Source organism: Blautia caccae (genome assembly GCF_040095955.1).
GTDB classification, from domain to species: Bacteria; Bacillota; Clostridia; order Lachnospirales; family Lachnospiraceae; genus Blautia; species Blautia celeris.
The window spans coordinates 288,357-346,027 of sequence record NZ_JBBMFP010000003.1 but is presented as its reverse complement, the minus strand read 5'-3'; the positions used below and the strand labels follow the sequence as shown (position 1 = coordinate 346,027).

Annotated in this window: 62 protein-coding genes, 1 pseudogene and 1 other annotated feature (2 of these 64 cut by a window edge); of the genes and pseudogenes, 5 read left to right on the top strand and 58 right to left on the bottom strand. The window is 43.5% G+C overall.

Annotation, left to right across the window (positions count from 1 at the left end; translation table 11 throughout):
* From WMO65_RS05080 to pcrA, 37 genes and pseudogenes are all read right to left on the bottom strand, one after another.
* A protein-coding gene (locus WMO65_RS05080) for a helix-turn-helix domain-containing protein (RefSeq protein ID WP_044822749.1) crosses the window boundary here: on the bottom strand, positions 1-533 show its 5' portion. Its footprint begins 82 nt before the window's first position; 533 of the gene's 615 nt are visible here — the first part of the coding sequence; it begins with the start codon at positions 531-533; the stop codon falls past the left edge of the window.
* A gap of 23 nt (positions 534-556) precedes the next feature.
* Positions 557-1,216, bottom strand: coding sequence for a phosphatase PAP2 family protein (locus WMO65_RS05075; protein WP_044822750.1), 660 nt, complete (start codon positions 1,214-1,216; stop codon positions 557-559).
* A 282-nt stretch (positions 1,217-1,498) separates the two neighbouring features.
* Entirely contained in the window at positions 1,499-2,215 is a 717-nt protein-coding gene (locus WMO65_RS05070) for an SAM-dependent methyltransferase (protein WP_044822751.1), read from the bottom strand.
* 33 nt (positions 2,216-2,248) lie between these two features.
* Positions 2,249-2,308, bottom strand: a pseudogene (locus WMO65_RS26520) (hypothetical protein); the annotation flags it as partial.
* Between the two features lie 28 nt (positions 2,309-2,336).
* Complete coding sequence (locus WMO65_RS05065) at positions 2,337-2,963, bottom strand: TetR/AcrR family transcriptional regulator (protein ID WP_044822752.1); 627 nt, start codon at positions 2,961-2,963, stop codon at positions 2,337-2,339.
* A gap of 480 nt (positions 2,964-3,443) precedes the next feature.
* Positions 3,444-4,355, bottom strand: a complete 912-nt coding sequence (locus WMO65_RS05060; RefSeq protein ID WP_044822753.1) for a cation diffusion facilitator family transporter — start codon at positions 4,353-4,355, stop codon at positions 3,444-3,446.
* 11 nt (positions 4,356-4,366) lie between these two features.
* Positions 4,367-5,065: an Rv2686c family ABC transporter permease subunit gene (locus WMO65_RS05055; protein WP_047632414.1), complete on the bottom strand. Its 699-nt coding sequence runs from the start codon at positions 5,063-5,065 to the stop codon at positions 4,367-4,369.
* Entirely contained in the window at positions 5,062-5,745 is a 684-nt protein-coding gene (locus WMO65_RS05050) for an ABC transporter permease (protein WP_044822757.1), read from the bottom strand. The genes WMO65_RS05055 and WMO65_RS05050 overlap by 4 nt, the downstream gene beginning before the upstream one ends.
* The gene (locus WMO65_RS05045) at positions 5,742-6,587 is read right to left on the bottom strand and encodes an ABC transporter ATP-binding protein (protein WP_021408153.1); all 846 of its coding nucleotides are present in this window, start codon (positions 6,585-6,587) and stop codon (positions 5,742-5,744) included. Before WMO65_RS05045 ends, WMO65_RS05050 begins: the two co-directional genes overlap by 4 nt.
* Before the next feature lie 103 nt (positions 6,588-6,690).
* Positions 6,691-7,272, bottom strand: a complete 582-nt coding sequence (locus WMO65_RS05040) for a TetR/AcrR family transcriptional regulator (protein WP_044822822.1) — start codon at positions 7,270-7,272, stop codon at positions 6,691-6,693.
* Between the two features lie 77 nt (positions 7,273-7,349).
* On the bottom strand, positions 7,350-8,207 hold the full coding sequence (locus tag WMO65_RS05035; protein WP_021408161.1) for an alpha/beta hydrolase: 858 nt from the start codon (positions 8,205-8,207) through the stop codon (positions 7,350-7,352).
* Positions 8,208-8,419: 212 nt separating this feature from the next.
* Positions 8,420-9,313, bottom strand: coding sequence for a conjugal transfer protein (locus tag WMO65_RS05030; RefSeq protein ID WP_044822758.1), 894 nt, complete (start codon positions 9,311-9,313; stop codon positions 8,420-8,422).
* Between the two features lie 15 nt (positions 9,314-9,328).
* Positions 9,329-10,336 carry a C40 family peptidase gene (locus tag WMO65_RS05025; protein WP_044822759.1) on the bottom strand — a complete coding sequence of 336 codons (1,008 nt, stop codon included), beginning with the start codon at positions 10,334-10,336 and terminating at the stop codon, positions 9,329-9,331.
* Positions 10,333-12,465, bottom strand: a complete 2,133-nt coding sequence (locus WMO65_RS05020; protein ID WP_044822760.1) for a CD3337/EF1877 family mobilome membrane protein — start codon at positions 12,463-12,465, stop codon at positions 10,333-10,335. The genes WMO65_RS05025 and WMO65_RS05020 overlap by 4 nt, the downstream gene beginning before the upstream one ends.
* Complete coding sequence (tcpF, locus tag WMO65_RS05015) at positions 12,465-14,915, bottom strand: conjugal transfer ATPase TcpF (RefSeq protein WP_044822761.1); 2,451 nt, start codon at positions 14,913-14,915, stop codon at positions 12,465-12,467. The genes WMO65_RS05020 and tcpF overlap by 1 nt, the downstream gene beginning before the upstream one ends.
* Entirely contained in the window at positions 14,902-15,291 is a 390-nt protein-coding gene (locus tag WMO65_RS05010) for a conjugal transfer protein (protein ID WP_044822762.1), read from the bottom strand. Before WMO65_RS05010 ends, tcpF begins: the two co-directional genes overlap by 14 nt.
* A gap of 164 nt (positions 15,292-15,455) precedes the next feature.
* Positions 15,456-15,959 carry an antirestriction protein ArdA gene (locus WMO65_RS05005; RefSeq protein WP_044822763.1) on the bottom strand — a complete coding sequence of 168 codons (504 nt, stop codon included), beginning with the start codon at positions 15,957-15,959 and terminating at the stop codon, positions 15,456-15,458.
* A gap of 15 nt (positions 15,960-15,974) precedes the next feature.
* Positions 15,975-16,472, bottom strand: a complete 498-nt coding sequence (locus WMO65_RS05000) for an antirestriction protein ArdA (RefSeq protein ID WP_044822764.1) — start codon at positions 16,470-16,472, stop codon at positions 15,975-15,977.
* 20 nt (positions 16,473-16,492) lie between these two features.
* Positions 16,493-16,681 carry a hypothetical protein gene (locus WMO65_RS04995; protein WP_044822765.1) on the bottom strand — a complete coding sequence of 63 codons (189 nt, stop codon included), beginning with the start codon at positions 16,679-16,681 and terminating at the stop codon, positions 16,493-16,495.
* A 73-nt stretch (positions 16,682-16,754) separates the two neighbouring features.
* Positions 16,755-17,771, bottom strand: a complete 1,017-nt coding sequence (locus WMO65_RS04990; protein ID WP_044822766.1) for a DUF5677 domain-containing protein — start codon at positions 17,769-17,771, stop codon at positions 16,755-16,757.
* A gap of 70 nt (positions 17,772-17,841) precedes the next feature.
* Positions 17,842-18,063, bottom strand: a complete 222-nt coding sequence (locus WMO65_RS04985; RefSeq protein ID WP_006354966.1) for a hypothetical protein — start codon at positions 18,061-18,063, stop codon at positions 17,842-17,844.
* Positions 18,064-18,204, bottom strand: coding sequence for a DUF3789 domain-containing protein (locus WMO65_RS04980; protein ID WP_431769650.1), 141 nt, complete (start codon positions 18,202-18,204; stop codon positions 18,064-18,066).
* A gap of 3 nt (positions 18,205-18,207) precedes the next feature.
* Positions 18,208-19,407: a MobT family relaxase gene (gene mobT / locus WMO65_RS04975; RefSeq protein ID WP_080291451.1), complete on the bottom strand. Its 1,200-nt coding sequence runs from the start codon at positions 19,405-19,407 to the stop codon at positions 18,208-18,210.
* A 201-nt stretch (positions 19,408-19,608) separates the two neighbouring features.
* Positions 19,609-21,003 carry an FtsK/SpoIIIE domain-containing protein gene (locus tag WMO65_RS04970; RefSeq protein ID WP_044822768.1) on the bottom strand — a complete coding sequence of 465 codons (1,395 nt, stop codon included), beginning with the start codon at positions 21,001-21,003 and terminating at the stop codon, positions 19,609-19,611.
* Positions 21,004-21,113: 110 nt separating this feature from the next.
* Complete coding sequence (locus WMO65_RS04965; protein WP_044822824.1) at positions 21,114-21,620, bottom strand: YcxB family protein; 507 nt, start codon at positions 21,618-21,620, stop codon at positions 21,114-21,116.
* Between the two features lie 56 nt (positions 21,621-21,676).
* Positions 21,677-22,219, bottom strand: a complete 543-nt coding sequence (locus WMO65_RS04960) for a DUF3795 domain-containing protein (RefSeq protein WP_044822769.1) — start codon at positions 22,217-22,219, stop codon at positions 21,677-21,679.
* A gap of 60 nt (positions 22,220-22,279) precedes the next feature.
* Positions 22,280-22,717 (bottom strand): hypothetical protein, encoded by a 438-nt coding sequence (locus tag WMO65_RS04955; protein ID WP_044822770.1) that lies wholly within the window; start codon positions 22,715-22,717, stop codon positions 22,280-22,282.
* Between the two features lie 64 nt (positions 22,718-22,781).
* Positions 22,782-23,102, bottom strand: a complete 321-nt coding sequence (locus tag WMO65_RS04950) for a TfoX/Sxy family protein (RefSeq protein WP_044822771.1) — start codon at positions 23,100-23,102, stop codon at positions 22,782-22,784.
* A gap of 49 nt (positions 23,103-23,151) precedes the next feature.
* Positions 23,152-23,565: a DUF3788 domain-containing protein gene (locus tag WMO65_RS04945; protein ID WP_044822772.1), complete on the bottom strand. Its 414-nt coding sequence runs from the start codon at positions 23,563-23,565 to the stop codon at positions 23,152-23,154.
* A 63-nt stretch (positions 23,566-23,628) separates the two neighbouring features.
* Positions 23,629-24,087, bottom strand: coding sequence for a VOC family protein (locus WMO65_RS04940; RefSeq protein ID WP_044822773.1), 459 nt, complete (start codon positions 24,085-24,087; stop codon positions 23,629-23,631).
* A 95-nt stretch (positions 24,088-24,182) separates the two neighbouring features.
* Complete coding sequence (locus WMO65_RS04935; RefSeq protein ID WP_044822774.1) at positions 24,183-24,569, bottom strand: YdcP family protein; 387 nt, start codon at positions 24,567-24,569, stop codon at positions 24,183-24,185.
* 13 nt (positions 24,570-24,582) lie between these two features.
* Positions 24,583-24,906, bottom strand: a complete 324-nt coding sequence (locus WMO65_RS04930; RefSeq protein WP_044822775.1) for a YdcP family protein — start codon at positions 24,904-24,906, stop codon at positions 24,583-24,585.
* Positions 24,907-24,941: 35 nt separating this feature from the next.
* Positions 24,942-25,100 carry a hypothetical protein gene (locus tag WMO65_RS04925; protein WP_154640530.1) on the bottom strand — a complete coding sequence of 53 codons (159 nt, stop codon included), beginning with the start codon at positions 25,098-25,100 and terminating at the stop codon, positions 24,942-24,944.
* Positions 25,101-25,112: 12 nt separating this feature from the next.
* Positions 25,113-28,163, bottom strand: coding sequence for an SrtB-anchored collagen-binding adhesin (locus WMO65_RS04920; RefSeq protein WP_044822776.1), 3,051 nt, complete (start codon positions 28,161-28,163; stop codon positions 25,113-25,115).
* Between the two features lie 243 nt (positions 28,164-28,406).
* A complete protein-coding gene (rlmD, locus tag WMO65_RS04915) occupies positions 28,407-29,804 on the bottom strand; it encodes a 23S rRNA (uracil(1939)-C(5))-methyltransferase RlmD (RefSeq protein WP_148392568.1) in 1,398 nt (465 codons plus the stop codon).
* Positions 29,805-29,873: 69 nt separating this feature from the next.
* On the bottom strand, positions 29,874-30,104 hold the full coding sequence (locus WMO65_RS04910) for a DUF4366 domain-containing protein (RefSeq protein WP_018594181.1): 231 nt from the start codon (positions 30,102-30,104) through the stop codon (positions 29,874-29,876).
* Between the two features lie 431 nt (positions 30,105-30,535).
* Positions 30,536-32,749, bottom strand: a complete 2,214-nt coding sequence (pcrA, locus tag WMO65_RS04905; protein WP_033144137.1) for a DNA helicase PcrA — start codon at positions 32,747-32,749, stop codon at positions 30,536-30,538.
* A 194-nt stretch (positions 32,750-32,943) separates the two neighbouring features.
* On the opposite strand from pcrA, the gene WMO65_RS04900 reads away from it, so the two are divergent.
* Positions 32,944-33,540 (top strand): DUF1836 domain-containing protein, encoded by a 597-nt coding sequence (locus WMO65_RS04900; protein WP_033141607.1) that lies wholly within the window; start codon positions 32,944-32,946, stop codon positions 33,538-33,540.
* Positions 33,541-33,601: 61 nt separating this feature from the next.
* Here the strand turns inward: WMO65_RS04900 and WMO65_RS04895 are convergent, their stop codons facing one another.
* From WMO65_RS04895 to WMO65_RS04830, 14 genes are all read right to left on the bottom strand, one after another.
* Entirely contained in the window at positions 33,602-34,333 is a 732-nt protein-coding gene (locus WMO65_RS04895; RefSeq protein ID WP_148392569.1) for an ABC transporter permease, read from the bottom strand.
* Positions 34,330-35,061 (bottom strand): ABC transporter ATP-binding protein, encoded by a 732-nt coding sequence (locus WMO65_RS04890; RefSeq protein WP_148392570.1) that lies wholly within the window; start codon positions 35,059-35,061, stop codon positions 34,330-34,332. The genes WMO65_RS04895 and WMO65_RS04890 overlap by 4 nt, the downstream gene beginning before the upstream one ends.
* Complete coding sequence (locus tag WMO65_RS04885; protein WP_033141610.1) at positions 35,021-35,485, bottom strand: helix-turn-helix domain-containing protein; 465 nt, start codon at positions 35,483-35,485, stop codon at positions 35,021-35,023. The genes WMO65_RS04890 and WMO65_RS04885 overlap by 41 nt, the downstream gene beginning before the upstream one ends.
* 174 nt (positions 35,486-35,659) lie before the next feature.
* Positions 35,660-36,331, bottom strand: a complete 672-nt coding sequence (locus WMO65_RS04880) for a TetR/AcrR family transcriptional regulator (protein ID WP_033141611.1) — start codon at positions 36,329-36,331, stop codon at positions 35,660-35,662.
* A 223-nt stretch (positions 36,332-36,554) separates the two neighbouring features.
* Entirely contained in the window at positions 36,555-37,256 is a 702-nt protein-coding gene (locus WMO65_RS04875) for a 4Fe-4S binding protein (RefSeq protein WP_148392571.1), read from the bottom strand.
* 39 nt (positions 37,257-37,295) lie between these two features.
* Complete coding sequence (locus WMO65_RS04870; RefSeq protein WP_033141612.1) at positions 37,296-38,630, bottom strand: APC family permease; 1,335 nt, start codon at positions 38,628-38,630, stop codon at positions 37,296-37,298.
* A gap of 31 nt (positions 38,631-38,661) precedes the next feature.
* Complete coding sequence (locus WMO65_RS04865) at positions 38,662-39,345, bottom strand: 4Fe-4S dicluster domain-containing protein (protein ID WP_148392572.1); 684 nt, start codon at positions 39,343-39,345, stop codon at positions 38,662-38,664.
* A gap of 16 nt (positions 39,346-39,361) precedes the next feature.
* On the bottom strand, positions 39,362-39,874 hold the full coding sequence (locus tag WMO65_RS04860) for a cupin domain-containing protein (RefSeq protein WP_054352217.1): 513 nt from the start codon (positions 39,872-39,874) through the stop codon (positions 39,362-39,364).
* A gap of 243 nt (positions 39,875-40,117) precedes the next feature.
* On the bottom strand, positions 40,118-40,426 hold the full coding sequence (locus WMO65_RS04855) for a YerC/YecD family TrpR-related protein (protein ID WP_033141622.1): 309 nt from the start codon (positions 40,424-40,426) through the stop codon (positions 40,118-40,120).
* Between the two features lie 135 nt (positions 40,427-40,561).
* Entirely contained in the window at positions 40,562-41,281 is a 720-nt protein-coding gene (locus tag WMO65_RS04850; protein ID WP_118593757.1) for a phosphatase, read from the bottom strand.
* Positions 41,282-41,429: 148 nt separating this feature from the next.
* Positions 41,430-42,899, bottom strand: coding sequence for a xylulokinase (gene xylB / locus WMO65_RS04845; protein ID WP_033141616.1), 1,470 nt, complete (start codon positions 42,897-42,899; stop codon positions 41,430-41,432).
* A 112-nt stretch (positions 42,900-43,011) separates the two neighbouring features.
* A complete protein-coding gene (locus WMO65_RS04840; RefSeq protein ID WP_033141617.1) occupies positions 43,012-44,484 on the bottom strand; it encodes an L-fucose/L-arabinose isomerase family protein in 1,473 nt (490 codons plus the stop codon).
* Positions 44,485-44,530: 46 nt separating this feature from the next.
* Positions 44,531-45,154: a DUF4867 family protein gene (locus WMO65_RS04835; protein WP_148392573.1), complete on the bottom strand. Its 624-nt coding sequence runs from the start codon at positions 45,152-45,154 to the stop codon at positions 44,531-44,533.
* Positions 45,155-45,349: 195 nt separating this feature from the next.
* Positions 45,350-45,925 carry a transporter substrate-binding domain-containing protein gene (locus tag WMO65_RS04830; protein WP_052099500.1) on the bottom strand — a complete coding sequence of 192 codons (576 nt, stop codon included), beginning with the start codon at positions 45,923-45,925 and terminating at the stop codon, positions 45,350-45,352.
* Positions 45,926-46,152: 227 nt separating this feature from the next.
* Here WMO65_RS04830 and mnmL point away from each other — a divergent pair, with 227 nt between their 5' ends.
* Together mnmL and WMO65_RS04820 are read left to right on the top strand one after the other, a co-directional pair.
* The gene (mnmL, locus tag WMO65_RS04825; protein ID WP_148392574.1) at positions 46,153-47,100 is read left to right on the top strand and encodes a tRNA modification radical SAM protein MnmL/YtqA; all 948 of its coding nucleotides are present in this window, start codon (positions 46,153-46,155) and stop codon (positions 47,098-47,100) included.
* A gap of 16 nt (positions 47,101-47,116) precedes the next feature.
* The gene (locus WMO65_RS04820) at positions 47,117-47,629 is read left to right on the top strand and encodes a DUF4364 family protein (RefSeq protein WP_033139426.1); all 513 of its coding nucleotides are present in this window, start codon (positions 47,117-47,119) and stop codon (positions 47,627-47,629) included.
* Between the two features lie 67 nt (positions 47,630-47,696).
* Here the strand turns inward: WMO65_RS04820 and WMO65_RS04815 are convergent, their stop codons facing one another.
* Positions 47,697-49,013, bottom strand: a complete 1,317-nt coding sequence (locus WMO65_RS04815; RefSeq protein ID WP_033139425.1) for a replication-associated recombination protein A — start codon at positions 49,011-49,013, stop codon at positions 47,697-47,699.
* A gap of 9 nt (positions 49,014-49,022) precedes the next feature.
* Positions 49,023-49,709: a polysaccharide deacetylase family protein gene (locus WMO65_RS04810; RefSeq protein ID WP_033139424.1), complete on the bottom strand. Its 687-nt coding sequence runs from the start codon at positions 49,707-49,709 to the stop codon at positions 49,023-49,025.
* 172 nt (positions 49,710-49,881) lie between these two features.
* On the opposite strand from WMO65_RS04810, the gene WMO65_RS04805 reads away from it, so the two are divergent.
* Positions 49,882-50,472 carry a LysE family transporter gene (locus tag WMO65_RS04805; RefSeq protein ID WP_148392575.1) on the top strand — a complete coding sequence of 197 codons (591 nt, stop codon included), beginning with the start codon at positions 49,882-49,884 and terminating at the stop codon, positions 50,470-50,472.
* Between the two features lie 113 nt (positions 50,473-50,585).
* On the opposite strand, the gene WMO65_RS04800 is transcribed toward WMO65_RS04805, so the two are convergent.
* From WMO65_RS04800 to infC, 5 genes are all read right to left on the bottom strand, one after another.
* Positions 50,586-54,920: a DctP family TRAP transporter solute-binding subunit gene (locus WMO65_RS04800; protein WP_148392576.1), complete on the bottom strand. Its 4,335-nt coding sequence runs from the start codon at positions 54,918-54,920 to the stop codon at positions 50,586-50,588.
* Entirely contained in the window at positions 54,921-55,427 is a 507-nt protein-coding gene (locus WMO65_RS04795) for a TRAP transporter small permease (RefSeq protein WP_033139422.1), read from the bottom strand.
* 95 nt (positions 55,428-55,522) lie between these two features.
* Positions 55,523-55,771, bottom strand: a binding site (T-box leader).
* A 206-nt stretch (positions 55,772-55,977) separates the two neighbouring features.
* Positions 55,978-56,334: a 50S ribosomal protein L20 gene (gene rplT / locus WMO65_RS04790; protein WP_033139421.1), complete on the bottom strand. Its 357-nt coding sequence runs from the start codon at positions 56,332-56,334 to the stop codon at positions 55,978-55,980.
* A gap of 36 nt (positions 56,335-56,370) precedes the next feature.
* Positions 56,371-56,568, bottom strand: coding sequence for a 50S ribosomal protein L35 (gene rpmI / locus WMO65_RS04785; protein WP_033139420.1), 198 nt, complete (start codon positions 56,566-56,568; stop codon positions 56,371-56,373).
* A gap of 37 nt (positions 56,569-56,605) precedes the next feature.
* Positions 56,606-57,100 carry a translation initiation factor IF-3 gene (gene infC, locus WMO65_RS04780; protein WP_033139419.1) on the bottom strand — a complete coding sequence of 165 codons (495 nt, stop codon included), beginning with the start codon at positions 57,098-57,100 and terminating at the stop codon, positions 56,606-56,608.
* A 404-nt stretch (positions 57,101-57,504) separates the two neighbouring features.
* Here infC and WMO65_RS04775 point away from each other — a divergent pair, with 404 nt between their 5' ends.
* On the top strand, positions 57,505-57,671 hold the start of the coding sequence (locus WMO65_RS04775; RefSeq protein WP_103732171.1) for a sodium-dependent transporter. Its footprint extends 1,189 nt past the window's final position; 167 of the gene's 1,356 nt are visible here — the first part of the coding sequence; it begins with the start codon at positions 57,505-57,507; the stop codon falls past the right edge of the window.

The window sequence follows — 57,671 nt, the reverse complement described above, 5'->3', positions numbered from 1 at the left end:
CTCACCATCGCCAAAAACAAAACAGCAAAAACACTGAATCCAACGGACAATGAATTAACTACCCTTTTGCCCTTTTCTAATTTGAAATAGACCATTAGTATTTTTACAATTCCAACGATTGTTAAGCCGATAAACAATGCCCAATAGATTGTAATAATCAAAACATCATTATCTACATAATCAAAGAGATTTACTGCATAGATATATCCATTGACCGGTTTTGGATACAGCGGTAGAAAAATAAGCATCAAAGAAAATAAGTCAACAAACCCCAATAATAAGTCGCATATAGTATTGAGATTGGATCTATTTTCTTTTTCTGCAATTGTAATCAACTGTTCTCCTGATAACAGATCATCAATAGACACTGCAAAATATCTTGATATTTCTTTCAATGAATCTATGCTTGGATATCCTCTTCTTGATTCCCATTTTGAAATAGCAGTTCTGGAAACAAACAATGCCTCTGCCAGTTCTTCTTGTGTCAATCCCCGGCTCTTTCTTAATTCCTGAAGTTTTTCATGGAATTCCAAAACCTGCACCTCCCTTGCTTATTCTATTGATTCTTTGTCGATAGCATAACTACTGCTTTATAAATAGTAAACAATCCCATACTTAAAATTACTCCACCTACAATATCCGTGAACCAGTGTACTCCTGAAATCAATCTTCCGATAACCATAAATACTGAAAAAGCAATTACTGTAATCGTAATAATTCGTTTAGTTGTAACACAGGTCAGTCTACGCTGAATCTGTTCGATTAAAGTAGGCATCACACACAATATCAATAAAGTAGTAGAAGATGGATAAGAAGCCTCCATCACTCCTTCAATTAAGATTGGTCTGTAATTAATTGGGATAATTTCAAAAATTGAATATGCCAGTATCACGATACCATAATATACACCCAAAATGATGATATCTGAATCCACCTTAAAAAGACTTCTTCTCTTAATTAACTGAACCAGTCCAATTCCTGCAAAAATCAGACATACAACAATTGGTACAAGCCCCATCCAGTCGGTAATCGTATAAAGCGTCATATGAACACCTGTCAAACGATGAAACCAGCAGTTGAATGTTGCAAATCCAATATTGGTTCCATTCTGCCCAAGAGGCTGCACATCAACAATCTGAATCAAAGCTGTCCATATTACAAATGTTGCAAGGAGTATCACTCCAAATAATAAATTCTTTTTTCCGTTCTTTTTCATTATTCTACGTCCTTTCAAAAGTTAATCTGTCTTTTCGACAATTTAACGTTATCAAAAAACGTAAAATAACAACAGAATCTCTCTGTCACATGTATGATACGATTCGTATCATTCCTTCAAATACTTGTTTTCCTGATTCATCAGACCTACAATTTCTAATTTATCAATTTCGTATCTTCTTGTATTCTTCTATTTTCAAATCATTACCCTCAAAGATAAAATTATTGATGTCAATCGGTAAACATATTAGAACGCAAATTATAGTGTCTGGTTCTAAAGAATTTATTTTTTTTGTAGAATTATAGCAATAAAATTCAGATAATCTCCACCGCCAGCTTCTATTGCTTTACGGTCATTTATTGCATATTCATTATTTTGCTTTATCCAATCCGACCAAACTTCCGAATTACTTTCCATTTCATATATTGAAATTAAATCTGCCTTCTTACAATGACTAATTATGTTAGACCAATATGTTATATCATGTATATAATCAAGTTCTTCTGGTGTCCATGATAACAATAACTCTTCTGGAAGGTTGTCATGGCAATCTTTCTTCATGCCAGGAACTGTGATATAAACAAACCCACCTTTCTTAACAAATGGAAGCAATTTTTCATCTAAATATATAGGGTCACGTCCAAAATAATTATATGAATCTGTACTTACTACAGCATCAAAAAACTCTTTCTCAAATTTAAGTTCATTGGCATCAGCTTTTACAGATTTAATTTGTGCAGAAGATAATCCCATTTTTTTGAAAAATTCTTCATTTTCTTTTGGCTCACTCCATAAGTCAACTGCAAAAACAACAAATCCATATTCTTTTGCAAGAAATACAGAAGTTAAACCTTGTCCACTTCCAAGGTCACAGACATAGCTGCCAGACGGGATTTTATGATTTTGTAATAGTTCCTCTTGTAATTTTATAGGATTCGGTCCCATAATTTTTGTCTGTAAGTCGGGTGTAAAATATTTTTTACTGCGAATATATTCCATTTTCTCATCTCCATTATTGTAATATTTTAATAGTTAATATTTGTGACTTATAACAATATTCATTTTGAGTTTCTCTGCTGAAATTAAAAAGTTATGTTTGCATTCAGGACAGAATAAAGGATTATTTTACTTTTTCATTTGTAATATATTTCTTGACAAATTGATTAACATGTGTGGTTAATTGAGATTTTAAATCCCAACAATTTTCAACTGCGTCTGCTACACTTATCAATAGAAATAATGGCGCATAATATTCAATAGCAAGCTGTTTTGTATCACACTCTTGAAGAACACCTTTTTTAATCATTTCATTAAATATATCTTCTATATAACTGATAGGACCATTTACAAGACATTTTTGATAAAGCATATTCATTTTTAAATTTCTATATTGCTCTAGTATTAACATTTTGCGAAAATTAGACGCAAATTCATCAGTCACCCAAAAATCGTATTGTGCAAAAGTAAATGTTGTTAGACTTTCAATAGTTGTATTTCTGTATGCATTAGGGGTTACCACTATTGTGCTTTCTGGTACTTGATATTCCTTAGCTCGCTTATTATCAATTTGATACATACGTTCTACGATACAGTCAAAAATATCTTGCTTATTTTTATAATGTTTATATAATGCTCCTTTTGTCATTCCCAAGGCTTCCGCAATCATACTAACAGAAACAGCCTCATAACCATTCACTGCAAATAAGTGTAGTGCAATTTTTAATATATTTTCTTTTGTGTCAGACATTTACAACCTCCTTCTTTAGTAAACGAACGTTTACTTCTGTAAACCATTATAGTAAACGCTCGTTTACTTGTCAAGTAGTATAAAATGTAGTGTGCCTTTGGTTCATAGGTTGATCTCTCGATCGCTGGTGCTTTATGCCTTGCACCATATTTCCTACATACATTTCTCTATGCAAAATACTGTTTATTGGAAAGAATTGTACTCAAAGCTTTCCATAACGTTAGCCCCCTTAAAGCACTTTCTAGTATCTAAAAACATCATTCTACAACATAACAGATTTCAATAAACCTTAATACATCTTGTCGTCCTCGCTATCTTTTGGACTATTGTTAGAATTTCTCCTTTGGTTATACTTCTTCATAATTACAATTTTAAGTAAGCCAACGACAATCAAAACCACAACAATGATAATCCACCAGTATTGTTCCATAACCTATTTCCCCCTTTCCCTTTCAATAGTCTTAAATCATCTTCCCTGTCCTATGCAGAATAGAGAAGTTCATTCGTATTAACATGTACCATACAATGTTTACATTGTGGAAAGTTGTTTTCAATCGTTTGATGGACTCCCTCAGCAATTCTATGAGCGTCATAAAGAGCTAAATTACCATCAGCTAATATTTCAATATCTACATACATTTTCGCTCCAAACATGCGGGTTTTTAATTCATCAATACCATCAACCCCTTGCTGCTGAAGCACAACTTCCCTAATCTTTGTTTCAGTAGCATTGTCACAACTATGGTCTACCATTTTGTTAATGCTTTCTTTGAAAATGTCCAAAGCAGCTTTTAAGATACAACCGCAAATCACAACGCTTGCAATAGGGTCGAAAATAGCATAGCCTAAACGCACTCCTAAAATGCCAATTAAGGAACCAACCGACGAGAGTGCATCAGAGCGGTGATGCCATGCGTCAGCCATAAGTGCGTCAGAATTTGTATGCTTTGCAGCACTTCTTGTAAACCAGTACATCCACTCTTTTATAACAATGGATAAGACTGCCGCCGTAAGTGCGATTCCACTAGAGACAGAAAGCGTATTGTACTGTCCTGAAAAGATTTTCTTGATACCTGAATATCCTATTCCAGCACCCGTTATAGCCAATGCAACAGAGAGAATAATGGAAGCCACACATTCCATACGTTCATGCCCATAAGGATGTTCTCTATCAGGCTGTTTTTCTGATATTTTAATTCCAACCATCACAACGATTGTGCTTAATACATCAGAAGCCGAGTGTACAGCGTCCGACAGCATAGCACTTGACTTTCCTATATATCCAGCAGCAAATTTAAGTAGCGATAAACTCAGATTGATGATTAGTGTAATTTTGGAAACCTGAATAGCCTTATTCATATTTTTGTTTTGCAGAAGTCTACCTTTTTCCATAATATGCCTCCTTATCCTGCCAGCTTCCGAAACAGACGTTTTGTAAGGAAGTAGTACCAGACTAAAGCTACCACCAATCCTATGGAGAAATAAAGAACCGCTTCATTCTGCATGGCTTTCGCTACCCAAAATGATGGAAGGAAGCCAACCGCGAACTGGTAGTAACTATCAATAAAAAAGGGGGCTGGTATTCCGAGCAATGTAAGTGCAGCTAGTTTTGTAACTGCCATACCCTCTAATTTATTGCTTGATAATGTGATAATCATAAGTGAAACAATAATTGCCTGTACTGAGCCGAGAAGCGCCAAACATATTGTCATTCCAATGGACAACTTTTCTAATGAAAAAAGTAACAGTACAATAAAAGCGATGACCGCCGAAATAATTGAGGGTACTCCCAACCTTGTAAAGAGATACCCCGACTTACCAAGAGGGGTAATCGAAAAGTACCGTGACACTTTATCGTCGATTTCCTCTAATGTAATCATTGCAAATGCAAAGCAGAGCAATACAGGAGCCATGATAGAAAGTAATAAATCAAAGATCGGATAGTATGCTTGCAAAGAAAAATCTGTTATTCTTTCAAGAAAGGGAATACCGAATTTAATCAAAGCTCCCATGACAAAAGGCGTAAAACAAGCTGCAAACATCATAGGGTCGCTCTTAATTTGCTTAAATACCTGTATGGTACTGGATAATATCCTTTTCATAGCTTTACACCTCCCAAACTTCTCCACATATGCTTAACTGTATGTCGCGCAACTATGTAGAGGATAATCAACGTAGCAATTACAAGTACCATATCAAACGATAGTAAAATGCTTTTTCCAGTTATGAGGTTCATGCAAGCTGTGAACGGAAAAAAGCGGAATATATCTGGTAACTTTACAAACAGACCAACGATAGGTGGAACAAAGCAAACAATTTCTATCGACATAATCACAATGAGAAATTGGTTCAAGTTTGAAATTTTTGTAGCCGCAATAATGCCAAGCATAGTAAAGATTGCTGATGTCAAAGCTGTACCAACTGCGATACTAAGTAACTGATTGCTACCGGAAACGAATCCTAATATCATTGCAATTACCGTAGATATGGCAATTAACGCAACTGTTTTTGAAAGTATGTACTCCGATACTTTTACAGGCGATACTACCATAGCATTTAACACCTTTTGACTTTTTTCCAAGAGGACAATCGCTCCCATAAAAAACAATCCCATTGCTGCTGGGTCAGAGTATATCATGATAGAAGCAATATCCGTTTTCCAATGTCCCGTCAAAGCGGCAATCCCACACACATATAAAACTGTTAATATAAAGTAGATAAAATAGAAACCATATTTCCATTGGAAATGTATATCACCACAAATTAAACGTCCCAATCTCATTGAAGTGTCCTCCCTGTAATATCAACAAAAATATCATTTAATGTAGGCTCACTACTATGAATAGAAAGCAAACGGTTTTCGGAAATTAAACTTTTTAACAACTTATCTTCTGTGGTTCTATCAAGCAGACATTCTCCGGTTTTCTCGCCTTTATCATAGTAGGTATAGTGTATTTTGGCAGCTCCCCTTGACATAATCAAATTATGCGGGCTATCCAATGCACTGACTTTTCCGGCAACAATAAAGGCTACTTGGTCACATAGCTCTGTTGCGTCAAACATATTGTGAGTAGTAATGATAATCGTTTTTCCGCGTTTCTTTTCCGCAAGAATAATATCTTTCATTAAACGATTATTTGTAGGGTCAAGACCGCTTGTAGGTTCATCAAGGAATAATATATCAGGGTCATGGACTAACGCTTTAATGAAATTCAAGCGAGAACGCATACCTTTGGAAAAGTCAGCAACTTTTTTGTCCCCATCATTTTCTAAGCCTACCATATGCAATAATTCATCAATAGACCGAGGTTGCTTGTCATATAGAGAAGCAAAATAGGCGAGATTTTGTCGTGCTGTGAATTTCTCGTAGCAGGTTGAAAATTCAAAGTCTACTCCAATATTTTCATAAAACCGATTTGTATGCTCCCTTATTTCTGTACCTGCAACTTTTACGCTGCCTTTATAACTTGTATTAAGCCCAGTTAAAATTTTTTGAATAGTTGATTTCCCAGCACCAGAGGGTCCTAAAAAACCGAAAATTTCTCCTCTCCCAACATGGAAACTTACATTCTCAACAAACGGTTTGTCAGTATAGCTAAAATACAGTTTTTTTACATCAATCATTATTCTTTCCTCCTTTAACTTTATGACGTTTATAGATATATAGTCATATAAACTGTAAAAAATTTGTTTGGCCACTTGCTTGTCAAATAACCAAACAAAATTATTACTCTGCTACTACTTGCTGAATAATACCATTCACTAAAAGATTTTGTATCATATTCAATTCTTCGTCCTCTTTGAATTGTTCCAAACAGGATAAAACAGAATACAGGGATTTTATGATAACCGTATGCGGAACCAAAAATACAACCCCTAAACCTTCCAGTATCTCCAATATACGAATATCACTGTACATATGATTCTCAAAAATATCTGACGATATTTTTCTTTGCAGATAGTCCATTAAAGATAAATCAATCTGTGAAAGAATAGGCGAAGTAATCACCCCCGTTAAACTTAGCATGATAACGTCCTTTGCTAAATCTCTATGGTTCTTATACTTTTTCTTTTTAACGGTTGTTTCTATACTTGTAAATAACTCTTTTTGTAAGCGAAAATTGATTTCCACATATAGATGTTCTTTACTGGGATAAAAAGCATAGAATGAACCTTTTGATATGTTTACAGCAGCTGCTAAATCATCAACTGTTACTTTTTTTAAGCCGTGTAATGAAAACAGCTTTTCTCCCTCTATCAAAAGTTTACTGTTTATGATTTCTTTTTCTTGTTCCGTAAATCGTGGCAAACTCATAACCCCCTTATGACTAAAATGTTTTTATCGTCATGAAAAGTATAACATTTACTGATTATATAATCAATATACTATCCAAGATATTTATGCAAGGTAGCTTCCAATGCGTTTATTGTAGTGTCCGTGTCCTCATTAAAAATCATGTGACGATTAAGCTCTAAAGTAAGTAATTCCTTTTTCGGTACATGAATTAAATCAAATACTTTGTTGGTATAATCAAAGCTAAAAAGCGGATCGCCTTTGGCAGTAATTAAAATAACAGGACATTGTATAGCCCCATTCTCCAAGCACGATAAGTCAGCATTAAATAAGCTGGCGACAAATCTTAAAGGATAATAGGGTAAAAGCATAGGGTCATTTAAGCAATCTTGTTTTGCCTGTTCACTATAAAATACTCTGTCATAGTCTAAATAAGCGTCTCCTGGAACCTTATAGTTAGGCAGCAATTTTCCACCTACACGAAAGCCCAACTGTATCAGCCCCATAAAACGGTGTGACCATGCGGGATATTTTGTTAAGCTCATAGTTTCTTTTAATGTAGTCAGCATGATATTATGTGGAAAAACGGCTTTTAACCTTGTGTCCCTACCCGCCGCCATTGCAGCTAAAATCCCACCTTGACTGGAACCCATGACAGCTATGTTTTCACCAAAATTTTCTATTCCGTAAGTCGTTGCGTCATATACATTATGCAGCAAATCTTCCATTGTATAATTTTTTTTGATTTTAGGGCTTTTTCCGTGTGAAAGATAGTGAATGCCTATTATATTAAATCCTCTTTCACTCAAACCACATAGAAAATTCTCATACATGAGAGGGTGTGACATAGTACCCGGCAAAAAAACAATGGTAGGACTACTTCTTTCTGTATACCAGATAGAAAGTGTTATCGGAACATTATTTGAAGAAATACCAACTTCTTTATACATACCACATACCTCCTATATGACTGATTTGGTTTTATAGTCATATAATAACTTATTGTAAGCAGAAAGTCAATATCCATAAATATATGATTTAAGATAAAATTGTCAAGAAAGATTTAATTGCTTAAAATACAATGAAATCGCTTGTTAGTGCAGCACATTTGCTACAGAAAAGGCAGACTAAATCCGAAAATAGAGCCTGCCAACAAAATATCTTACATAATAATTTTCCAGTTGCTATCCTTATGTAGCACAAGTTCAAACTGTGATACCTGCATTGCCTTTGTCTGATTGTCTATGAATTTCACGGCAACCTTGACTTTCACATTATCCCCGTCAGCCGTAAACACGGGATTGACTAATTCAGAATAGAGGTAGTCCCTGCCGATAGGTTCAAGCACATTGCCAGCTACATAGTAGGAAAGTTCTTTTTCCGTTGCTGTCGGGTATAGCTTAAAGAATGTTTCTAAAAATGCCGTAGCGTCATTCACAGTATCAGCGTCCACGCTTGCGTCTGCTTCGTGTGCCTTTGGTTCATAATCGGATTTCTCAACCGCTGGTGCAAGTGTCGGGTTCTGAATGATTACCATATCCCCGTCAGCGTCCACATGGACTTTTACGGTATAGGTTGCTTTGACATTCGTTGTCTGTTCTCCCTCTTTTATCTGCTGATCTACTTCGTAGGTAGCGATAAAATCGTCCGTTCCAGACTGTTCTATATCCCAAATCAGCACATTTGTAACAACGGAGCTGGTCGGTATATCGGTTCTTATGGTATCAAGGTTTAAGTCCTGCAACTCCTTTGTCAGATAGTTGCTGATTGCCTGCATCCTTGCTTCGATAGCTTCCTTGCTGTTATCCCATGTATAGTAGGACTTACAGAAATTTTTCACGAAATTTTCAATCCCGTTGGTGTCATTTAGTCTTAGCTGTATTGTTTCTGTTTCATGTACCGTGTGCATATCAATAGCGGTAAAGTTCTTATACACACCAAATGATACGCTGGCAATAAGTACCACCCATAATGCAATCACAGATTTCTTATGTGTGCCTACCTTGACAGTACGCACCTTTTTTTCTTTTACTGGTTTTTCTTTCTTTTTAAACATGGTTTCCAATCCTTTCTACTGTTTTATTCTTCCAGCACCAATCAAGTGCTGTTGCCAATACGAATTATTAAGGTCGGTATATCCGATAGGATCGCCTGCATGATACATCTGATTATTTCCTACATAGATACCGACATGGGTTACATAGCTTCCTGCATTGTAGGTACTGTGGAAAAAGACCAAATCGCCAGCCTTTGCCTGCGATAGTGGGATATGCTGTGTTGCGTCATACTGCATTTGTGCGGTTCTCGGTAAAGAGATACCAGCCTTGCCATAACACCACTGGGTCAGTCCGCTACAATCAAAAGAAGTGTTTGGGTTACTGCCCCCATACACGTATTTCCAACCTTGATACTTCAACGCTTCATTCATTATCCTTTGTGCCAGTTCGCCCGATACTTGATTGACAACAAGATACTGGTTCACAAGCTCCACATAAAACATATTTCCATAGCCATAACGCCAGCCCCCGTTCTTTGCCACAGCGATAGGGTTCGTATAGATTACTTTCTGACCGCCCGACTTATCCCTTGCGAAGTTTTCCGCAAGATTGAATGTATGCTTTTTTCCATTTCCTGCCACATATCCCACATAGCCACCGCCATAGTTATAGGACTGTATCACGACATTTATATCACTGATACCTTGATTTTTGCAGGAAGAAAGCAGGGACGCAAAATATTTACACCCCTGCTTGATTGAGCTTTCTGTATCTAATGAGTTGGGCGGTAGTCCCAGACTTTCAGAACTTTGCATAACGTCCTCGGCTGTACCGCCACTTTCCACTTGTATGATTGCCAGCAACACATTGACATACTCGGAAATGCCGTTTTCTCTGGCATACTTTTCTACCATAGGCTGATGTTTCAAGACTTCGGCAGATAGGTTCATACCAACGTAATTAGAGGAATAACCGTTGCCCCCGTCGTCGTCCTCGGCACTAATCAGAACCCCAAAGAATAATACAATAGAAAAGAGGATAGGAAACAGACTGCCAATGATAGCGATATGTCTTAGTTTCATTTCTTCTTTTGTCCTTTCTTGAATAAGGTTCGTTTGTTCTTTTCGGTATTCTGCTGTGTATGCTTCTGAACGGTTGTTTTCGTAACACGGTCAGCCTTGTAATTCTGTCTTATGGTTTCTTGATTGACGGTCTTTGCTGATGAACCACCAGAAGATAGCGGACGTTCCTTGACAACATTTGTTTTGACTTCATTATTCTTAACCGTAGAAGCTGTGGCAGGGCGTTTGACTTCCTGCTGTTTTTCCACATTGACCTTAGAAGTAGTCGCTGGTCTTTCATGGGGACGGGTAGCTCCGCTTGTCGCTGATCCGTCCGTTTTCTTACCTGCCTGCCTTGCTTCTTGTGCCTTTTGAAGCTCCATACGCTTGTCAGCGATATTCTGTCTGTGTAGCTGTTGTTTCTCGAAACGTCCAGACTGGCGGTTTTCTTGTTCCTGCACCACACCACGCTTGAAGTCGGACACACTGGACTTTGCCTTTTCTTTGGCAGAATGAACCGCATAAGCGGTCTGTGTCGGCATATCTTTGATATTTTCTTTGACAGCAGTTGCCTTGTCCTTGACCTTATTCTTTGTATCAAGGACAGCTCCCACGGCTGAACCTGCTTTCTGCCCCATGCTGGAGCTTGTATTTCCACGATTGTTCTTTGTTCCATTCTGGCGTGTAGATTTTGAACCGACAACGACACCACCAGCCACCGCACCAGCGACACCACCAGCACTAACAGCTCTTGCAAGCCTATGTTCCATACGTCTAGCCCTATGTCGCATGAACAGATACGGTCTGCGGAATATTCTCCGTCCCATGCTTTGACTGTCGCCAGCGTTTAAAGAGAACATACTCATTAAATCGCCCAGCTTCATGTAGATACCTGCAAAACACACTATCTGCAAGAACGCCACCATAAAGAACGGGTAGTCCGTCGATATGTTGTAGAACATACTGGAAATACTAAAGGCTACCGTTACAATCAGCGTAATACCAGCCCTTGTCATAATGGTATTGAACACACGGACGATTGCCTGCTTTGCCATACTTTCATAGCTCGGTATCATGGAAAGTAGAAAACTGATAGGCAAAAACATTGCGAAAATGATAAAAAGTATCTGGCTAAATAACATCATGCCCGTAAGCAAGAATACAAATATGGTTATTCCTAAGTTGAAGATAAGCAGGAAGAACACCATACCTAAACGGTTCACGACCTGCGGTATCGTCAGATTGTTGTTGTCATTGTCCTCAATCTCGGTCTTGACGACATTTTCCCTTATTTCGCCGTCCTCGTCCTCTGGGCTTGCCGATACCAGAGCTTCCACACGGTCAGAACCGATTTCCTCTATATCGGAATTACCGAATTGAAGCAGTAGCCACGGCTGTTGTACTTGTATGGAAAATAGGCTGTCCCTTATTAAGTCCACGCTATCCTTGCCCTTGCTGTCGCTGTCGGGAAGCATGATTTTTGTTCCCAAGTCCAGTGAAGCGGTGCTGATGTCTGATGAAAAGTCATTTATTTTCTTGATGTAGTCAGGAGCGTAGGCAATAAAGGAAGCAGATAAAAGAAACACCACTACAAAGTTGATAACGGCGTGAAGTGCCTTGCTGGTTTCCCTTTTTATCAGTCCCGTATAGGCAACATAAATACCCACTACTAAGATAATCAGAAGTAGAAATCCCACATAAAATCCAGAAGTAGAAAAGCCGTTTTCGGTAACCCCTGCAAGGGTCTGTATGCTTTTGCCGATACTGTCTGCCATATCGTTGATAAAATCCAGCTTGTAGGCTTCCTGCACCACATACCCCGTAGCATTGCTTAAATACAAGCTGATAGTCCAGACGAAATTTGTAATGCAGTAAAGCCCATATTGCACACTTTTTCCAATCCCGTCCAGCCAGTTCCACGGAAGCCACGACCAGCTATTATCCACATAGAAATCAAGCTGATAATTCGACAGCGGATATTTTGAATAAAGGTTTTCGGTATTGACAGTGTCGTCCACAAGTCCCGTTGCGTGTACCACCGTTCCCAAGAGTGAAAGCAGGATAAGGGACAGTGCCACGACGAACAGAGCCATTTTGAGAACGTGAAGTATCTTTTTTCTTGTGAACGCACTTTTTATCCTTTCTTTCATCACTCCACCTCATTTCTCTGTATCGGCGGTCTGGTATCAAAGGCGTGCAGTAATTCTTCAAAGACTGGGTGTATCTGCACCACGCCCACACGTCCGTATAAATCTTGTAATAGGCATTGCCCGTTTTCCAAATCACGAAGTCGCTTCTGGTTGTTCTCGTCCTCTTTGTCAATGCTGAAAAATTCAAGGGTCTGCTTAATCTCGTTGATGTCGGTACTACGGAAAGCGAATTTTAAACCGATATTGTTTTTCAGACTTTCCTTTGACACGTCCCCCGAAGACTGTGTTACAAAATATACGCCTGCCTGCATGGCACGACCAGCACGAACCAGCTTGTTAGAGAGCGTTTCGCCTTGTGCCACATTTAAGAACGCCCACGCTTCGTCAAGGTCTACAATCTTGAAAATACTTCTGTCCGAATGGATAAAATCTAAGGCAAAGGTACTAATTACAATCAGCATGGAAACAGACAATAGTTCAATGGTCGTGTATTCCTCAAAGGTGGTGTCTTTATCGGGTAGCACTAAGTCAGCTACTTGAATGATATTGAGCTGGTTATCTAAACTGATTGCATTTTCCACCGTACCGTCTGAAAACAGCAGATGTGCAAAATCGTAGTCCGTGAAGCTGTCGATATGGTCGGCAATGTTGCGTGAGATAGGCGTATCTTCCTTTCTTAATTCCTCAATCACATGGAGCAATCCTCGCTGGTCGCTTTGGGTAACGGCACGCACCGCCTTTCTAAGTACGGGGAACTTCTCGCCGTCCCTCGATGAGATCCCCGTAAGGAATGCGAGAATGTCGATTGCCAGACTTTCAGCGTCTTTGACATTCTTCATAATCACGAATGGGTCAAGAAGTCCTGCGTTTTCTCTGTCGCTGGTAAGGTTTACGATATTGATTTCATGGGCGATTTCTGGCAAGGTTTCTTTCCAGTTGCCACGTTCACTTTTCGGGTCTAAGATGACCGCCTGACCGCCAAACAGCACAGAATAATAAACAAGCAGATTGTTACAGAATGATTTTCCACCGCCAAGACTTCCAACAAAGGCAGAAGCCAGAGCATTTGTAACCGTTCCTTTTACACCTTGACTGGCAAGGGACGGCTGTAAATATACATTGCGTCCCGTATCAACGGAATAGCCTATATAGATACCCGTATTTTCCCCTAACTGCTGTGTCGCTCCAAAGCCAAGTCCTGCTAAGAAGTCGGATTTTACATACTGCACATAGTCATTGATGTATCGCTTGCTGGCTGGTAAAAATTCAGAATGAAGCCCCAACATATCGCCAGCAGGACGTACCAGCTTGACGTTCAAATCGTCGTAGAAGTCCTTGACTTCATCACAGCGTCGTTTCAGTTCGTCAAGGTCGGGAGCAGATACACGGATAACATAAGAGAGCTTATACATACTTTCTTTGGACTGGTCTAAATCCATTTCCAGCTCGTCCACATTGTCTAGTGCGTCCACTACATTTGAACTGGTTTCACTGCCAGACTGATAGGCGTGATTGTCTAAATCTTTTAACTCTTTCTTTTTATTTCTTACTGTCGATAACGCTTTTCGGTTCTCCACAATTTCTACATTCATGCTGGTATCAACGGGAAAGGTAAACTGCTGTTGCTGAAAATAGAAGATTTCGCTGGACGGAAAATCAAGCTCGCCGACAATCGCATTGACGGTAAAGCAGGAAACGTAGCTTTCGCTGTCCTCATGTTCCAAGCGTAAATGTCGCTGGTTTTCTTCCACAAGGCAACGGGTCGGACGTATCAAGTCATAATGCTTTATCAGCGTTTCCTTTTTCAGTTTCTTCTTTGGTAGCGAATACTCATAATCTTCATAGGCGACACCGTCCCTGCCGTAGATGTGTTCAATCAGATAGCCGAAGTCGTTTTTATCTAAGCGTCTTACTTTGAAGCGTCGGCTGATTTTGTTTTCTAACAGCTTTTCCATTTTCATGTAACGGTTGATTTCATCATTCGGCATAGATACAAAGTCATTCATCAGCGTATGGTTCACTTCATGGATAAACTCCTTGAATGTCAGCCACGCCGATTTTTTAATGTTCTTCAAATTAAATTGTTCTTCCGTTACCATGAGCTTGAAGCCAAGAAAAAAGCGGTAGTCTACTTGATTATCCCCAATCATGCTTACTAACGCTTCGGTCTGCTCGTCTATCTTCTGATAGGCAACGTCTTTCAATCGCCCCATTACCAGCTTTTTTGACTGTTCTTGTATGCTTTGGATTGAGCTTTCCGTGGCAATCTGCAAGGCGTGTATCTTGCCCTCACGGGACTGTGCGATAAGCTGTCGGAAGCTGTCATGCACAATGAATTTCTGTTCAGCAGATAGAAAACTGTAATTGTAAGGTATCAGCTCATAGTAGGCGAATACCTCATTGTCCTTGTTCCAGACAAGGTTATTGTCGATATATTTAATCGGGAACATAGCTCACACTCCTTACTGCCGTGATAGTTTCATGTAATACCTGCTTATCCAGTTTCACGGCTTTTCCTGCATAAGTGGTCTTTGGTCGAAGCCCGTAGGTAATCATGGACTTTAGAAAACTGTAAGGCTTCTTGCCGTCAAAGGTCTTTTGCGACATGAACCATGTAAGAGCTACGGGAATACCGAAATATTTCAGAAATGCCCCCTCAATCATGGATAAGGGCGGTAAGTCCCCAAACAGAATGATGATAAACTCGGTTATCACAAACCATGTAATCTGTGTAAAGGTAACGGGAAAGGGCAGGTTAAAATCATTGATTGCATACAAGACTTTTTCCACGTTCCAGATACCCGTATAGCTTTTAATCTTTTTCATGTTTTCGTTTCAACTCCTTTCTTTATTCCTGCCGTGTTCTTCACGGCATAGTGGTATCTCTTTATGAGATTTCACATAATAGAAAAGGACAGCCGTTTTTCAGACTGTCCCCAATAGAAAAAGCTGTCAGAAGCAACAATGCTTGTCGCTGATCTTCCAGCTTCTTACCACAGTATTTCACACATACCGTAGCTTGTTTCAATAAAAGTTCCCTCAAAGGATAAATCCCTGCCGTATGCTTCATAGTCGATATAGTTCTGTAACTGTGGGGGGATTTCCCCTAACATCTGCATTTCATCTATGAAGTAATAAGCAACGTCGGTCATGGTTTCACAATCGGAATAGCAATACACGTCGTCCTTATGGTCGTACACTTCTTCCAGACTGCCGTAATGAGAGATAAACTCGTCCAGCTCGTCCGTGATGTAGTCGGGTAATTCTTCAATCATTTCAAACATTTCATTGAGTTCTTCAATCGAGATATATTCGCCAATCTCAATGGGAAAGTTTTCCGTATCATGTACGGCGTATTCTTCGTATCGTTCATTCAAGCCGATACGCTCGGCAACATCTTCTTCATCAATCGGAAAAGAGAACCAGTCGCCGACCAGATACCCCTCATTGTATTTCCCAAGATTAGCGATATATACACGCATATCCTCTACCATAGCAACACCCCATTTCTACGGCAGTTCATAGATACCGTGGTCTGTTTCTATAAATTTTCCATTATCATCAAGATACTGTCCGTAGGCATCGTAATCAAAGTAACGGGTCAGGCGTTCCTCAATGGCAGAAAAAGCAGGGTCATTGTCCAACAAATGCCTTGCCACATCAGCCATGTTTTTACACCATGAATAATGTATCACGTCATGGCGGTGCTGGTGCAGTTCGTCAAGGCTGGTAAAGTAACACATCAGTTCCCCGTAGTCCTCTTGTAAATCAAGTGGCAGACTTTCAAAGGTATGGTAAAGGTCATTCAGCTTTTCAATAGTCGTATCTTCGCCGACTTCATCAGCAAAAGACAGTTCCATTTCTGTGATACGGTAATCTTCACTGTCGATAGGAACGCCTATCTGTTCTTCCAGTTCTTCCTCGTCAATGGGAAGTGTGAACCATGCGGAACGGATTTCTTCAGAAGTGTGTAGTCGGCTTTCGATACAGACACGCATTTCATTCATAGGTTTTCACGTCCTTTCTTTCATGCTTCAGCTATGCTAGTGTAAGGGACACCAAAGACATAGCCTGCAAAATCTTCTAATTGTTTCTGCGGATAATCGGCAAGGTTCAGTTGCTTCATTTCCTGCCACACCATACGTTTATGATGTGGTAAATCTGAAATGTAGGTACAACCAATCCTTGCCTGCATATCCGAAAATATATCTTTCAAGCAATCACTCTAATCTTAAATTTGAGTATAGAAAAAGCGGTTAATCTCCAATGGAGTAACCGCTTAATTATGTTTATTCATAATCTCCAAATTTTTCCAAATCATTGTTCCAAAGAGGTGGAGCTTCTGGAAAAACTTCATCATGCGTTTTAAAATATATTTCTCGAACGACATCAATCCAATTATTTATATTTTTTATTGCGACAATGCCATCTCCATAAGGAAAAATATTTAAAAACATACTTGTAATCTGTGCTAAAGATATGGCTGAATGTTCTGCAGGTGTTGTAATTCCGTAATCACTTCTGCCAACGGGAATAATATTTTCTGTCTTCATATTACCTAAACGTGCAAATGTTCCCTGTGGTGAAGCATGAACAGTTTTATTCGCTAAGTCATATTGTTTTCTCCAGACTTTGGTATTCATATCGCAATGAGTTTGAATATCATTAAAACTTATATATCTTTTTTTAGAAGAAAACAAATCACTTGCTCGTGCCCATTCATATCTATCGTCCGTTTCGCTAGCTTCAATAAATGCTTTTGCAACATTTTCTCCATTTTCTGTTATAAATGAAGCTATTATGGAGAGTTCATACATAGAACGCCACCTAGCATATGCACCATCTGCAAATCCATTTTTCATAAGGGTAATAATTTCAAGAAATTCTTGTAAAGCTCGTCCATGGATATGTAGCATAGCCAAAAAAGTGTTATTATTTTGAATTTTTTCTTCAATACTTAAATCGTTGACATACTGGACATAGGACTCAGCAACTTCTAATGTCATAATATACATTGCTTCTGAAGCGACAAAGCCTCTATACCATTTTTGTTCTTGTCTGACTATAAATTCCTCTTCTCCTGCCCTAAAAGCCATGACCTCTTCATACATTGTTTTTTTCATATATTGAGTAGTATCATCAGCCATTTTGAAAAGCATTTCTTTAAATAAGTCACTCAAATCAATTTTTTCTAATTTTTCTATGACTTCTTTAGCTTCAGCTTCCGTTTCCGCTTCTTCAATTCTATTTTTTACAGTTTTCATAAACGTATCTTTTAGGAAAATTGAAGCATTATCTTTTGCCATATTTTTAACCCACCCTTCCAATATCTTATATGTAAATTATAACATTGTTAAAGCTGGTTAGCACTATTTATTATGCTCCGATAATCTTATTGAACAGCTCTAAGAGTACATCTTTGACACCGCCTGCATTGAATACCAATCCAACAGCAACTAAGGCAACCACCAAGAAGCCGATAAGTTTTGAAAACTCACGTTTAAACCCTAAGTAAATACCAATAACCACAATCGCCATAAGCACTAAGCTCTGGGCGTTGCTTAAAAACCATGTATATAAATTTTGCCCGAAATTCATTTATTTTTCCTCGCTTTCCTTTAATTCAATAATGTGTCGGTCAGCTTCCTTTCCGACACTCATAATACACATCAGAACCACGCCGATACCCATGCCAAGTGATACCAGCAGTAAGTCCTTAATCAATTCCCATATCATCATCAATCACTCCTTTTCTTGTTTTATCAGTTCATCCACCGAAGCCGTCTGTTGCTTCACGATCTGCTTGTGCTTGTCCGTCAGTTTTGCCTGCTGTTCAATAGTTTTGAGATAGTCGGTCTGATTGCCTGCGTCTATCTGTTTCAGCATTTTCAAAGTCGGGGCAACCTGCCTTTGTAGCCAGTTCAGCGTTCTTTGCAGAGTATAAGGCTCTGGCTTTGTCGTCAGCTTCACGGGCGGTCGCCCCTCACCAATGAACCAAGACCAGCGTGCATTTGTTTTCCAGTCACTTTTTCGTTTGCCTACTTCCTTATCGGCAAAGCGGATATACTGGTTGATAATAGAAAATGCCGTCAGCTCTGCGTCGTAGTGGGTCAGCAGTTCTCTCACGGCATAGTAGGCACGTTCATTTTTCAGACGTATCTCAAATCGGTTTTTAATGGGGACTTCCTCAATCGGTATTCCCAATTTTGAGGATTGTTCATAATTCTTTTCATAGACACAGAAGTAGACTTCACTGGTAAATGAACCAATATAAAGCGTGTGTCCCATGCCGTCCTTGTTGACTTCGTTGTGCTTTACCAGCTCCCCAGAACCATAGTTCTTGAAAGAACGAAATTTAGAAATACATTCCTCGTTCTTGCATTTCTCTATCAGTTCTGGAATATCCAGTAAGCCCGTTCTGTCGTTGATAGCTAGGTCGATACGCTTCATCACACCGCCATTAACTAATGCGTCCATGAGGAAGTCATACCAGCTTCGCTCCTGTGCCAGCAGGTAGCTTTCAAACTGGCGACAGCCTTTGCCTTTCAGTTCCAGCAGGACACCTTTTTCCTTGTCTTGTGAAGTATAAACGAACACGTCCCCGATATAGTAATGCTCGGTGTACTTGTAATGCCCGAAATCTTCGTGAAGCATATAGTCTACATTCAGCTTTAGAATGTCCTTGATAACGTGCTGTATATCCAGTGTGGGAAATCGGATACGCACATAATCAAAGAGCAGGAACATGGGAGCTTCGGGATTGAATTTTTCCACAGCTTCCAGTAGTTTGTGCTTCATGTCCTCGGTCAGTGCTACCTTGCCAGCTTCGATACGGCTTAGATGTTCACGGCTGATACCAGCCATGATTGCAAGCCTTGTCTGCGATACGCCATAATCATTGCGTTTTGCTTTCAAGGCGTTGAGAAAATCAGTATCATTCAGTTGTCATACCCCCAATCGTGATATTTTTGTGATTTTGTGATAATTTCAAGCGATTATCACAAATGGCTGAAAATAGAGAAAACCCTAATAACTAGCGGACTTTCAAAGGTTTTTGAACCAGTTTCCAGCGTAATTGTGCCCCTCTGTTAGATAATGAGGGGCTTGTATCTGCTGGCGTGGCTACCGCCACACCAGCAACGGCTAGTCCGTGCCGTCGCCTTTCGCTTCGCACGTCGCCGTCCCGTCCTGCCTTGCATATGTAAGAGAACCTATGTTCTGCAAAAAATCATATCCTTTCGGGACTAAAGGCGTGTAAAATTCACTTATGACGCTTGTTCCCACATCGCAATAGCCACGCCCTTTGATACGCTTCTGGAAAAACTGTTTTTTCACATCAGAACCAAACAGCATACCGTAACCTAATTCGCTGATACGTCCCAACCCTACACGGAAATTGAAATTATCTCTGATACCGTCCGAGAAATATTTTGCGTCTGGACGCTGGCAGGCAACAATCAGAAAATAGCCTGCTTGTCGTCCTAACATAACGATTTTCTTTAACTGGCTAAGTAAACTTACGCTTTCCTTTGTCCCCAGCATTTCAAAAAACGCCACATATTCATCAAAGATAAGAAAACAGGGGGGCAGTCCCAGATAGGCGTAGTTTTCGCCCGTCTTATAGTTCGGGTGTTGCTTCATTTCTTCGCTTCTTTGTACCATGCCCTCATAAAAGGCATTGACGCAATCAATCATTTCTTCTTTGGTGTGATATACATTTCCCATAACTGTACCTAAGTCTGCAAGGTCAGCGTTCTTCGGGTCTAAGATGTAAAGAATAGCGTTCGTATGTAGCAGAGCTTCAATAAGCGTCAGCAGAAAATACGTTTTACCGCCACCAGTTCCACCAGCAATCAGAGCGTGAGGAAGTGCGTCATATTCCCATACAAGATTTTTCATCAGTCTAAGACAGCCGTTTTCTGCTTTCACTTCGTCAATGGTAATGCGGTTCGCTATCATATCATAAAGCAGTGTATATTCGATATAGCCGTCATGTAAGGTCTTGTCGGTCAGTTCACAATACAAGCCACTTTCCAATTTATCCTCTAATCGTAAGAGCTGGTCTTGATATTTCCCCAGCGTAATTTCACAGCGGATATGAAGCAATCCTTTTTCCATTTGATAGTAAATCTTTGGAAACCAGACGATTTTTTCCCTTGATCTGCTTTGCAGGTCAGTAAAAAAACCGCCGTCTTGTACAGTATCGGCTTCATACCACTTGTTTTCCAGTATCATTCTTGCCAGCTTTTGACGGTGCAGTAGCTTCTTGAAACTGTCATGGCAGAAGCGGTAATACCAAAAAGCGACCAATGCACAAACACCAGTCGCTATCAGTATGGTTATGAAGTTGTAAGGGGAAAGCGTCAAGCCGTTCTCTAACAAGCTGATATGCTCCCAATCAGTACGCATGAGCTGTTTCATATTCAGTAGCAGAAGAACTACCACGAATACAAACAGAAGCGTCCCTATGGAAAAATGGTAGACAAGGTGCTTGTCGCTGGCTCTGATACGGTGTCCTTTATTCAAAATCATTCGCATAAATCAATCACTCCAATCTTAAATTTAAGTATGAAAAAAGCAGTCAATCTTAAAAGACTAACCGCTTTGTGTGTATGAATATGAAGTTGTTACATTGTAGGGTATGTTCATTATACGTGCTTTGTTGTTTTAACTCTTGATTGTGCAATTTCTTCAAATAGCTGTTTTTCGTTTAGGTCTTTAAAAACTCTTTTGGGAATTAACGTATATAATCGTGGTGCTTGAATTAAGTAATAAAAATCATGGCTTTCCCATAGTGCAGAGTAGATGTCCCACTTCACTTCTGAGTCAATGCTTTGTGTTTTAAATTTAATGTTTTCCTTAGAAAATACCAGCGTATATTCCTCATGATATTTTGCAGTTTGTTTGAATTTCAGTATAGGCATTAGGATATATAAATAGCTTCCCAATGCAGTTACAACAATTATCAATCCAAATATTAAAATACTAAATACGCTAAAAGAGGAGAACAGCATATAAATGACTGACAGCAACAAAAATACAGCGACTAAAGCAATATCATATTTATGTATAGTTTTACTAGAAATTAAATATTGCCTTTCTGCTTTTATATATTCACTTTGAGTATATTGAAATCTTAACTCTACTGTTTCCAAAGTTATACCTCCGTTCGTTATATAAATAATCTTTGTTACAATTTCAAATTTGAAAATCACTTTTTTTTGATAAGTTTCAGTTTTATATTTCTCCTTTCAGCAATCTTCCGAAACACCTCTACCACATACAAGCATTGTGCCTTAAATGGTAGTAAGGACAATTCGTCATTGGATTGTATTTGTTTCATTGCTTCTTGCAATTCTGAAAGATCTAATAAATTAACTGCCACACAAAAGAAAGTCTTTCTACGCCCGTCATTATAGTTAGAAAGTAAGTAAGAAAGAATTTGTGTTTTTTCCTGCTGTTCAAGATTATATTGCTCAATGCCTATGTTTTTTGCTCTTTCTAAATCTGCTTTTCGCCGTTTATGCGTGATGAAAGAATCATAATCATCAATGTGTTGATATTTTTCGCATGGATATTGTCTGCATTCATAGCAATATTCAATCTTTCCATGTTCAAGACTACATTTCGCAATTCTGCATGATTGATTACCATTGCCACAACCGCCACAGTAATTTCCCAAAAGCATAGGGCATAATCCGCAATTCAATCCGCAAAGAGAAAATAATTGGTTTTTACGTTCAAATCCTTTCATAGTACCAGTCTCCTAACTTCAAATTTATCTTTGGATTTATTGACTTTTACAAACTGGAAGTTATCGCTCTGACATATATTTCTGTATTTCGTTAGAAGTCAATTTTCGTATTTGTGTATTTGCATATTCTTTATATTCTTCAACAGCAAAAATAGGCTTTGTATCTTTACAGGTTTTACCTTTATTCTTTTTTAGGTATAACTGTAAGTCCTCATTATTTGCAAAAATTTTGTAGGAACGTCTCCCATTTTCACTTACTATTTCATAAATACCACATGATTTTTTCATACTGTAATCAGCAGTACGCAAATACATTTTTGCAATTTCTAGTGACTTGAAAGGAAAATTCCATCTTTGCAGACCACGCTTAGGGTCATGTTCAATACAGATGCACCGTCCACAAGTCCCACAGATATACTGTGTATGATTTTGTAAACATTCTATCGGATTTAACAACGGTGTAATTCTATTTTCATCAATATAGCATTCAATGCACATTATGGTCTCATCTCCTTACAAATTATATTTTTTATCTTCTATAGTCATATAAACTGGGATTTGCTTACTTCTTTTTCTTCGGTTTTGGTGCTGGTAGTTCTTCATACATAGCATGAAACAAGCCTGTCAAAAATTCCTTATTATCAACTTCTTCTACCAACAACATTTCTTTTGCTCCCTCATAGGGTAACTCATGCAGAGCTGTTGACATATAACTAATTGCTGATTTTACTGGTTTGACAAGCAATCTATCATCATAGATACCGCCGACAATCTTACCACGATAATAGATAATAAATTCTCCCATCATAGCACGATATGTAATTTCTTCTAATTCGGATAACTGCCCTAAAATAAACTCCAAATATTCTTTGCTTGATGCCATACTTCCACCTCAAATTCCTATTTATATACTAAATTGAAGTATAAAATCATCATTTCCTGTTGGGCTTTCTTTTTATTCCCAATAATTTAACAAAATCATTAAATAAGATTGTATCTGTTGGCTCAAACATCAACCATTTTCCGTCATGATAGGTTTTTGTTTCATCATAAATTTTTTGCACTTCTTTTGAATAACTATTTCTATCTGTATCAAATTTTAATCGTTCATCTTTCCCTAAGATAATCATAAATCCTACACAGTTTTCCCTTGCGTACAATGCACAAAGCGTTTTTCCGCCACGACGATATTTATACTCATAAGTCCACGCTTTACCACCTTTGTTCCATAAACATTCCATGTCATACTTTTCATCAATTAAGGCACACAGTTTATTCCATATATCATATAATGATTGCCCGACTAAAGCAGTCATTTCTTCTGCATTAGGTATTTTATCCAGCATACTCATTTCTCCTTTATAACTTCTAATTTATCTTTGTATTTATTGACTTCTACAAACAAGAATTTATCTCACGCAGGCATTTATAAATTTCATAGGCACGTCCATGCGTTCTGCAACTTGTTCTGGTGTCATTCCGCTATTTAAGAAACGCTTGCATACTATTTTCATGTTTTCTCCAACTTCGATAATATGTTTATCTGGGTCATAAAAGCGGACTACACGTTGTCCCCATGAATGTTCTATAATAGGGTGGACATATTCAATATCATATTCTTTCAGCCTATCAGCAAATCTATCAAAATCATCTTCTTCAAAATAGACTTCAAAATTGTTACCACCAAAAGAAATATTACTTGTACCGATAAACTCTTTGTATGTTTCACTTGTCTGTAAGGCTAAGCCACCTGTTAAAGTTTTATTTGCTCCAAAATCCATAATTACACGAAGTCCAAAAACTTTTTTATAAAACTCAACTGATTTATCTATATCAGTCACTACCAACATAGGATTTTTAAATTTCATTTTCGTTACCTCCGCAAATTCATATTATCCTGTTTTCCATATCAATATTATAACAGTCACTTATATCTGCTACAATGAAAATCTAGTTTGCTAGTTTATTTTTTTGATTGTCCCTGTAGTGTATGGTTCTGTGGATTTCCTACTGGCTGGTTGCCTTTGTTCTTCAAAATAATATCGTCAGCCTTGATATACCAGTCCACGTCAGCCCCTCTAAAGTTGGCATTTGCTACTGTATCGGCTACGGGATTGATAAGTTCCACTTCGGCATTATACGGATAGTCCTTGACTGCCACATCAGCAGGAATAGACACTTGTATCATGCGTTCCTGCACACTGCATTTTAAATCATAAGTTCTGCGTTTGATTTCTTCACTTGTCGTTCCGTCCTCATTTTCCATACGCACCTCATGTCTAAGGGCAGAGAACTTCAATACACCAAATGTCTTTTCTTTGTCTAATACAATTCCATTTGCTAATCTCATAATGAATACCCCCTTATTTACTTTCCACTGGCAACATATCATCAGCCAGTAAGATATAGTTTGTAAAGCCACGCCCACGGATATTGTAGCCCTCTGCGGTAATGCGTGGGTTAATCAGTTTGATTTTCTGCTCTGGCTTGAAATGTTTCTCGCCAGCTTTGGCAGGAATGGTTACGATAATATCATCAGCTCGTTGTACGTCGGAATACAAGTTGTAGCTTCTGGTTACGGGAACATAGCGACCATTCACACGCTGTTGTTCAATCTTGCTTTCGCCTGCAAATTCCAAATTGCCGAATGTCTTTTCCATGTTCGGCACAACATATTTTAATTCCATAATGTTTTACCTCATTTCTTTCTTTGAATTTTTGTTTAGTAATAGAGATTTTGGGGAGCTACACTCCCCAAGCCCCTAGTGGACTGTTTTTTCTCATCATTCCATAAATGGATTGATGAAAAAAGAACAGTTTCAATGTTAGGTTTCCAGTCTGCCATAGGTAATGGCGGAGAGCGTGATTTTTCTTTTCTCATACAGTTACCGTCCTATGATTTTTTCATGCGACGGCGTTTGTAGAAGTATGTACCTGCAAGACCGCCAGCAGAAGCAAGCAACATCACGATAAATGCCATAAGGTTTGTACTGTCGCCCGTTTTGGGACTGTCCGTTTTAGTTGGTGTATCGGGTGTTGTTGGTGTTTCTGGTTTCTCTGGTTCTTCGGGAACTTCTGGTACTTCCTTGATTGTTACCGTCTGCCCCTCGTCCTCAATATCCTTATGCTCCGTAACCTTTTTCGGTTCGTCTGGATTGCTGAAATCATACAATTCTTCAAAGGTTACAAGCTGTTTTCCGCCAAGCTCGGAAGCGTCGAATGTAAAGGTAATCTGTACTTGCATGTTTTCACTGTCAGCGGTAAAGGTATAGTCATTCTCTACACGCTTGCCGTCAATGATAAGTTCGGCGTTTTCGTCCTTAATCATCTGCCAGCCTACAAGCTGATACGTTGTGCCGACTTCCAAACCCTCTAAAGTAACCGTATCAACAATCGTTACGTCTTTGCCTGCTTCGATTTCTTTCTTGCCGTCCTCAAAAGTAGCTGTGGTATGTATCTTGATGATACGCTCGGTAATCAATACCGTTTGCCCGTCGTCCTCAATATCCTTGTGTTCTGCCACCTTGATAGGCTCGTCCTTATCGGAAAGGTCGTACAATTCTTCAAAGGTTACAAGGTTCTTGCCACCTAGAGCAGAAGCGTTGAATGTATAGGCAATTTCGACTTTCATTGTTTCATCATCAGCAATAAAGGTATAGTCGTTCTCTACACGTTTGCCGTCAATGATAAGTTCGGCGTTTTCGTCCTTAATCATCTGCCAGCCTTTCAACTGATACTTTGTTCCTTTCACAAGCCCGTCTAATTTGACGGTATCAATGATTGTTACCTCTTTGCCAGCAATGATTGACTTTTTGCCGTCCTTGCTGGTCGCTGTGGTATGGATTGAGATTTCTTTTTCGTATTCATCAGTCAATGTGCCTAAATCAACGGTTACTTTGTTTCTGGAAATCACAATCTCAAAAGGTGGGATAAGTTCAAAGCCCTTGTTGCTGTCAGAACGTAATTCTTCAATAATGTAAGTGTCATATAATAACGCTCCTTTGCTGTCGTCTGGTTCAGAAGTTCCAAACCATACGCCGTCCTCACTGGTCTTGCCCTCGTTGGTGTTGTTCTTGTGGGAAGCCCAGTCAGAAGAAGTAGAGAACTGCCCGTTATCGTCCGTTACGACAATATGGCTTTCTCCCGTCGTCTTGCTTGTGATCCTAAAAAGAACATCAGCAAGACGCTTGTGCGTACCTGCTCCAATCTTCACGCCCTCTAAATCGCCACGCTTAATTTGATTGTAGACAGAATGGGCTTCGTTGGTTAAATCCACAATTTTTCCATTCTCTGTAATGGTAAACTCAATCGCTTTTGCACCGTCCGTCAAGTAGCCCTCTGGTGCTTCGCTTTCTTCGATACGATATTTCCCATGTGGTAATAAATCAGCAGAAGTAGAAGCCACGCCCTCAATGTCCGTATGAATGGTCTTTACGACTTCATTTTTCTTGTATAATTTTCCCTCAACCAATACGGCACTGTCATTTAGGGAAATAATTTCAAAGGCAGTATCTTTCAAGGTAGCTCCGCCTTGTGCTTTGGTGTCTTTCGTTTCTAAATCACGTTTCTGGATTTTGACACCGCCACGGATAACCTTGTCTGATACAGAAAATTGATTGCTTCCAGTCAGTATGGCAAGGTCGCCGTCCTCGCTAATCTGTGTTAAATACATTCCTTTGATTTGTTCTTCACTGCCGTTTGCCTGCATATATGCACCATCTAACAAATAGCCGTCTGGTGCTTTGACTTCCTCTACGGTTAATGTACCTAATGGAAGTACGGCGTTGCCGTCCTGCATATAGAAGCTGTCGCCAGCGACTTTGTAAGCGTCGGCTAAACGGGTAACGTAATGGATTGTACCGTCGCTGTCTTTTTCAGCGATTGTCTTTGTCGTCCATGTACGAGTTGGTTCAGCAGGAAGATTATCTTTGTTGTAGTAGCCAGCGTAATACTTCCATGTGAACTCCGCACCCTCTAAGGTAGCGTCGCCCTGCGGATTGCTTTTCTGTGTTTCCATATCAATTTTGAAAAGCTCAATCAAGGTATCGGTTACTTTTGGCGTGTCAGCTACTTTCAAAGTCGCTGTTTTTCCTGCTTCAACCTTTAGAGAATACACAGTATTATCAATCTTGTAGCCAGTCGGTGCGGATAATTCCTTGATATAGACTATGCCAGCCTTGACTTCTACGGTTTCGGTATTGCCGTTGTTATCTGTCGTAAGGGTGGCAAGCTGGTTTGTGCAGTCCTTATCAGAAAAGACACCATACGTCGCACCAGCGATACTGTAATTTCCGTTACCGTCTGTAATGCTGGTGTTGGTGGAACTCTTTTGTAGTGTAGCGTTACCTACATTAAGGTTCGCCCAGAACTGTCCCAATTCCTGCCCCTCGCCAGAGTAGATATAACCGCCACATTCATAGCGTCCTTTATTTGCTTTGACAAAGGTTTTCGCTCCTACGAATACTTCGTCCTGCGTTGCCTTTGGAATTTCATTATAGGAAGCTCGCACGTTATCACACTGCCAGCCAAGATGTACGCTCAATCTCTGCCAGACAACCAACTGTCTTAAAAGGTAGGCGTGATTACTGCTCAAACCGCCGTGGCTGTCCGTGTATTGCTTGACGTATTCAATGGATAAGGCAACGTCGGCTATCTGGTCAGCACTCATGCGTGTGCTTGCGTCAGCTCTGGTCTTATATCCATTTCTAAAGTCCGTGTTAATGTCAATACAATAAGCGTCCTCACCCTCAACGGTCAAATGTCCCTCGTTAAAGGTTGAACCGATAGAACCGTCATTCATTACTTTTTCAACGATACCGACACGCTCATCAGATTGTGTCCAGTATTGCTTGCTTTCGGCATGAACAATGGTACTCGGCAAGGCGGTAACGATAGTCGCAAAGGCTAAGAAGCCCGTACATAATCGCTTGAATATCTTTTTCATAATTCTTAATGCTCCTTTCATTTTGGGTAAAAAAATAGACGCTCTTTTCTGAACGCCCTACATTGAAAAGGGATACTCTTTTACAAGTACCCCTCAAATTTAATATTTAATTTGTTGTGTTCCCACACTCTATATCAACTACTACTGAAACATTGATATAGTTTTTAATCTCTTTATTTCGGATTTTATCACCCTCACTTGTAAACACGATATGCTTGAAAAAGTGCCTAAAATTAAGGATTTCTACATAGTTTTTCGTTGTAGCAACACACAAGTCTCTATATGGACGGTGTTAGGGAACATGTCAACGCAACAGACACGTTTGACATGATATCCCCCCTTTGAAAATTCAAGGATATCCCGGGCCAGGCTAGTTGGCTTACAAGAAATGTATACAATTCTTTCACACCTAAATGAATCTCTTATCTTCGGCAGCGCCTTAGGATGGATCCCGTCTCTCGGCGGGTCCAGCACGATGAAGTCGGGCTTCTCCTCGATCTCATCGATCACCTTCAGCACATCCCCAGCAATGAACCGGCAGTTGTCAATTCCATTCAGCTCTGCATTCTCCTTCGCCGCCTGCACAGCCTCCTCCACGATTTCAACCCCGATCACCTTTTTCGCCACCGGCGAAAGTATCTGTGAAATGGTCCCTGTTCCGCTGTACAGATCAAACACGGTCATATCTTTCGTATCCCCGATATACTCCCTTGCCGTATTATACAGCACCTCTGCCCCATAAGAATTCGGCTGGAAGAAAGAAAACGGCGTCACTTTAAATTTAAGCCCCAGGATCTCCTCATAAAAATAATCCTTCCCATACAGTATCCTGGTCTCATCGCTCTGCACCATATCAGAGAGCGCGTCATTGATAATATGGAGAAATCCCACTATCTCCCCCTCCAAAGGCAGCGCCAGCAGCTCTTCCTTCAGCGGTTCCAGATCATGTTCCTCCTGGCTTGTAGTTACCAGATTCACCAGAATCTCCCCGGTTGTATTGGCCCTTCTCAAAAGCAGGTGGCGCAGATATCCCACATGCTGCATCTTCTTATAATAACTCACATTCCTGCTCCGGAAATACTCGCCCACACACTGCAGGATCTTCGTCATATCCTCGTGCACCAGCTTACAGTCATAAGCATTCAGCACATCATAGGTACTTCCCTTCTTATGCAGTCCCAGCGCCAGAGGGCCGTCCTTGTATTCATCACCGAAGGAAAACTCCATTTTATTTCTGTAAGCAAACTCCATGGGACTTCCCTTAATCCCTTCAAACATATAATCCGGGCTGCCGTCCTCATCCACCTGACCGGCATTTACAATCACCTTGTCCAGCAGATTTTTAACCTGCTCTGCCTTCATATTAAGCTGGTCTTCATACTCCATGGTCTGATACATACAGCCGCCGCAGGCCGGGAAAATGCTGCAGACAGGTTCGCGTTTCTCCAGCGGGGATTTTTCCAGCACCTCCAGAAGTCGTCCTTCCAGACGGTCTCCCCTCTTTTTATTAATCAAAAACCGCACCTTCTGGCCCGGAATGCCATTCTTTACGGTAACGGTCCTGCCGTCTATGATGATACGTCCCTTGTTGGGGAAGTCTACTTTTTCAATGATTCCTTCGTAAATTTCTCCTTTTTTCAAAACTGTTCCTCCTGATATTGTTTAACAGAAAAAGAAGCTCCGGTTTCCCGAAGCTCCCTATTACTCTTTTTATTTGTCTTCATCCTCGTCATCGTCTTCAAAATAATCATCGAAGTCATCGTCGAAGTCCTCTTCAAAATCTTCCAGATAATCCGGAGTGAAGAAACGGTATACTGCATATGCTATTCCGGCAACAGCAGCTACTGCTCCGATGATAGCCAGAATCCATAAGACGGTATTCTTATTTTTTTCTTCTTCTTTCTTCTGTAATGCTGTGATTAAATCCTCAATACGATTCATAGCCTGCACCATCCTCTCTTACTTATGACATCCTGCACTGCTGCCCCGACTCTCCGGAGTTGCTGCCGGCTGTCTGTCAGTCTTTGCCGAATGTACTGCAAATTCCTTTATTATAGTTTCCTGTAAAAAAACTTTCATTCGGCTTGTTTTTAATATTATATCACGATAGGCAAAATTTTACTATCCTTTATTCAATATTTTCATATTGATTTATCCCGAGTTACTGTTCACACGCCTCTGTCCCGCGAGGTGTTTTCAGGCTGAAGGCATGAAAATCCCGAGACAGCCAGCGCGATATGGAGCAGAATGCTCCATATCTGTGCATCGCGAAGCGTGTTGCTGGGCACGCAGTGAACAGTAATTATCCCGGTACCGGTCACAGAGTGAGCAGTAACTTTATTTCTATTCAGCTTCTGCAGATTTCTCAAATCTTATTCCACTTTTTTCAGTTTTGCAAATGACGCAAACATTTTCTTAGTCCCTGACTTGTCGAAATCCACGGTCACTTCATAGTCACGGCCGCCTTCCACGATATTTTTCACAACACCCACACCAAATTTGATATGCTTCACCGTGTCACCCACATTGTAAGACAGTCCCGCTGATTTTTTCACCTCAAACTGCTTTGGTATGAATGCAGGCTGCTTAAACGCCTGTTTCATCTGCTTCATCGTATTGGGAAGCGGAATCTCCTTGATCTTCTGCTCTTTAAAGTCTCTTCCCAGGTCCACCAGTTCCCTTGGTATCTCCCGGATAAAACGGGAGGGCTTATTGTACTGTGTCTCACCGCGTATCATTCTCTGCTGCGCACAGGTCAGCGTCAGATCCTTCATGGCCCTTGTGATACCCACATAACAAAGCCTGCGCTCCTCCTCCAGCTCTGCCGGGTCATCTGCCGTGATGGTCATATAACTCGGGAAAATACCATCCTCCATACCGGCCAGATATACATAAGGAAATTCCAGACCCTTCGCACTGTGCAGCGTCATAAGAAGCACCTGGTTTCCATCCCCGTCCACTGTGTCAATATCGGCGATCAGGGCAACCTCTTCCAAGAATCCGCTGAGTGTGGGATCTTCATTTTCCTCCTCATAGGAAACAATCTTTGTGATCAACTCATCGATATTTTCAATCCTTGCGTCTGCTTCCTCTGTGCCCTCAGCCTTTAACTCCATCACATATCCTGTCTCCTCAATAATATCATTGAGCAGCTCTGACGGCGAAAAATACTCCGTCTTACTTCTGAGGCTCTGGACAAATGTGACAAAGGGTTCGATTTTGGCTGCTGCCCTTCCAAGGGTAGGAATATTCTCTGCTTCTTTCAAAGCATCGTAAAAGCTCATGTCGTGCTCAGAGGCGTAATCCTGCACCTTTGCAAGTGTGGTTGCCCCGATTCCGCGTTTCGGCACATTGATGATACGGCGCACAGCCAGATCATCTCTGGCGTTGTCCACAGTCTTCAGGTAAGCCAGCAGGTCCTTGATCTCCTTTCTGGCATAGAAGTTGACGCCTCCCACCAGTTTGTACGGAATATTTGCCATAAGGAATTTTTCCTCGAAAAGACGTGACTGGGCATTGGTCCTGTACAAAATGGCACAGTCTTTATACTGGCAGTCTGCTTCCCGCACTTTCCTGCTGATATCTCCCGCAATGAATTCGGCCTCCTCATATGCATTCATAAACTGCCTGTAATGCACCAGGGAACCTTCCTCATTGTCTGTCCACAGGGATTTCTCTTTTCTTCCTATATTATTATGTATCACCTCATTGGCAGAATTGAGGATATTCTGGGTAGAACGGTAATTCTGTTCCAGTTTGATCACCTTAGCGTCAGAAAATACCTTCTCAAATCCAAGGATATTTCCGATATTTGCCCCCCTGAATTTATAGATAGACTGGTCATCATCGCCCACCACGCACAGATTCTTATATTTACTTGCCAGAAGGCTTACAAATTTAAACTGTGCCGTATTGGTATCCTGATACTCATCCACCATAATATAACGGAAACGCTCCTGGTAATAGTCCAGCACATCCGGACATGCCTGGAACAGCTCCACTGTCTTCACGATCAGATCGTCAAAATCAAGTGCGTTGTTTTTTCTCAGCTCTTTCTGGTATTCCTTGTATGCCTGGGCAATCTTTTTCTTGCTGAAATCAGACATATTGTTCAGCTCATATTCCTCCGGCGTCACCAGTTCATCCTTTGCCGAAGAAATGGCGGAAAGTATGGCCCTCTCCTTATGTACCTTCGTATCGATCTGCAGACGTTTGCAGATATCCTTCATCAGACTTTTCTGGTCATCTGTATCATAAATGGTAAAATTGTGGTCAAATCCCAGCCTGTCTATATATCTTCGCAAAATACGCACACAGCTTGAATGGAAGGTGGAGACCCAGATACTCTCAGAGCCGAATCCCACGATTTTATCCACACGCTCGCGCATCTCACCTGCCGCCTTATTGGTAAATGTGATAGCCATGATATTCCACGGATTCACACCCTTTTCCTCAATCAGATAGGCGATCCTGTGGGTCAGCACTCTGGTCTTTCCTGAGCCCGCTCCGGCCAGGATCAGCACCGGCCCCTCTGTGTGAAGGACTGCTTCCTTCTGCTGCGGATTCAAAGTGTCATATATACTCATAAATGTACCTCCATAAATCAACAATAGAAAGCACATTTTGTACTTTCTATCTCCATGTATCAAAACACCTGTTCCTACAATATAACACAGCTCCCCGGGGCAGGCAAGCGTTTGCCGGGGATTTCTGCTGTTTTCGGAAAAATCCATTTACAAATAGTTTTAAAAACTATATAATAGAGCGTAGAGGTGATAAGATGACAATTGATACCAAAGACATGCTGAACAGTATTCTGGCTAGTATTTCCCGTATTGACTATATAAAGCCTGAGGAAATTCCGGGAATTGATTTATATATGGATCAGGTAACCACTTTCATGGAGAATCACCTGTCCGCCTCCAAGCGCCACACGGACGACAAGATTCTGACCAAAACCATGATAAACAACTATGCCAAGAACGACCTTCTCCCGCCGCCGGTGAAGAAGAAATATACAAAAGAGCATTTGCTGATGCTGACCTTTATCTACTATTTTAAAAACATTCTGTCCATCAATGATATCCAGGTTCTGCTGGGACCACTCACAGAAAAGTATTTCAATAAGGACGGCGAGCTGAGCCTGACTGACATTTACAATGAAATCATGCATCTGGAGATAAAGCAGATTGACCCCCTGACAAAAGACATTGTCCGAAAATACAAAATGGCCTGTGATTCCTACGAAAATGCAGAGGAAGAAAACCAGGATTTCCTGAAAAAATTTGCATTTATCTGTATGCTGAGCTTTGACGTATATGTCAAAAAACAGGTGATTGAAAAACTCATTGATGACATGGCGGAACCGAAAAAATAAAAAAGTACAATTTAAATGCTGCTTTTGGGTTTTCACTCCCGAAAGCAGCATGTTTTATTCTCTATTCACTTTTCATTTTATGTCTGAACACCAAAACAGCAATCACATCCACCGCTGCAGCATAGGCCAGCACCCACCAAAGTTCCGGCATGATCTTTCCGTATTCCCCTGCAAGGGCATATCTCCCCGCATCCACTGCGTGCAGAAAAGGCAGGCTCTTTGCCAGTTTTCCGAATACACCGCCAACCATGGCCGGATCAAACCAGGTCCCGGACAGCCATGCGCTCAGGTTGGTGAGCAGCGCGCCGCAGGCGCCTCCCACCTGTTTATCACTGAACACACTGCCGCACAGCAGGCCAATCCCGATAAACAGCAGTGCTGCCGGTATGGAGACAAGCACAGTCAGCAGAATATTCAGACTGGCGGAAAGCCCAAGAAACAGGGCTGTGACAAAACAGATCAGGATCTGTGCCACTGCCATGGGAATCAGCGGAAGTGTATATCCGGCTATAAAATCCCCTGACTCCATAGGTGAGGCAAAGAGCCGCATCATGAAGGAACTTGTTCTGTCCTTTGCAATGATCATTCCTGAAAAAAGTGAGAGAAAGGACATACCGAATACAGCGATCCCGGGTGTCAGCTTATCCACATCAAACAGATCCACCGGTGCATTTGCCCCGATAAGAGACAAAAGCAGCAGCAGGATCACGGGAAATCCAATCCCAAATCCCAGGCTCGTCTTGTCCCTTAATATTTCCTTGGCGTTACGTGATGCAAATGCCATTATTTTCATGATAAACTGCCTCCTCTGCAGAGAACGACAAACGCCTCCTCAAATTTTTCCTTTCCGGCCTTTTTCATCAGCTCCTCTGCAGTTCCAACCGCAGAAAGCCTGCCCCCGGCCATAATGCCGATTCTGTCGGAAAGGCTCTCCGCCTCCTCCAGATAATGAGTGGTGAGCACCACTGTCACTTTACCCTTTAATCCCTCGATCATTTCCCAAAGTTCTCTTCTTGCCAGCACATCCAGCCCCAGCGTGGGTTCATCCAGAAAGAGAATATCCGGTTCCGATATCAGTGCCATGGCAATAGAGAGACGTCTCTGCCATCCTCCTGACAGTGTTCCGGCTTTTTTTCCGGCTATTTCGCCCAGGCTGCATCTCTTGATCATATCCTCAGTCTTACCGGCTGCCTCCTCTTTTCTGATTCCGTAAATCCCGCAGATAAACTCCAGGTTCTCCCGCACAGTCAGGTTGGGAGCTACCGCTGTTTCCTGGGGCGAGAGATTGATTTTTTCCTTCACCTTCATAGGTGCTGTCACCACACTGTCCCCCAGCAGCCTGGCATCTCCGGATGTGGGCGCGGTCAGACAGGAAAGCATCTTGATCGTGGTTGTTTTTCCTGCTCCGTTCACACCCAGAAGCGCAAACAGTTCTCCCTGTTCCACAGACAGGCACAGGTCATCCACAGCAGTCACATCCTTATATTTCTTTGTCAGATTGTTCGTCTCGATTGCCCTCATCAAATCTTCCCCCTTTTTCCAGAATTTCCTTGGCAAGCTCCATGAAAATCTCTGTCTTCACCATGGCAAGGCCCTGCTCTTCATCCCCAAGGATCAGTAGACTGTCACCCGGTTTAATATTGAAAATATCCCTCGCCTTTTTCGGTATGACAATCTGTCCCCTCTCACCCACATTCACAGATCCAAATACATGCTTTCCCTTCGGCGGAATCTGCAGTCCTTCCTTCTTTGCCTGATAATTCACCAGATTATCTATGCTCACCCCATACAGTTCGGCAAGAGCAACGGTATTATCCAGATCCGGCACGGTCTCACCGTTCTCCCATTTTGCCACTGCCTGACGGGAAACACCGATTTTCTCAGCCACCTCCTCCTGGGAGTAGCCCATCTGTTTCCTCAGTGTATTCAAATTCACAGAAATCATATTTTTCACACTCCTTTCCATTAAGTATAACGCCCGGATGCGGATAGTTCTACCAATCTGTGTTAACAGAAACTGTTATTTTCAGTTGCGTAGCTGTAAATCAAAAAGAAAAAGCATGGCGTATACCGCTTTATATATCAGCGGCCTACCCATGCCTCTCCCCAATCAATTATCTCACCCATAAATCTCCGGATGCTCACTCAAAATCTTCTCCGCCAGCACCCGGCTCTCCACACAGACTTCCTCCATGATCTCATCCACATCCGGGAATCTCCACAGACCCATATAGGACTTGAAGATCACATCCGGGATACTTCCCTCTATCATCTCCAGACTGTCATCGTAGAGCACCAGAGTCCGTTCCATGCTGACAGAGATAAAGTTCCCGTACCAGCCCATCTTCTCTGCCTCCTCGTCGGACAGATCCGGCCTGTAATTATCCCGGATACTCATGTAAGTCTCCACACCTGACTTTGCGATCACATCAAGCAGTATATCATTGCGCAGTATGTCCCGGTAGAATGCCTCATATTTCTCCGAGGAAAAGACCATGTAATTCAGATTGACAAGAAGTCCTGAGTACAGGATCGGCTTCTTGTGCCGGCTCACATACATTTTTGCAAATGCGGCAAACCGGTGGTACATCCGCTGCACGATCTCCAGCGCAATGTCACGTTTTGTCTTGAAATGATAGGCCACCAGTCCCAGACTCACATCAGCGGCAGCCGCAATCTGCCGCATACTTGTCTTCTCATACCCTTGCTCTATAAAAAATTCCCGGGATACTTTCAGAATCTCTTCTTTCTTATTTTCCTGTTTTTTTCCTTCTCCCGCATTTGTTCCCATAAATACTTCCTCAACTTTTCATAAATATTCCGGCACTCCCATAATAGCAGTCTTATTTTTAGAAGTCAACAATTATTGTCCACTTTCTGGCTTGTTCCCCTCTGCAGGTAACAGTTCAGACAAGATGAACCGTTGCCTCTGCAGACACCCTACCATGCGTGTTCCTGCATAAAGAAAGAAAATCTCCCTGCCCATACAGAGAGATTTTCCTGTTTAGATTTCCTTATCTGCAGTTGCAGTCAATGGCGTCATTCGGACAATTCATGGCACAGCGTCCGCACTCCAGGCAGCCAAAATGTTTAATCTCATATTTGCCGTCAGCCGTGGGATGGATCACATCCTCCATGCAGACCTCCTCACAGGTACCGCATCCCACACAACGCTCCGGATCGATCACATAAGCCCAGGGACGGACCTGTGCTCCGCCGAAGCAGAAGCGCAGGCGGCAGACAATGTCATCCTCAGGAAGATGGAAAATCTCCCCCTCCCCGCTGTCCAGGATAAAGATACGGAACATATCCAGATCCTTTCTGTACAGTGCCTTGGTTCCCGGATTCAGTTCCCAGTATTTTGTATAGATCTCCGGGTGCTCTTTTGGATCAACCTCCGTCACATGGGCACTCAGCCTGACACTGGCAGACAGGCGCTTCACCGTCTCCCGGATGATCGTCCCCACCAGGTAGGGATTCTTCTGCAGTTCATAGTAGACCGGCTTGCCCTTGGCAATCCCTATATAAAAATTGCCTTCTCCATCCAGATAGTGTACCTCCAGACCTCTGGCTGTAGGCATTTTCCCGTCTATGGCCGTTGTGCCGAACACCATATAGCCCACTTCATGGACAAACTGAAACGCCGCGTTTTTTATTTCTTCATTGGAACTTTTCTCCGTCAGCCCCAGAGCCGGAGCCGGATTAAAATCTGACATTACAATACCTCCCCAATCTGATTTTTTCTTCAGTGAACCTTATGCTTCCTCGTAGCTGACCTCGATCTCCACCTTGTGGAATTTCTGGCGAATCAGCGGATAAATACATGCAACAGCCAGATAGACCAGAATTCCGATCACATAATTCATGTGGATCTCCAGACACTCATAGTAAACAAATGCCGCACTGACAATGGCACCCATGACACATAAAAATGTATATAATTTGTCATTGATATGGAACTGGGAGCGTTTCCAGATCTCCGGTATTTTCTTAGGCATGGTGATGATCGCCAGACACAGAATGACCTGTACGCAGTTTGCCAGTGTATTTCCGATATTCGCAATATCTCCTACGTTCATGCCGCTTAATATGATAACTGAGCAGAGCACATAGATAGTCAGGATAATATAATGAGGCGTACCAAACTTGTCATTACGTTTTGCAAAGATCTTCGGCCACCAGCCGTCCTCTGCAGCCTGGGCAATAGGAGCCTGCAGCCATCCCAGGTTGGCGTTCAGGGATGTGACCAGGGCCACCATGGCACCACCCACGATGAAGAAAATGTACAGCGGAGCGGGAAGGATTTCCCTTGCAACCTTAGACAGGTTCTGGCCTGCCACGTGCTCTACCGGGAACACACCTGCTGCCACCACACCGACACCGATGTAAAGAATAGTAACGATCACGGTTCCCACAACGATACAGAACGGAATATCTTTTTTCGGATTCTTGGCTTCACGGCTCATATTGATGATAAAGGTAGCGCCGCTTGTAGCCATGGACAGCAGTGCCGCCGCAGACATAACTCCTGTAAAACCACTTGTGAAGAACTGGTTCTCATCAAAATACCCCGGTTCCAGATGGATAATTCCAAACCCGGTAAACAGAAGCAGCGCAATGACCAGAATAATAACCAGCGCATACTGTACTTTTGCTGCCACCTGGATTCCGCAGAGATTTAAAACCACGAATACGGTCAGAATTCCGAAAGCCACCAGCTTGCCATTGATCTCCGGAAATGCGGAGAGCACATAATCCGCAAAGGAAGCGGAATACATAGTCGCGCCAAAGAAATAACTGACGAACACAACAGAATACAGCCCTGCAAACCACTTGCCGCCGAACATGGCAGCCTGTGTATAGAAACCGCCGTTCATACGGATAGTCCCTGATAAAAAGAACTGCGGCAGTGCAACGATCGTAACCATGACCGCGCAGATAATATAGGACAGGACAATGGAGCGCCCTGTAATTCCAATGGCAAGACCGGTCATTGTCATAACACCGCCGCCAATCACGTTACCGATTGCGATCGCAAGCAGATCGCCGCGACCTAAACTTTTTGAACCATCAGCATTTGTTTTTGCCATAAATTTTCACCTCTCACACTCAGCCCAAACCTCAAGTTTCCCCTTGTTCCTTCAAACGGCAGATCAGTGCCGTGTCTGCCTGCGGACATTTTGTATAGCAGATGCCGCAGTCATCACAATCCATCTCTTTTATGTAATATTTTCCGTCATCTTTCTGATGGATCGCTCTCTCCACACAGTTTTCCTGACAGATACCGCAGCCCACACATTCCTCTGTGATGCGGTAGGTCATTGGCCGTATCTCTTCCCCGCCGAAGGCAAAACGCAGCCTGCGTATCCTTTCATTGGCATACAGATGGAAGATTTCCCCTTCCCCTCTGTCAATCCGGTAAAGAGCTACTATGTCAAAATTTTTCCGGTACATCTCTTTTGTACCGGGATTCAGTTTGAAAAATTCATCCCATACCGCCTGGTCTGTTGTCTCGCTGACCCATGCACTCAGACGCAGGGAATATCGCTCGTCAATCAGCGTATTCATCACAAGCTGCGGGCGTTTGCAGAGCTGTTCATACGTGGGTTTACCCCTGGATGTCATAAAATACAGATTTCCGTCACTGAGCCGGTTAAAATCCAGAATCCTGTTCTCAGGCCGTCCCTCATTCACAGTGGCTGCCGGCATGAAGCGTATCTTTCCGATAAGAGCAAATGCCTTTTCCCGCACTTCTTCCATGGTATTGGAATCCGTAAGGCCCCATAAAATGTCTTTCTGGTCCATATGCTTTCCCCTTTGTCTACTTGCTTTCTCCAACCTCAATGAACTTTCCGCCTATATTCTTTACAATCCTGCCGGCCTGCTCTCTCACATATTCACTGGTGAGCAGAATGGTCATGAAGCAGTGTGGGCGGATGATCTCCTTGTAAACGATGGGACAGTGCTTAACCCCTGCCGGACAGTAGATGCATGTATTTTTCGTTATGGTATAAGGCTCCCCGTCAATATAGAAATCAGCCTCCCCCCACACGGCATTGATATCATCTCCCACACCGTTATAATTGGGCATGAAAAATACCAGCTCATCCACATCATGTACATGTTCATCCACATATGGATTCTTGTTTGGGATTTCATAGAACCAGGACAGGCTCATATTTACCTTACAGTCCGGAAATAAATCGGAGGAGCTGTATGTCTGCCCCAGTGTTCTCCCTGTCTTGATATCTCCCTTGTCATCTCTTTCATCATCCATCACCGGCGGTACATAATCCGGAGATATGATCAGATGTTCCCATTTTCTTTTATTCATTTTCTTACCTCCCATATGCAGCGCTTCTTTGGTGTGCACTTCCAAAAAGCGCTGGATTCTCAATGCCTTCTCACTCACTGAACGCGTTCAGTCGAATCTTGTCTATATTATACTGAACATGTTCAGTGGTGTCAAGTAAAACACTGCCTTTTTATTCTATTAAAGTGTATGTCCCCTGTCCTAGCAATATGATGGGCCAAAAAAAGAAAAACCGGAACTTTTCTAAGTTCCGGCTTCGTTCTTTTATGCTTCTGTTTCTTCTTTTTTGTCTGCTAATCTCTCAAAGACCATCTCATATCCGTCATTGCCGTAATTCAGGCTTCTGTTGACGCGGCTGATCGTAGCAGTGGACGCCCCTGTCTTCTCAGAGATATCCAGATATGTTCTCTTATCCTTTAACATCTTGGCAACTTCAAAGCGCTGTGAAAGGGAAAGAATCTCATTTATTGTACACACATCCTCGAAAAAAAGATAACATTCTTCTCTGTTCTTTAAACTGAGGACAGCATCAAACAGGGAGTCTACTGCCTCCGTATGAATTTTCTTGCTCATATACATACATTCTCCTTATTGTTTAGTTTTCACCCCAAGTGTAGTAACACATCACCCGTATATATAGTAGCACACTAAAATTTTAAAGTAAAGCAGTCTTGTGCGATTTTTTTGTACTAAAGTATTAAATTTTTATTAATTTTTGTTTTTATGCACATATTTCTTCAATTCTTCCACAGAACGGTTGACGATCAGCTCCTCGGGAAACTGCATTGCCTCTATGATTTTTTCCGAATAGCAGCGGCAGCCGATCAGCTCGTCCACATGGGCATCACTGTTCATGACAATGGGAACCTGATATTCCATACAGTATTTGAGCATGGTCTTCACATTCTCCTCCCCGTTCTCCCTGCTGCAGCGGGGGTCCAGGGAATTGTTGTTCAGCTCTAACAGTACATGGTACTCCTTAGCGGCCTGCACAAGTGCCAGAAAATCCACGGGATAACGCCCGTCATCCGGATGCCCGATAATATCCACATAGGGGTTCTTCATGGCTCCCAGATAGGCATGGGTATTCTCTTCCCGGGTTCCGGGCCTGATGGTGGGGATATGCATGCTGGCGATCACCACGTCCATACGCTTCATAAGGCGCTCCTCCATATCCAGGTTTCCGTTATAGTCCATAATATTGGCTTCCACGCCGAACAGCATTTCCACACCGAACATGCGGCGGTTCAGCATTTTTGTATTGTCAAAGTAAAAGGCATTGCAGGTGCCGGGCATGGCAACTCCATGCTCCGTGATGCCCAGCAGCTCCAGCCCTTTTTCAGATGCAGCCATGGCCATCTCACGGATTGTATTATAGGCATGCCCACTTGCAAGGGTATGGGTATGCACATCCAGAACGTATTTCATTATTTTCACCTCATATATCTCTCGATTACACTGGGACAGTATAGCACACTTTGCCGCGGGAAAGCAACATTTACCGGATAAGGATACGGAAAAAAACTGCTGCAGCAGGCTTATTATAGGCCTGCTGCAGCAGTAATCTTAATATTTCTTAAATAATCTCACTGAAAAGGTCTTTCACTGTGGGATAAATCTTTGCAAACTTGCGGTATTTTTCCTCATATTTTGCAGCCAGTTCCGGTTCCGGCTCCACAGTGTCAATCACTTTCACGATTTTGGCAGCAGCATCTTCCACAGAAGCAAATTCACCGTTTGCCACAGCAGCCAGCATAGCACCGCCCAGGGCCGGGCCTTCCTCGGATTCGATGACATCCACCTTGATATTCAGGATATTGGCGATCATCTTCTTCCACAGAGGGCTTTTTGCGCCGCCACCGCAGATTTTTGTGCGCTCGATCCGGATACCCAGGGATTTTGCCACCTCGAAGGAATCACGGATGGCAAAGGCAACGCCTTCCAGTACGGCCTGTGTCATATCAGCTCTTGTGCTGTCCATGGTAAGACCAATGAAGGTTCCTCTGGCGTTGGGGTTGTTGTGGGGAGAACGCTCTCCCATCAGGTAAGGCAGGAAATACACATTATTCTCGCCCAGCTTCTCGATTTTTTCCTGTTCTCCTGCATAGTCCTTTGTGCCGATGATCTCATCCATCCACCATTTGTTGCAGGAGGCAGCGCTTAACATGCAGCCCATCAGATGATAGCATCCGTCTGCATGGGCAAACGCGTGAAGGGCATTGTTGGGGTCCACACCGAAATCCTTGCTGGAAATAAAGATAGTTCCGCTGGTTCCGAGGGAGATATTACACATGCCGTCGCCCACGGTTCCCGTACCTACTGCTGCGGCTGCGTTGTCCCCTGCGCCTGCCACGATTTTACAGGAGGCCGGAATGCCCAGCTCGGCGGCAAGCTCCGGTTTCAGAGTGCCCACCGTTTCATAGCTTTCAAAGAGTTTCGGCATCTGTTCCTCAGTGATTCCGCAGATATCCAGCATCTCTTTTGACCAGCAGCGGTTCTTTACATCCAGAAGCAGCATGCCGGAGGCATCTGACATGTCACAGCAGTGTGTGCCGGACAGTTTGTATGCCAGATAATCTTTGGGAAGCATGATCTTTTTGATCTTTTTAAAGTTTTCCGGTTCATTTTCTTTCACCCAAAGGATCTTGGGTGCGGTAAATCCCGCAAATGCGATGTTTGCTGTATACTGGGACAGCTTCTCTTTTCCGATCACCTGGTTCAGATAGTCTGTCTCCTTACCGGTTCTTCCGTCATTCCACAGAATAGCCGGACGGATCACATTGTCCTGCTCATCTAAGATAACCAGTCCGTGCATCTGTCCGCCGAAGCTGATGCCTGCCACCTGGCTTTTGTCGCAGTCTGCAGTCAGTTCCCGGATACCTTCCAGGCTCTCTTTCCACCAGTCTTCCGGCTTCTGCTCAGACCAGCCGGGATGAGGGAAGGAAAGTGGGTATTCCCTGGAAACGATCTTCTCTATTTTGCCTTCGCCGTTCATCAGAAGCAGCTTTACGGCAGAGGTTCCTAAATCCACGCCAATATATAACATGCTTGATTCTCCTTATTTCATATAAATACATGCTCCGCTTTGGCAGCATGTTCAGATAGAGGCTGCTCTTTCGGGCAGCCTCCTGGATTTTGTCAGCAGATCACTCTGCGGTTTATGCAAATGGATTTTCTGTGGGATACAGAACGCCCTTTGGCTGGTTGTAGTTGATCTCTTCCACTTCCACGCCTAAATATTTGAATACTTCATATAATGCTTTTCCAAAGTGTCCGAAAGCAACAGCTCCGTGATGCGGATAGTTCTTCTCAACCAGAACGTGGCGATAGAAACGTCCCATCTCCGGAATCGCGAACACACCGATGGCACCGAAGGAACGTGTTGCAACAGGCAGAACCTCGCCCTGTGCAATGTATGCGCGCAGCTTGCAGTCTGCTGTGCTCTGCAGGCGGTAGAATGTGATCTCACCCGGAGCGATATCTCCCTCCAGAGTTCCCTGTGTCACTTCTTCCGGAAGGGTTCTTGCCATGATCATCTGATATTTCATGGAGCAGAAGGACAGTTTTCCGGATGCGGTATTGCCGCAGTGGAAGCCCATGAAGGTATCCTTGTGTGTATAGTCGTATTTGCCTTTGATCTCACCTTCGTACATATCAGCCGGCACGGTATTGTTGATATCCAGAAGCGTAACGGCATCCTGGCTGATAACAGTTCCCAGGTATTCGCTCAGAGTTCCCCAGATATCCACTTCACAGGATACCGGAATACCGCGTCCTGTCAGACGGCTGTTCACATAGCAGGGAACGAATCCGAACTGGGTCTGGAATGCAGGCCAGCATTTTGTTGTGAGGGTCACATACTTTCTGCATCCTCTGTGAGCCTCAACCCAGTCAAGCAGTGTGATCTCGTACTGTGCCAGTTTCGGCAGGATTTCCGGTTTCATGTTGCCTTCACCAAGCTCGCTCTCCATATCTTTTACAACATCCGGGATACGCGGGTCATCTGCATGGTTCTTGTAGCTCTCAAACAGGTCTAATTCAGAGTTTTCCTCGATCTCAACACCCAGGTCATAGAGACGTTTGATCGGTGCGTTGCAAGCCAGGAAGTTCTGCGGACGCGGTCCAAAGCTGATGATCTTCAGGTTCTTCACTGCTACCAGCGCACGTGCAACCGGTGCAAAGTCTGCGATCATCTCTGCCACTTCTTCCGGTGTTCCTACCGGGTATTCCGGAATGTATGCTTTTAAGTTGCGCAGTTTCAGGTTGTAGCTTGCGTTCAGCATACCGCAGTATGCGTCGCCGCGGCCCTGAACCAGGTTGTCGCCTCTTTCCTCAGCGGCAGCCACTACCATGGACGGTCCGTGGAAATATTTAACCAGAAGTGTTTCCTCTGTCTCAGGTCCGAAGTTGCCAAGGTAAACAACCAGGGCGTTGCAGCCTGCCTCACGCAGCTCTTTTAAAGCTTTCTGCATGTCAGTTTCGCTCTCCACAACAGTTGGACATTCGTAGATCTCTCCTTTGTAGGATGCAACGACTGCTTTTCTTCTGTTCTCTGACAGAGACATTGGGAAACAGTCACGGCTTACAGCCACAATACCAAGTTTTAATTCCGGCATGTTTGTTAAATTCATAATTCTTATCCTCCTGAATTTTATCTTTATTTGAATTGGTTTCTGCTCAACAATCCTTTACGGACAGGTTTTCACCGATCAATCCCTCAAATGCACCTTCGATTTTGGCGTCCTTGTGGGCGATCAGCCATTTGTTTCTGGCAAAAAGGAGTTTGTCCTCACCGGTGTTATTCTGTGCAGCCGGCGCGTCTGTGTTGGTTCCTTTCGGAAGGATGACTGCCGTACAGAATTTGTTTCCGTTTACATTGCATGGAGCATAGTGCAGTGTGGTAGCGTAAACCTCGATCACGGTTCCTGCCGGCACTAAAAACGCTTCCATCTTTGATGTGTCATATGTACTGCCTGCTTCAATATCCTGCTCTTTTCCGAGAATCAGGATCAGATCGGTCAGCGCTACATTCACCTCGCTGTCCCTGTGGTATTCCACCGCGTTCAGCAGATAGTTGCTTCCGTTGCAGTAGCCTATCTGGATGGGCATTCCGCCGAACAGGCTGTATGCAATTTTCTCAGCACAATCACAGGCTTCCAGCTTCTCATCCGATGCAACATAGATGACATCGTCGGGCTTTGGCGTTTCCTCCAGCGCTTTCAGAAGACTGCTCACATCAAGACCTTCCACGACCTTACCATAGGCCTTGAATTCGGCATCCCTGACATTTAAAATTTTCATGGGAATTGACCTCCTTATGAATTAGTTTATCCATTAAACTATATACTCATGCTACCATTGACGGAGGGAAAAATCAAGATGTTTTTTGAAAAAATAACAAGTTTTTTGAGGATGGTGTCCGTAAGGCGGCCGACCGGCCCGAAATAATAAAAGAACAAGGCAGAATCCAGACGTTTCCGCATTCTGCCTTGTTCTTTACTTTTTTATTATGATATCTTTTTCCAGATACTTCTTGGAAATCTCACTCAGCGTTCCGTCCTTTATCAACGGACTCAAAGCCTGATTTTGTATGGCCGGGATAAGACAGCTTCCCTTTTTGCCAAATACGGCAAGTTTGGTATATTCCGCTTTTTCTCCCAGTTTATCCTGTACCGATGAAACATCTGCGTAGGCTTTTGTGGCGGAGTAGTGTTCTTTGTTCCACTCGGTTATGCCTACGGTAGAGATAACACAGTCATATAAGTCTGCATCCAGGGAATTCAGAAGATTTTCCTCTGTAGTGTCTATGATTTCCAGGGACAGTCCGAGTTTTTCTGCCACTTTGGCGGCTGTATCCGGGGCAAAGCCAGCCGGTTTTGCTGTGCTTTCATCCACATAACCCATGGAGCCGTCATTCAGATTGATGCCGACTTTCAGGACGCCTTTTTCAATCGTTGTGATCTTCCCCTCCCCTTCACAGTCCTTTGGGGCTCCGCATCCGGTCAGCACCGCCGCCGTCAGAACTGCTGCTGCCAGGGCACAGACCATACGGCGGATTTTATTTTTCTTCAATTATAACCACCTCATTCTTTGTTTTCCATTTTGCAAATACCTATGAAAAAACATAACATGCCCGGCTCTTTTTGTCAAATAACTGTGAAAATATTAAGGATACCCGCCGGCTAACCTTTCGTATTTTCACTTGTAAAAGATTTTTCCTTTTGGTATGATAATAGAAAGCAGACCGTAACTGTACTTCAACGGAACAGCTGCGGCATACAACGGAAAGGTTTCTGGATATGAATGCATGGAATGGAAAACCCTATCACTCTTTTGATCATATGCTGAAGGAGCGGTTTTCAGAAAAAGTTTATAAGGTGGCTTTGAATGGCGGCATGACCTGTCCCAACCGGGACGGTACGCTGGGAAACAGAGGCTGTATCTTCTGCAGCGCAGGCGGTTCCGGTGATTTTGCGGGTGTCAGGGATCTGTCTGTCACACAGCAGATTGATGAGCAGGCAGCTAAAATACGCAGCAAAAGAAATGCGGCCCATTTTATCGCCTACTTTCAGGCATACACCAACACCTACGCACCTGTGGAATATCTCCGGAAGATTTTTACGGAGGCTGTTTCACATCCCGATATTGTGGCATTGTCCATCGGTACCCGGCCTGACTGTCTGGGGGAGGATGTGCTGGAGCTTCTGGCTGAATTAAATGAACAGAAGCCGGTATGGGTGGAGCTTGGACTGCAGACCATGCATGACAGCACTGCTGCATACATCCGAAGAGGGTATCCCCTCTCTGTTTTTGAGGATGCCGTGCGCAGACTGAGGGCACGGAATCTGGAGGTTATCGTGCATACAATTCTGGGACTTCCCGGCGAAACAAAAGAAGATATTCTGGATACCATGTCCTATTTAAATACACAGGATATCCAGGGAATCAAGCTGCAGCTTCTCCATGTCCTGAAGGGCACAGACCTGGCTAAGGACTATGAGGACGGCAGATTCTCTGTCTATACAATGGAGGAATATATAGATCTTGTCATTGCCTGTCTGGAACACCTGTCCCCCCGCATCGTAGTGCACCGGCTTACCGGGGACGGGCCGAAAGAGCTTCTCTTAGCACCGCTCTGGAGCAGTGCCAAGAAGACAGTCCTCAATACCCTGCACCATGAGTGCAAGGTCCGGGGCGCTTACCAGGGACGGCTCTGCACAGATTCCGATGTACCGCAGAGGGCATGAAAAAGGAGGATTCTTTATGGCTGAACCACTCACTTTATACAAACTGATCATACTATACATGCTGCAGAAGGTGGATTTCCCACTGAGCAACGCACAGATATCAGGATTTATACTGGACAAAGGATATACCAATTACTTTCATCTCCAGCAGGCAATCTCTGAGCTGATTGAGTCCGGCCTGGTGCGCTCCGAGACTGTGCGCAATGCTTCTTATCTGAAGATAACGGAATCGGGAAATCAGACATTGGAATACTTTGGAACGGAGGTATCCGAGGATATCAAAAAAGATATCGGGGAATTCTTCCGTGAGAACTCCATGGAACTGAAGGAAGAACGCTCCGCCATGGCTGACTACTACAAAAGTGATAAGGAAGGGTATCTCGTGCGCTGTCAGGCAAAAGAAAGAGATATCCCCCTCATAGATATGACATTGACCGTGCCCACAAAAGAAGCAGCAGAAGCGCTGTGTGCGGCATGGAAAAACAAAAGCAAACAGGTATATGAAAGCCTGCTGGATATGCTTCTGTGAGCATTGTGTGGCTTATGGCATATTAGCTGTGCCATAAGTTCCACAATGCCCCCGGGCATACTAACCTCTATCCTCTGCGAATCCGTTCCAGATAATCTCTGATATTCTTTTCATACCCATTCTCCGTAGGCTCATAAAAATGACTCCCCAATATCTCTGCAGGCAGATACTGCTGCTCCACATAATGATTCGGATAATCGTGGGCATATTTATATCCCACACCATGTCCCAGCTTGGCTGCCCCTTTGTAATGGGAATCCTGGAGATGGGGCGGTACGGTTGTGCGGACAGACTTCACAGATTCGGATGCATGAAAAACTGCCATGCAGGCAGCATTGCTCTTGGGGGCGCTTGCTACATAGGTCACGGCCTGGGAAAGGGTGATCTGTGCTTCCGGCATGCCCAGGCGCTCCACTGCCTGCGCTGCTGCCACTGCCACCACCAGCGCCTGCGGGTCTGCATTTCCCACATCCTCTGAGGCGCAGATCATGATCCTTCTGGCAATGAACTTGATATCCTCACCTGCGTACAGCATCTTTGCCAGATAATAAACTGCCGCATCCGGGTCAGATCCACGCATGCTCTTTATAAATGCGGACACAGTATCATAATGATTGTCACCGGTCTTATCATAGCGCACCACCCGCTTCTGGATACATTCAGAGGCCACGTCCAGGGTCACATGTATCTTTCCGTCCGCCGCTTTTTCTGTGGTCAGCACTGCCAGTTCCAGGGCATTCAGCGCTGCCCTGGCATCCCCGCCTGCGATATCCGCCAGAAATTCCCTGGCATCCTCCTCCAGATCCACGTCATAGCTTCCCATCCCTTTCTCCACGTCCGTGGCGGCCCGAATGAGAAGCCTGCTGATGTCCTCACGCTCCAGAGGCTTCAGCTCAAAGACAATGGAACGGGAGATCAGGGCGCTGTTTACCTCAAAGTAGGGGTTCTCTGTGGTGGCGCCTATGAGGATCAGGGTTCCGTCCTCCACAAACGGAAGAAGGTAGTCCTGCTGTCCCTTATTGAACCTGTGTATCTCATCAATAAAAAGGATCGTTTTCTTCCCGTACATGCCCAGATACTCCTGCGCCTTTTTCACCACTTCCTCCATGTCCTTTTTTCCGGCAACCGTTGCATTCATCTGCTGGAACTGGGCGCTGGTGGTATTGGCAATGACTTTGGCCAGCGTGGTCTTTCCCGTGCCCGGAGGCCCGTAGAAAAGCACACTGCCCAGCTTGTCCGCTTTGATGGCACGGTAAAGCAGCTTTCCTTTACCGATGATATGTTCCTGCCCCACCACCTCTTCCAGTGTCGTGGGGCGCATCCTGGAGGCCAGGGGCGATTCATTCTCCAGAGTCTGTTCTTTCATATAATCAAATAGATCCATTATATTCTCCTATTCCAGCAACAGTTCATCCACTGTCACAAATTGGTACCCTTCCTCCGTAAGCGCATCCGCGATCTGCAGGGCAGCTTCCACGGAGGTATCAAAAATATCGTGCATTAAAATAATATCACCTTCCTCCACATCTTTCACTACCCTTTTTACAATTTTTTCTGTATTCTGCGTTTTCCAGTCCAGTGAATCCACATTCCAGGACACAGGGATCATGGTAATGCAGAAATCCAGGTTCTTTTTCCAGGCGCCGTAAGGCGGGCGCACAAATGAAGAATAGGTTCCTGTGGTCTCATATATCTTGTTACATCCCTTTAACACTTCATCCCTGGCTTTTGACTCAGATAATTTATTGAGCTGCACATGATTGTAGGTATGGCTGCCGATCAGGTGTCCTTCCTCCTGGATCCGTTTCACAAGCTCCTCATTTCCCTCAATATTCTTGCCGATCAGAAAAAAGGTGGCATGGATGCCGCGCTTTTTAAGACCATCCAGAAGTTTAGGGGTATAGACCGCATGAGGGCCGTCGTCAAAGGTCAGCGCAATCTTTGGGTGCTCCTCATCGGACAGTTCACCAGCTGTCTGTATGTGCATCTGTCCGACAGACTCCGTACTGTATTTCAGTGCTGCCGCTGCTGTCAGAACCAGAAAGACTGCCAGACAGAGCCATATTTTATTTTTACTCATTTTGCAACTCCGGCCAAACTGTTCCTTCTATTTATATGTATTTATTTTTCTGAAAAGACTTTCTCTTCACACGTCAATATGATAAAATATCAAAATAATAATTTCACAATGTCTGCAGCAACAGGCCGGAACAAAACCTATCGTGCTGCCGGCCGAGGGAGGGAGTTTTGACATGACATTCGATGTATTATCTTCACTGGCTGTATACGCCCTGGTGACAGGATGGTCGCCCGGGCCTAACAATGTACTGCTTCTGAGTACCACAGGACAGTTCGGATTGAAACGGAGCATGAAACTGATCACCGGTATATGGACCGGATTTCTGACTATTATGCTTCTCTGTGCAGTCTTCAGCGTGGGGCTTGGAAAACTGCTGCCCGGAGTGGTACCCTATCTGAAATACATAGGCGCGGCTTATATCCTGTATCTGGCCTTTACAGTGCTTAAGAGAAAGCCTGTGCAGGCAGATGACGGCACAGGAAAAGCGCCTTCTTTTGCCTCCGGTTTTCTGCTGCAGTTTATCAATGTAAAAGTTATCCTGTACGGCATCTCTGCTCTGAGCAGCTATGTCCTGCCCTATGAAAGCGGGGTTCCGGCGCTGATCTTCTTTGCCTTTTTCCTGACATTCTTCGGCGCCACAGGAAATCTTGTCTGGGCTTTGATCGGGAGTATCTTTCAGAAATGGTACAATAAGTATTATATCGCATTCAATATCATCATTGCACTGCTGCTTGTCCGCTGCTCTGTAAAACTGATCCTGTAGGCTGTCAAACCTGAAATCCGTAAATCATCCGGTCAGCTTACGGACAGACAAAAACTGCCGCCGGTACGGCTTCCCTCTCGGAATGCAGTACCGGCGGCAGTTCTTATTTTATACTATTTAAAAGCATTCACCAGATCCTGTCCGTCATCATATCCCTGTGATTTCAGTTCTTTGACAAACCAGTCATCAATCCCGTCAACTGCTTTTTTGAAGGAATCAATGTCCAGATCTTTATATTCGGTGATCTTCACGCCGTTCTGATTCGCCCAGCGCGTCTTGATCTCATCATCTCCGGCGCGGTTGATCTCACGCTCGTATTTTACCGCTTTTGCGCCTGCTTCATCCACTACCTTCTGCTGTTCAGGTGTCAGGCTGTCATACAGCTCCTGGTTGATGCAGAAAAACAGGCAGTCATAGTTGGCATTCCACATGGAGCAGTATTTCTGTACTTCCTGGACACTGGCTGCGTCGATAGCGGGAAGGGGATTCTCCTGCCCCTCCACAGTGTTCTGCTGCAGAGCCGTGTAAGTCTCTGACCAGTTCATATTCGTGGCATCAGCGCCCCATCTCTTGTAGCATTCCATCAGCAGATTAGAGCCTGCCACACGAATCTTCAGCCCTTTCATATCATCTGCAGACTTGATCTCCCGTACGGAGTTGGTCAGTTCCCTGAATCCGTTCTCCGCCATGCCCATACAGTGCAGGCCGTATTCTCCCAGGATCTCTTTCATCTTCTCTCCGCCTTCCCCATCCAGTTTCTTATCTGCGTCCTCCACGGACTGGAATAAGTACGGTATAGAGACCACATTGAAACGCGGGTCAAAGGCTGAGTAGATCAGGTTGGAGTGCATGGAGATCTGTACCGGATCACCGTCCATCAGGGCCTGGATGCCCTCGGACTGGTTTCCGTTTGTGAGCTGGTCGGCAGCATAGACATTTACCTTTACTTTGCCGCCTGTGGCCTGCTCCATCAGCTCCCCGAATTTTTCACCGGCTTTTGCCCAGGTACTTGTCTCTGTGGTGGAGCAGGCAAAATTCCAGGTCTGTGCGTTCCAGTCAAGATCACTGGAATCCTCCATGGAATACTCTGCGGTGCTTCCCTCCGCAGAAGTAAACGCGCGGATCAGTTCCCTGACCTCTTCCTTGTCATACCCTTCTTTTACCAGTTCCTCCTCATACCACTGGGGAATGTCCTCCACAGCCTTTTTGAAGGAATCAATATCCAGGTCTTCATACGCTGTCACATCCATGCCGTTTTCTGTCTGCCAGCGGTTCAGGATCTCATCATCACCGGCACGGTTGATCTCACGCTCATACTGCACGGCCTTCTGGCCGATCTCGTCCACAACCTCCTGCTGCTCCGGTGTCAGTTTGTCATAGACTTCCTGGTTTATGCCGAAGAAGAGGCAGTCATAGTTGGCGTTCCACAGGGAACAATACTTCTGTACCTCCTGGACACTGGCTGCGTCAATAGCCGGAAGGGGATTTTCCTGGCCCTCCACGGTGTTCTGCTGCAGAGCGGTATAAGTCTCTGACCAGTTCATATTGGTGGCATCAGCGCCCCATCTCTTGTAGCATTCCATCAGCAGATTGGAACCTGCCACACGAATCTTCAGGCTCTTCATGTCATCCACGGATTTTACTTCCCTGACAGAGTTGGTGAGCTGGCGGAAACCGTTCTCAGCCATGCCCATGCAGTGCACGCCGTAGCTCTCCAGGATCTCTTTCATCTTCTCACCGGCTGCCCCGTCCAGTTTTGCGTCCGCGTCCTTCACAGAATCGAACAGGAAGGGCAGGGATACCACATTGAAACGCGGGTCAAAGGCAGAATAGATCAGGTTGGAATGCATGGATATCTGCACCGGATCCCCGTTCATCAGGGCCTGGATGCCCTCGGACTGGTTTCCATTGGTAAGCTGGTCGGCAGCATAGACATTCACATGAATTTTGCCGCCTGTGGCCTTTTCCATCATTTCACCGAATTTACGCCCTGCCTCAGCCCAGGTGCTGGTCTCTGTGGTGGAGCAGGCAAAGTTCCAGGTCTGCTCCTCCCAGGCAAGGTCGCTTCTGTCTTCCACTTCATAATTACCTGATGTCCCGGAGGTAAAGGCTTCTATCAGTTCTTTTACCTCTGCTTCGTCATATCCCTCTTTTACCAGCTCCTCCTGATACCACTGCGGAATGTCTGCAACGGCATTCTTGAAGGAGTCAATATCAAGGTCCTCATACGCTGTGATCTTCACGCCGTTCTGTTTGGTCCAGCGCTCTTTGATCTCATCATCACCGGAGCGGTTGATATCGCGCTCATAGTCAACAGCCTTCTTTCCTGCCTCGTCCACTACCTTCTGCTGTTCCGGTGTAAGGCTGCCGTACAGCTCCTCATTGATGCAGAAGAACAGACAGTCATAGTTGGCATTCCACATGGAACAGTATTTCTGCACTTCCTGCACACTGGCCGCGTCGATGGCCGGAAGGGGATTCTCCTGCCCCTCTACCGTATTCTGCTGCAGGGCGGTATAGGTTTCAGACCAGTTCATATTGGTGGCATCAGCGCCCCATCTCTTGTAGCATTCCATCAGCAGATTGGAGCCTGCCACACGGATCTTCAGGTTTTTCATATCCTCCGCGGACTTCACTTCTCTGACGGAGTTGGTGAGCTGGCGGAAGCCGTTCTCTGCCATACCCATACAGTGCAGTCCGTATTCCTCCAGAAGCGCATTCATCTTTTCCCCTGCCTCGCCGTCCAGTTTGGCATCTGCGTCCTCCACAGAGTTAAAGATAAACGGCAGGGATACCACGTTAAAGCGCGGATCGAAAGCAGAATAGATCAGATTGGAGTGCATGGAGATCTGTACCGGGTCTCCGTTCATCAGGGCCTGGATACCCTCGGACTGGTTGCCGTTGGTAAGCTGGTCAGCCGCGTATACTTTTACGTGTACTTTGCCGCCTGTGGCTTTCTCCATGAGCTTTCCGAACTGTTCCCCGGCCTTTGCCCAGGTACTGGTCTCCGTGGTGGAGCAGGCAAAATTCCAGGTCTGCTCTTCCCAGCCCAGATCACTGTAGTCACCGATCTCATTGTAATCCTCAGAACTGTTGTCCCCGGCTGTACTGTCTGCATGATCTGTCAGCTTGGAGGTTCCCGTATAGGAGCTTCCGGCAAAAGCCTTGGGCAGGCACACAGATATCTGGGGGATATATGTGACCATCAGCAGCACCACTACACACGCTGCGATCATGGGCACAACTGCCCTGGATATCTGCTGCAGGCTGACTTCCAGTCCCTTTTTGATCTTAATACTGATGGCGACAAACAGATTGACACCCACAGGAGGCGTTACCTGCCCGATCGCCAGGTTGACGGTTGCCAGAATACCGAAGGCCACCAGGTCATATCCCAGCGCCTTGCAGACCGGCAGCATAATGGGAATAAATATGTACATGGCGGAGTTGGCATCAATAAAGCATCCCGCGATCAGGAAGATCACATTCACGATCAGAAGGAAAATGAACTGATTGTGGGCAACACTTCCTAAAAGCTCCGAGGCTGCCTGGGAGATTCCGAACTTTGTGCAGACAAAGGAAAACAGGGACGCACATGCCACAATGAGCATGATACCGCCTGTGGTCTTGGCTGAATCCACAAAGATATCGATCAAATCCCTGAACTTGACTTCCCTGTAGATGACCATACCCACAAAGAGTCCGTATACCACGGAAACGGCTGCTGCCTCTGTCGGTGTGAAAATACCGCCATAGATACCGCCCAGAATGATAACCGGCATCAGAAATCCCCAGAACGCGTCACCGAACGCGCGGAATCTCTCGCCCCAGGCGGCTTTCTTAGTTGTTGGCTGGATACCTTTTCTGCGGACTTCGATCATGATCACAAGGATCAGTGCAAGTCCCATAAGGATTCCGGGCAGGATACCGCCGGCAAACATATCCGCAATCGATACACCTGTGATGGATGCATATACCACGAACGCAATACTGGGGGGTATGACAATGGCAATGGAACTTGACGTTGCCATCATTGCCGTGGAAAACGGTGCCGAGAAGCCTCCCTCCTCCACCATGGCCGGGATCAGAACCGCGCCCAGCGCCGCAACCGTAGCCGGACCGGAGCCGGAAATTGCTCCGAAGAAGCAGGCCACAATAACACACACAATGGCAATGCCGCCTCTTCTGTGTCCCACACAGGTATTTACAAACTTAATGAGACGTTTGGATATTCCCGCCTTTGCCATAATATTTCCGGACAACACGAAAAACGGAATCGCCAGCAGCAGAAACTTGCTGATGCCGGAATACATATTGGTAGCCACGATCGTCAGGGATGTACCTGAGTACAGTATCGCGCACACGGAGGACAGGCCCAGACAGATGGCAATGGGAACATTCAGGATCAGAAAGATAAAAAAGGATAAAAACAATACCGCACTTACCATTTACGCCTCCTCCTTTCTCTTGACAAATTTAAAATCCGTACAGAAATCAATACAGTATTCCACAAAATGCAGGATCATGCAGACGGAGCCAATGGGCACAAAGGACCAGAAGATCCATTCCGGCCAGTTCAGCACAAAGGTCCTCTTTCCATTGGCAAGCTGGGTCAGCACCTTATCCATGCCGTATTTAAACAATATTACAGTAAATATCACTGAGAGCACAGTCACAAGAACGACAACGGGTTTCTTTGTCTTCCCGGGCAGCCTGTCCGTTACCAGCGTAAGGCTTACCAGCTCTCCTTCCCGGCAGGCCAGAGCGGCTGCCATAAGTGTGATCAATACAAAAACTGCCACCACCAGCTCTTCCGTAAATGACCAGGAGCGGTGTATTACTTTCCTGGAAAATACATTTCCCACGGTGAGAACCAGGATCAGCAGTGTGGATGCAGCCAGGATCAGCTTCTCAGCCGCTGCCAGCACATCCATGATCTTCTTGTAGACTTTCATCACATTTCCTCCTCTTGTTATAGTAAGACATATAAAATCGCACACATATGCCCGTGCAGGGCGCACATTCAGAGCATAAAAAAAGCCCCCCAATCATGAGGGACGAACTGAATCCGCGATACCACCCTTTTTCCGCGCAGGGTTGCCCCTGCCGGCACTTGCAACATACTGACATATGTGTTTCCTGTAACGTGGAACCTACGTCAGCGCCTAATCAAACATAACGGCCTTTCAGCGCTGCTTCTCCGGGATGATACATAAGCCTCCCGGACGCCTGCCTCACACCTGCCGGCAGTTCTCTGAACATCCATCCTGAAACTTATGCTTCCCTTCATCGAATTTACAAATTCTGATTGTTCACATCTAATATTTTATAATATCTTAATGGATATTTTACTTCTTTTTCAGAATTACGTCAATACTTTTTTACGGGGCCATGGGCCTGAAAACACCTGGCGGGACAGCAGCGTGCAATTCGTAACGCGCATCAGAAAAAAAGCCGCTGCCCCGGGATTGCTCCTTGGGGCAGCGGCTGTATGTTCCTTACGAATTAAGCAATTTTGGATTTAGCCAGCTCTGCCAGTGTTGCAAAGCCTTCTGCATCGTTGATAGCCATATCAGCCAGAACTTTTCTGTTCAGGTCAATGTTAGCCAGCTTTAAGCCATACATGAATTTGCTGTAGGACAGACCATTCATTCTTGCTGCAGCGTTGATACGTGCGATCCATAACTGTCTGAACTGACGTTTTCTCTGCTTTCTTCCTGCATAGGAGCTTGTCAGAGCTCTCATAACAGACTGTTTTGCAACTCTGTACTGTTTGGAACGTGCTCCTCTGTAACCTTTCGCCAGTTTTAATACTCTATTGTGTTTTTTCTTAGCGTTTAATCCGCCTTTAATTCTTGCCATTCTTAATTTCCTCCTGTTCTAGAACCTATCCTGTAATTAGATGTACGGTAAAATTTTCTTGATTGCTTTTACGTTACTTGCATCTGTGATAGCTGCTTTTCTCAGGTTTCTCTTTCTCTTCTGAGATTTCTTTGTTAAGATATGGCTCTTGTAAGCTTTATTTCTCTTTAATAATCCTGTACCTGTTTTTTTGAAGCGCTTAGCAGCAGCTTTCGTTGTTTTCATTTTTGGCATGTTTGTATTCCTCCTTAGACTCTTTTAGTGAACGTGTTTAACGTTTTTCTGTCAAATACATGGTCATAGTCCTGCCTTCTACCTTCGGTGCTTTTTCAATCACCGCGATATCAGCTACAGACTCTGCAAACTCATCAAGGATGTGTTTACTCTTATACATATGTGCCATCTCTCTTCCGCGGAAACGTAAGGTCACTTTGACTTTATTTCCCTTGGTTAAGAATTTCCTGGCATTATTGACCTTGGTGTTCAGGTCGTTTTCCTCAATATTAGGGGACAAACGCACTTCCTTAATCTCTATGGTTTTCTGTTTCCTCTTAGCTTCTTTTTCTTTCTGTGCTAATTCGTACCTGTACTTACCATAATCGATAATTTTGCATACGGGCGGTTTCGCAGTCGGGGCAATCTTTACAAGGTCAAGCCCTGCTTCCATTGCATGCTTCTGCGCATCTCTGGCAGACATGATTCCAAGCTGTTCTCCGTTCGCGCCGATCAGACGTACCTCTTTGTCTCTGATTTGTTCATTAATCATTAAATCGCTAATTGTAGTGCACCTCCATAATATTGATAAAACACTCTGTTCCTGGCCGGCCGTCCGGCCTTCCACCTCATAAAACATCCTGAAAGAAACAAGAAAAAAATGGATAGACGACAATCGACTATCCACACATATCCGCATAAAGAAAACGCTGAAGGCGCTTCGTTTATTACCGTATTAACCATAGTCACGCGATTGTGCTAAGGTGAGAGTGGATACTCTGCTTTCTTTTTCTTCAGACTAGGTAAGTTTATCACACCATTTTCGCCCCGTCAAGTGTTAAATATAATTTTGTTTATTATTTTTATAAGAAAAATCTTGTCTTTTGTCTGAAAAAATGGCATAATGTTTCACATACAACAAAAGATGCGCAAAGCATCGAAAAAAGGGAGAGAATCATGGAGAAAAAAAGAGGAGCATTTTCTAACAAGATGGGATTTGTCCTTGCCGCTGCGGGTTCCGCGGTCGGTCTTGGAAATCTCTGGCGCTTCCCGTACCTTGCAGCAAAATACGGAGGAGGCATTTTCTTACTCGTCTATCTTATTCTCGCCGTAACACTAGGGTT

What these genes read in the sequence shown, in the direction of transcription:
- WMO65_RS05075 (WP_044822750.1), bottom strand. Translation starts at nt 1,216, where the DNA reads ATGAAAAAGAACGGAAAAAAGAATTTATTATTTGGAGTGATACTCCTT.
- WMO65_RS05070 (WP_044822751.1), bottom strand. Translation starts at nt 2,215, where the DNA reads ATGGAATATATTCGCAGTAAAAAATATTTTACACCCGACTTACAGACA.
- WMO65_RS05065 (WP_044822752.1), bottom strand. Translation starts at nt 2,963, where the DNA reads ATGTCTGACACAAAAGAAAATATATTAAAAATTGCACTACACTTATTT.
- WMO65_RS05060 (WP_044822753.1), bottom strand. Translation starts at nt 4,355, where the DNA reads ATGGAAAAAGGTAGACTTCTGCAAAACAAAAATATGAATAAGGCTATT.
- WMO65_RS05055 (WP_047632414.1), bottom strand. Translation starts at nt 5,065, where the DNA reads ATGAAAAGGATATTATCCAGTACCATACAGGTATTTAAGCAAATTAAG.
- WMO65_RS05050 (WP_044822757.1), bottom strand. Translation starts at nt 5,745, where the DNA reads ATGAGATTGGGACGTTTAATTTGTGGTGATATACATTTCCAATGGAAA.
- WMO65_RS05045 (WP_021408153.1), bottom strand. Translation starts at nt 6,587, where the DNA reads ATGATTGATGTAAAAAAACTGTATTTTAGCTATACTGACAAACCGTTT.
- WMO65_RS05035 (WP_021408161.1), bottom strand. Translation starts at nt 8,207, where the DNA reads ATGTATAAAGAAGTTGGTATTTCTTCAAATAATGTTCCGATAACACTT.
- WMO65_RS05030 (WP_044822758.1), bottom strand. Translation starts at nt 9,313, where the DNA reads ATGTTTAAAAAGAAAGAAAAACCAGTAAAAGAAAAAAAGGTGCGTACT.
- WMO65_RS05025 (WP_044822759.1), bottom strand. Translation starts at nt 10,336, where the DNA reads ATGAAACTAAGACATATCGCTATCATTGGCAGTCTGTTTCCTATCCTC.
- WMO65_RS05020 (WP_044822760.1), bottom strand. Translation starts at nt 12,465, where the DNA reads ATGAAAGAAAGGATAAAAAGTGCGTTCACAAGAAAAAAGATACTTCAC.
- tcpF (WP_044822761.1), bottom strand. Translation starts at nt 14,915, where the DNA reads ATGTTCCCGATTAAATATATCGACAATAACCTTGTCTGGAACAAGGAC.
- WMO65_RS05010 (WP_044822762.1), bottom strand. Translation starts at nt 15,291, where the DNA reads ATGAAAAAGATTAAAAGCTATACGGGTATCTGGAACGTGGAAAAAGTC.
- WMO65_RS05005 (WP_044822763.1), bottom strand. Translation starts at nt 15,959, where the DNA reads ATGGTAGAGGATATGCGTGTATATATCGCTAATCTTGGGAAATACAAT.
- WMO65_RS05000 (WP_044822764.1), bottom strand. Translation starts at nt 16,472, where the DNA reads ATGAATGAAATGCGTGTCTGTATCGAAAGCCGACTACACACTTCTGAA.
- WMO65_RS04990 (WP_044822766.1), bottom strand. Translation starts at nt 17,771, where the DNA reads ATGGCAAAAGATAATGCTTCAATTTTCCTAAAAGATACGTTTATGAAA.
- WMO65_RS04985 (WP_006354966.1), bottom strand. Translation starts at nt 18,063, where the DNA reads ATGAATTTCGGGCAAAATTTATATACATGGTTTTTAAGCAACGCCCAG.
- WMO65_RS04980 (WP_431769650.1), bottom strand. Translation starts at nt 18,204, where the DNA reads ATGATGATATGGGAATTGATTAAGGACTTACTGCTGGTATCACTTGGC.
- WMO65_RS04970 (WP_044822768.1), bottom strand. Translation starts at nt 21,003, where the DNA reads ATGCGAATGATTTTGAATAAAGGACACCGTATCAGAGCCAGCGACAAG.
- WMO65_RS04960 (WP_044822769.1), bottom strand. Translation starts at nt 22,219, where the DNA reads ATGAAAGGATTTGAACGTAAAAACCAATTATTTTCTCTTTGCGGATTG.
- WMO65_RS04955 (WP_044822770.1), bottom strand. Translation starts at nt 22,717, where the DNA reads ATGTGCATTGAATGCTATATTGATGAAAATAGAATTACACCGTTGTTA.
- WMO65_RS04950 (WP_044822771.1), bottom strand. Translation starts at nt 23,102, where the DNA reads ATGGCATCAAGCAAAGAATATTTGGAGTTTATTTTAGGGCAGTTATCC.
- WMO65_RS04945 (WP_044822772.1), bottom strand. Translation starts at nt 23,565, where the DNA reads ATGCTGGATAAAATACCTAATGCAGAAGAAATGACTGCTTTAGTCGGG.
- WMO65_RS04940 (WP_044822773.1), bottom strand. Translation starts at nt 24,087, where the DNA reads ATGAAATTTAAAAATCCTATGTTGGTAGTGACTGATATAGATAAATCA.
- WMO65_RS04935 (WP_044822774.1), bottom strand. Translation starts at nt 24,569, where the DNA reads ATGAGATTAGCAAATGGAATTGTATTAGACAAAGAAAAGACATTTGGT.
- WMO65_RS04930 (WP_044822775.1), bottom strand. Translation starts at nt 24,906, where the DNA reads ATGGAATTAAAATATGTTGTGCCGAACATGGAAAAGACATTCGGCAAT.
- WMO65_RS04925 (WP_154640530.1), bottom strand. Translation starts at nt 25,100, where the DNA reads ATGAGAAAAGAAAAATCACGCTCTCCGCCATTACCTATGGCAGACTGG.
- WMO65_RS04920 (WP_044822776.1), bottom strand. Translation starts at nt 28,163, where the DNA reads ATGAAAAAGATATTCAAGCGATTATGTACGGGCTTCTTAGCCTTTGCG.
- WMO65_RS04910 (WP_018594181.1), bottom strand. Translation starts at nt 30,104, where the DNA reads ATGAATCGTATTGAGGATTTAATCACAGCATTACAGAAGAAAGAAGAA.
- pcrA (WP_033144137.1), bottom strand. Translation starts at nt 32,749, where the DNA reads ATGAGTATATATGACACTTTGAATCCGCAGCAGAAGGAAGCAGTCCTT.
- WMO65_RS04900 (WP_033141607.1), top strand. Translation starts at nt 32,944, where the DNA reads ATGACAATTGATACCAAAGACATGCTGAACAGTATTCTGGCTAGTATT.
- WMO65_RS04895 (WP_148392569.1), bottom strand. Translation starts at nt 34,333, where the DNA reads ATGAAAATAATGGCATTTGCATCACGTAACGCCAAGGAAATATTAAGG.
- WMO65_RS04890 (WP_148392570.1), bottom strand. Translation starts at nt 35,061, where the DNA reads ATGAGGGCAATCGAGACGAACAATCTGACAAAGAAATATAAGGATGTG.
- WMO65_RS04885 (WP_033141610.1), bottom strand. Translation starts at nt 35,485, where the DNA reads ATGATTTCTGTGAATTTGAATACACTGAGGAAACAGATGGGCTACTCC.
- WMO65_RS04880 (WP_033141611.1), bottom strand. Translation starts at nt 36,331, where the DNA reads ATGGGAACAAATGCGGGAGAAGGAAAAAAACAGGAAAATAAGAAAGAA.
- WMO65_RS04875 (WP_148392571.1), bottom strand. Translation starts at nt 37,256, where the DNA reads ATGTCAGATTTTAATCCGGCTCCGGCTCTGGGGCTGACGGAGAAAAGT.
- WMO65_RS04870 (WP_033141612.1), bottom strand. Translation starts at nt 38,630, where the DNA reads ATGGCAAAAACAAATGCTGATGGTTCAAAAAGTTTAGGTCGCGGCGAT.
- WMO65_RS04865 (WP_148392572.1), bottom strand. Translation starts at nt 39,345, where the DNA reads ATGGACCAGAAAGACATTTTATGGGGCCTTACGGATTCCAATACCATG.
- WMO65_RS04860 (WP_054352217.1), bottom strand. Translation starts at nt 39,874, where the DNA reads ATGAATAAAAGAAAATGGGAACATCTGATCATATCTCCGGATTATGTA.
- WMO65_RS04855 (WP_033141622.1), bottom strand. Translation starts at nt 40,426, where the DNA reads ATGAGCAAGAAAATTCATACGGAGGCAGTAGACTCCCTGTTTGATGCT.
- WMO65_RS04850 (WP_118593757.1), bottom strand. Translation starts at nt 41,281, where the DNA reads ATGAAATACGTTCTGGATGTGCATACCCATACCCTTGCAAGTGGGCAT.
- xylB (WP_033141616.1), bottom strand. Translation starts at nt 42,899, where the DNA reads ATGTTATATATTGGCGTGGATTTAGGAACCTCTGCCGTAAAGCTGCTT.
- WMO65_RS04840 (WP_033141617.1), bottom strand. Translation starts at nt 44,484, where the DNA reads ATGAATTTAACAAACATGCCGGAATTAAAACTTGGTATTGTGGCTGTA.
- WMO65_RS04835 (WP_148392573.1), bottom strand. Translation starts at nt 45,154, where the DNA reads ATGAAAATTTTAAATGTCAGGGATGCCGAATTCAAGGCCTATGGTAAG.
- mnmL (WP_148392574.1), top strand. Translation starts at nt 46,153, where the DNA reads ATGAATGCATGGAATGGAAAACCCTATCACTCTTTTGATCATATGCTG.
- WMO65_RS04820 (WP_033139426.1), top strand. Translation starts at nt 47,117, where the DNA reads ATGGCTGAACCACTCACTTTATACAAACTGATCATACTATACATGCTG.
- WMO65_RS04815 (WP_033139425.1), bottom strand. Translation starts at nt 49,013, where the DNA reads ATGGATCTATTTGATTATATGAAAGAACAGACTCTGGAGAATGAATCG.
- WMO65_RS04810 (WP_033139424.1), bottom strand. Translation starts at nt 49,709, where the DNA reads ATGAGTAAAAATAAAATATGGCTCTGTCTGGCAGTCTTTCTGGTTCTG.
- WMO65_RS04805 (WP_148392575.1), top strand. Translation starts at nt 49,882, where the DNA reads ATGACATTCGATGTATTATCTTCACTGGCTGTATACGCCCTGGTGACA.
- WMO65_RS04800 (WP_148392576.1), bottom strand. Translation starts at nt 54,920, where the DNA reads ATGGTAAGTGCGGTATTGTTTTTATCCTTTTTTATCTTTCTGATCCTG.
- WMO65_RS04795 (WP_033139422.1), bottom strand. Translation starts at nt 55,427, where the DNA reads ATGAAAGTCTACAAGAAGATCATGGATGTGCTGGCAGCGGCTGAGAAG.
- rplT (WP_033139421.1), bottom strand. Translation starts at nt 56,334, where the DNA reads ATGGCAAGAATTAAAGGCGGATTAAACGCTAAGAAAAAACACAATAGA.
- rpmI (WP_033139420.1), bottom strand. Translation starts at nt 56,568, where the DNA reads ATGCCAAAAATGAAAACAACGAAAGCTGCTGCTAAGCGCTTCAAAAAA.
- infC (WP_033139419.1), bottom strand. Translation starts at nt 57,100, where the DNA reads ATGATTAATGAACAAATCAGAGACAAAGAGGTACGTCTGATCGGCGCG.